This is a genomic window from Phenylobacterium sp. (genome assembly GCF_030646615.1).
GTDB lineage: Bacteria > Pseudomonadota > Alphaproteobacteria > Caulobacterales > Caulobacteraceae > Phenylobacterium.
Genome location: NZ_JAUSLG010000047.1, coordinates 55,371 through 110,521, shown reverse-complemented (window position 1 = coordinate 110,521; position 55,151 = coordinate 55,371). Strand labels below are relative to the sequence as shown.

The following is a 55,151-nucleotide window of genomic DNA, read 5'->3' as shown; positions in this document are numbered from 1 at the left end:
AGGGCGATGACCATGGGCGGGAAAGGAATGACCGTGGCCCCGTTCCAGGTCCCTCCCCAGATGAAGTCGCTGACGTTGGTCACCTGGTCGTAGAAGGCCTGAATGGCGCTGGTCTCTTCCGGCATGAATGTCCCCCTAGACAGGCGCCCGACGCGCGAAGTCGCGAACCTAGACTCCGCCGCGCGGATTTGACCAGAGGCGACGCATCGGCGAGCCTTCGAGGACCCGCACGGCGAAACACCTGTGCGCAGAGGAAGCGATCAGCGCATCATGGCGCCTGAGTCACAGCCACACGCCCCTGTTTGAAAGCCTTCGGATGCCCCTTCGAGACCGTCTCGCCCCCGTCCTCGCCGGTGTGTCCGTCGCCTGTCTCCTGACCCTGGGCGGCGGGGCCCGGGCCCAGGAAACGCCCGTTGGCGCCATCGCCGGCACGGCGGAATTCAATGCGGCCAAGGCCCAGCTGGCCAGGGATTTCGACAGGACGGTGGCCGATATCATCACGCTGACCGAGATCCCCGCGCCGCCCTTCCAGGAGGCCGAACGGGGCAAGGCCTATCTGGCCATGCTGGAGGCCCATGGCCTCACCGAAACGACCACGGATACCGAAGGCAACGTCATGGGCCTGCGGCGGGGTTCGGGGCCGGCTGGCGGTCCGGTGGTGGTGGTCTCCGCCCACCTGGATACGGTGTTTCCCGCCGACACCGATGTGAAGGTCCGTCGGGAAGGCACGCGGCTGATGGCGCCAGGCGTCGGCGATGACACCCGCTCCCTGGCGGTCATCCTGGCCTATATCCGCGCCTTGGACGCGGCCAATATCGTGACGGAGAAGGACATTCTCTTCGTCGGGACCGTGGGCGAGGAAGGTCCCGGCGACCTGCGCGGGGTGCGCCACCTGTTCACCGAAGGGCCCTATAAGGACCGGGTCAGCGCCTTCTTCTCCTTCGACGGCTCCGACCCCTCGCGGGTGGTGACAGGGGCGGTGGGCTCCAAGCGCTATCGGGCCTTTTTCCGGGGGCCGGGCGGTCACTCCTATGGCGCGTTTGGCCTGGTCAACCCCATGACCGCCATGGCCCTGGCGACGGCGGCGCTCTATCAGATCGAGGTCCCGCAGACCCCGCGCACCACCTATTCGGCCAGCGTCACCGGCGGCGGCGTCTCGGTGAACTCCATCCCGGCCGAGGTCTATACCGAGTACGACATGCGCTCGGAGAGCCCCGAGGAACTGGCGCGGCTGGAAGCCCAGCTGCTGGCGATCTTCGACGAGGCGGTGGCGGCGGAGAATGCGGCGCGTTCGGTGGCCGAGGGCGAGATCACCGTCGAGCCCCTGGTCATCGGCGATCGCCCGGCCGGCGGGACCGATCCGGACAGCCTGCTGGTGCGCAGCGTCGTGGCCGCCATCGAACTGCAGGGCTTCGAGCCGAAACTGTCGGCGTCCTCGACAGATTCCAACGTGCCCATGAGCCTCGGCGTCCCGGCCATCACCATGGGCTCCGGCGGGACCGGCGGGCGGGCGCACGCCCTGGACGAATGGATCGACGTCGAACCGGTGGAGAGCGTCCGCGGCATGACGGTCGGTCTGCTGGCCATTCTGGCGGTCGCGGGCGTCCAGTGAGGCGCCAGGGCCGCAATGGCGACAAACCCGTTCGCTAAGGCTCCCGGGCGGTAGCCGGCCAGGGGCGCAGGGGCGTACAAGCGGGGTTGAAGGAAGAGTATCGTGACCAGCCAGACGCCCAAGCCCCCGCGCCACTATCCGACCCCATCGGCCAAGTGCGCCGATCTGTGCGTGCATATCATCGGCCTGACCGCGGCCCTGATCGGCGGCGGCGTGCTGGTCGGCCTGTCGATCTGGCGGGGGTCGCCGGTTCTGACCACGGCCGTGGTGGTCTATTCCGTAGGCCTGCTGCTGATGCTCGGCTGTTCCACAGCCTATAATTTCGCACCGGCCCGCCACCGGCCGCTGCTGCGGCGCCTCGACCACGCCGGCATCTTCATCATGATCGCTGGATCCTACACCCCGTTCACCGTGGCCGGCCTCAGCGGGGCCTGGGCCATCGCCATGACCGCCGCGATCTGGGGCGTGGCGGCGCTTGGCGTCGCGGGCAAGCTGTTCCTGAGCGGCCTGGACCGCAAACTCTGGGTGGTCATCTATCTGGCGCTCGGCTGGGCGGTGGTGGTGGCCCTGGGGCCGCTCATGGCCGCGCTTCCGCGCTCGTCCCTGCTGCTGCTGGCCATCGGCGGGGTGGTCTACAGCGTGGGCGTCATCTTCTACATGATGCGCAGGCTGCCCTTCCGCCGGGCCATCTGGCACGGACATGTGGTGGGCGGCGCCGGCGTCCACTATGCCGCCGTGCTTGTGGGCGTCGTCTTCGGACAGCACGCCGCCAGCTGATCCCCTGGGGCTTCCGGCCCCCGTGGACCCAGGGCCACAAATCACCGCTTTTCGACCATCGCCTCCCGCAGAGGGGGTGCAATTTCCCGCCAGGGCGTCCATTTGAACGCCACACCTCAACCCCAGCCTGCAGGACCGACCGTGGTCGACGCCGTCCACCGCTTTTCCGACATTCTCGCCGGGCTCGCCGCCCGCAAGGAGGCGAAGGTGACGGTGGCGCACGTGCTCGACGCCTTTGGCGACCGGGCGTTCGGCGCCCTGCTGGCAGTCTTCGCAGCGCCCCTGGCCCTTCCCATGCCGCCGGGGGTGTCGGCCATCCTCGGCGCGCCGCTGATCTTCATCGCCTTCCAGCTGATGATCGGCCGCCCGACCCTGTGGCTGCCCAAGGCGCTGATGAACCGGTCCATGCGGCGGGCGGAATTCCAGACCATGGCGGTGCGGCTCGCCCCCCACCTCCAGCGCCTGGAGCGTCACCTGCGCCCGCGCTGGCGCTTCCTCTATGGCCGGGTCGCCGACCGGCTGATCGGGGCGGTCTGCGTGACGCTGGCGGTGATCGTCTTCCTGCCGATCCCGTTCGGCAACATGCTGCCCTCCTTCGCCATCGCCGCCTTCGGCTTCGGCCTGCTGGAGCGGGACGGGGTGGCGGGGCTGGTGGGCGCGGTCGCCGCAGCGGCCAGCATCATCATCCTGGCCCTGATCTGGAACGCGCTGCTCCTGGCCGCAGTGACCTTTATCGGCGCCCTGGGGGACTCCTTCGAGCGGGTGATCGGGCTGTTCTGAGCCGGCGACGCCTGCGAGGCCTCAACGTCCAACGATATTGATGTCGCCATTGCGCTCCAGCGCGGCGGACTCGACGTCCTCGAGAGCCTCCAGGCCGGCGGCCCGGATCGCCATCCGCAGGTCACCCTGGCCGATGCCGGCGCGCCGCATGGCCTCTTCGTCCGGAACGCCGTGCTTCACGAGGGCCACCGAGCTTCCCTTGGTCAGGGTGCTGAGCCATGACCACCGCGCCGAGGCGCTGGCCAGCGCCCCATGAAGGCCGAGCAGGGCGGTCGTGGCGATGATCGTCGGCAGAAAGGGCGCGCTGCCGGTCATGGCCCGGCTGAGGTTCGAGCCGACGACCACGGCCAGGATGATGTCCAGGGCGCTCCACTTGCCGAAGGCCCGGGTTGAGGCGAAGCGGACCATGAGCAGGCCCAGCACAAAGATCAGGGCCGCCCGCAGCGACATCTGCCACCAGGTGATGTCTTCCCCCTGAGTTCCGACAAACGCGTGCAGGGTTTCCATCAGCCCCTCCGGCCAAGCCATCGTAGAGGTTGGAACCGCGGGCGACGGCGACGGTTCCGCGGCGCACAGGCGAGCCGGGGCGCCCTAGGCGGCCTTTTGCAGCTCCTGCTTCACCCGTTCGGCCAGGGTCTTGATGTCGATTGGCTTGGGCAGGAAGGAGATGTTGTCCTCCCCTTCCAGCAGGTTCGAGAACTCCGCCTCGGCATAGCCGGAGATGAACATCACCGGCGCCCCGGCCAGGTACTGGCGGGCCTGCTTCAGCAGGTCTGGTCCCTGCATCCCGGGCATGACCACGTCGGAGATCATCAAGTCGATCTCGCCAGCGTGCAGTTCAGCCAGTTCCAGGGCCTCTTCGCCGGAGGCGGCCTCGATCACCTCATAGCCGCGGGCGCGCAGCAGCCGGGCGGCCACCCCGCGCACGGCGTCCTCGTCCTCGACGAACAGGATGCGGCCGGCGCCCGACAGGTCGCGGGCGACGGTCTTGGCCTTGACCAGGGGCGTCGGCGCCGCCACGCCCACCGGCGGCGCATAGACCGGCAGGAAGATGCGGAAGGCTGAGCCCTCGCCTTGCTTGGAGGCCACCGAAATCCAGCCGTCGGACTGCTTGACGATGCCATAGACGGTGGCCAGCCCCAGGCCCGTGCCCTCGCCCACCGGCTTGGTGGTGAAGAAGGGATCGAAGATCTTGTCCAGCACCTCGGGCGCGATGCCGGGGCCGTCGTCGGACACCTCGATCATCGCCTGATCGCCCTGGGCGCCGGCATAGCCGAGCGCCGCGGCCTCGGCCTCGGTGACCCGGGCGGTGCGGATGCGCACGGTGGAGCCGCCATGGACGCGCACGGCGTCCCGGGCGTTGACCGCCAGGTTCATGACGGCGGTCTCGAGCTGCCCGCGGTCGACCCGGACGTGCGGCAGGTCGCGGCCATATTCGGTGTCGACGGTGACGTCCTCGCTCAGCACCCGGCGCAGCAGGACCTCGAACTCGCTGATCAGTTCACCGAGCTCCAGGATCTCCCGCTGGACGGTCTGCTTGCGGGAGAAGGCCAGCAGTTTGCGCACCAGGTCGGCGGCGCGGTTGGAGGTCTGGCGGATCTCATTCAGTCCCTCATAGGAGGGGTCGCCCACCGGGTGACGGGCCGCCAGGCTGTCGAGCTGCATCAGGATGGCGGTGAGCAGGTTGTTGAAGTCGTGGGCCACGCCGCCGGCCAGCTGGCCGATGGCCTGCATCTTCTGGCTCTGGGCCAGCTGCAGCTCCATCTGCTTCTGATCCGACACGTCCACCAGATAGGCCACCCAGCGGCCGCCGGTGCGCGACAGATAGAGGTGGGCGATCTTGCTCGGATCCCGGGACAGGCGGACCTCGAGCGCGCCTTCCATCCCCTGGGCCAGACGTTGGGCGGCCTCCTGGCGCGAAGCGGTCTCGATCAGGTCGCCGAAGGCCTGGCCCCGGGAATAGGGACCGGCCATGCCGGCGAGCGCCGGATTGGCTTCGACAATGACGGCGTTGAAGGGGTCCTCCCCCTCCAGCAGGGCCGCGCCGAAGGGCGAGGCGGCGGCGAAGGCGTCCAGAACCTTGGGCGGCGGGGCCTTGGCGCTGACGGCGGCGGTAAGGACCTCAAGGGCGCCGGCCGGCAGGGCCAGGGGCTCGGGCGCGGCCGGGCGAAGGCGGACCAGGAAGCGGCGGCTTCCGACCGGCGAGATGTCGGCGGCATGATCGGCGCCGGCGGCCCGCAGGGTGGCATGGGCGCTCTCGCCCCGGCGGGCGGCGCCAAGCGCCGAAAACAGGCTGGAGGCCGAAGCGCCGCCCTTGGGCAGGCGCGGCCCGTCCCCCAGCACGCCGCGCCAGGCGCCGTTGCAGGCGTGGATGCGGCCATCGGCGCCGGCCAGGGCCGCGGGCTCGGCCAGGGCCTCCACCAGGCGCTCGGCGCCGGGCTCGACCTCGGCGGCGGGCTCCAGGGTCGAGCGCAGGACGAACAGGCCCAGGCACGCCACGCCGGCCAGGCCAACCAGCAGCATCAGCCCAGCCAGGGTGGCAGGGCCGGCATTGATCGCTGGCGCGGCGGCGAAGGCCACGGCCATCAGAAAAAACACCACCGCCACCGCGGTGAGCGGGTCAAACCGGCGGGCCGGCGCGGGGCTCTGCGGGGTCTCGGCCATGGCGGACCTGCGGCTTGCCTTGGGGCGTGGGACCAGGCGTCCCACCGAATCATCGAGCATCATACTCCACAAGGTCACCTGAGACCCTTACGAGACCTTTCTGTGGCAGGAAGGTTTCTGCGAGGGTTCTGGCGCTTGAGGCGCGATCGTCCCGATCCGGGGCTCGCCAAAGCCCGCCTCCGCCACCACATTGCAGCCAGGCGCCGCCCAAGGCGCAAGAGACGAACACTCCGGGAGATGAGCATGAGCGACACCACCGACTACGTCCCGCCCCGGGTCTGGACCTGGCAGAAGGGCAGCGGCGGCCGCTTCGCCAACATCAACCGGCCCATCGCCGGCCCGACCCACGACAAGGACCTGCCCGTCGGCCGCCATCCGATGCAGCTCTACTCCCTGGGCACGCCCAACGGGGTCAAGGTGACCATCATGCTGGAAGAGCTGCTGGCCCTGGGGCATGCGGGCGCGGAGTACGACGCCTGGCTGATCAATATCGGCCAGGGCGACCAGTTCAGCTCGGGCTTCGTCTCGGCCAATCCCAACTCCAAGATCCCGGCCCTGGTGGACCACAGCGGACCCGAGCCGATCCGGGTGTTCGAATCCGGCGCCATCCTGATCCATCTGGCCGAGAAGTTCTCAGCCTTCCTGCCCACCGATCCGGCCGCCCGCGCCGAATGCCTGTCGTGGCTGTTCTGGCAGGTGGGCAGCGCGCCCTATCTGGGCGGCGGCCTTGGTCACTTCTACGCCTATGCGCCGATCAAGATCGAATACGCCATCGACCGGTTCGCCATGGAGGTGAAGCGCCAGATGGACGTGCTGGACCGCCGCCTGGGCGAGAGCGAATATCTGGGCGGCGCCGACTACACCATCGCCGACATGGCCGTCTGGCCCTGGTACGGCGGCATGGCCAAGGGCCTGCTCTATGAGGCCGGCGAGTTCCTGCAGGTGCAGGAGTACAAGAACGTCATCCGCTGGGCCGACCAGCTGGGCGAGCGGCCGGCCGTCAAGCGCGGCCGCATGGTCAACAAGGCGTCGGGCGACCCGGCCACCCAGCTGCGCGAGCGGCACGAGGCCAGCGACTTCGACACCCAGACCCAGGACAAGATCGCGCCCAAGGAGTGAGGACCCGGCGAAGGCTCAGCGGCCGCCCTTGGCGCCGCTGACCAGATACTGGGAGGCGGCCAGCACCAGGGCGTCCTCGACGACGCCGGTGCGGCCCTGGCCATAGCGGCGCATGGCCCGGACCCGCAGCTTGAAGGTCCAGTAGGACGCGGCCACCGCCGCCCCGGCCGCCAGCACGGCGGCGAGCTTGCGCTGCTCCTGCGGCGCCAGCGCCGCGCCGGCCAGGGCGCCGGTGACGATGCGCGCGGCGATGCCGGGAATGACGATCCGGTCCGGGGCGAAGGGCAGCTTGTCCCCCATGGCCTCGGCTACGGCCAGGGCCGACAGCCCGGTGGAGACGGCGGGATGGCCCAGCAGGGCCATGGGGCCGCTTTCCTCCAGCTCGCCGCGGGCGACGGCCGCGCTGGCCACGGCCAAGGGCGCCATGGAGCGCATGCCGGCCACCAGGCCTATGAGGATGGATCGGATCACGGCGTCATCTCCCTGTGGTGTTCAGGGAGCCGAACGGCTGGGCGGGCTGGCGGTTCAGCCGGCGCGGCCTGGAAAGATCACCTCGACGCCTAGCGCATCGGCCGGGCGCGGGCGGTGGACGGCGCCTTGGCCCCCAGGATGAAGCCGATGATCTTGGCCACGGCCTCGAAGTGGGCCGGCGGAATGGCCTCGTCGATCTCGACCGCGGCATAGAGGGCCCGGGCCAGGGGCGGGTCCTCGATCACCGGTACGCCGGCCTCTTCGGCGGCGGCGCGGATGCGCAGGGCCACCGCATCCAGGCCCTTGGCCACGCATTCGGGGGCGCCGGCGGTTCCGGCCTCGTACTTCAGGGCCACCGCATAGTGGGTCGGGTTCATGACCACCACGGTGGCGGTGGGGACCGCCGCCATCATCCGCCGCCGGGCCTTCTCGTGCCGCATCTGGCGAAGCTTGGCCTTGATCAGAGGGTCGCCGTCGGTCTGCTTGTACTCCTCCTTCACCTCCTCGCGGCTCATGCGCATCTTCTTCATGAAGCGCTGTTTCTGCCAGAGCCAGTCGGCGCCGGTGATGACCAGCATCAGGGCGATCACCGCGAAGATCAGCTTGCGCAGAATCTCGGCGCTGAACGGCAGCATGGCGGCCGGATCGAGCGCCGAGAGGGTGCGGAACTCGTGCAGGTGGGGCTTGAGCACCAGATAGGCGACGCCGGCCACCGCCAGGATCTTGGAGATCGACTTGACGAACTGGGCCAGGCCGTCGGGGCCGAAGATCCGCTGGAAGCCCGACAGGGGCGAGACCTTCTTGAAGTCGGGCTTCAGCTTGTCGGGGGTGAACAGCAGGCCGTGCTGCGCCAGATTGCCCGCCATGCCGCCCAGAGCCGCGGTCAGCAGCACAGCCGCCAGCACAGGGGCGGCGGCCATGATCGCCATGCGCGCCACATTCACCCCGCCCGCCCCCTCCAGGGGGATCTGTTCGGGGTGGGCGATGAAGGGCAGCAGGGCGAAGGTCATGGTCTTGGCTAGCCAGCCGCCCAGTATGGCCAGGGCCCCGGCCGAGAAGGCCAGCGCGGCCAGGGGGGCCAGGTCCTGGGTCTTGGCCACGTCCCCCTTTTCGCGGGACTGTTCGAGTTTTCGCGGGGTCGCCTCTTCTGTCTTCGAGGCGGCGTCGTTGTTCTCAGCCATGGGTCAGGCCAGCCCCGCTCACAGGAACAGCGCCAGGAGCTCGCGATAGCGCTCCACCCAGACCATGCCCAGCACGCCGAGGCTCAGCGCAAAGATCGACAGCGAGCTCAGCACCAGCAGCGGCGTGGCCACGAAGAAGATCTGGAAGGCTGGCATCACGCGGCCCACCAGGCCCGCGGCCACATTGAAGATCAGCGAAAACACCACCACCGGCGCGGCCAGCTGCAGCCCGAGCGCAAACGACTGCGCCACCGTCTGCACCGCCAGCTGGGCCGCATCCCCCACCGGAACCCCGCCCCCGAACGGAAACACCCGATAGGACGAGACGATGGCCGCCAGGAACATGTGGTGCAGGTCGGTGGCCATGATCAGCGTCACCCCCATCACCGTCAGGAAGGTGGACAGCGAGGTGGACGGCTGGGCCTGGCCCGGATTGGCCGTCTGGGAGAAGGCCAGGGTCGACTGGATGGACACGATCTCGCCGGCGATGCCCAGCGCCGCCAGCATCATCTTCAGCACCGTGCCGATCATCAGGCCGATCAGGATCTCGCGGAAGATCTGGCCGAACATGGCGCCGTTGGTGGCGGGCACGGCCCCCACCTCCCCGCCCAGCACCGGAAACAGCATCAAGGCGAACAGGAAGGCGAAGGCCAGCCGGATGCGGGCCGGCACCGACCCGTCGCCGACGCCGGGCATCAGCATCAGCATGGCGCCCAGGCGTGCGAAGATCAGGCCGGCGGCATAGATCTGAGGGGCCGACGCATAGGCTTCCATGCCGCCTACATGGCCGCGATGCGGGCGGCGATCTGGTTCATGAAGTTGGACATCAGCGCTCCCATCAGCGGCAGGAACAGCAGCAGCGAGATGAAGATGGCCACGATCTTGGGCGCATAGACCAGGGTCGCCTCCTGGATCTGGGTGAGCGCCTGCATCAGGCCGATGGCCACGCCCACCACCAGGCCGACGATCAGCACCGGCGCCGACAGCTGGATGGTCAGCCAGATGGCGTCACGGCCAACATCCAAAACCTCGGCGCCATTCATCGCGCGCCCTTTCGACAAGCGTGGGGAACTGCACGGGAAGATGGCCGAACGTGGTTAACGAAGGGTGGAGGGGGAGTGGGCGTTCACAAGGATCCGCAAGCCTAGCCTGCCCTTCACACACGGCAGGCGGACCGACTTCCCAAGTCTGCGGCCTGATGCCGCAAGACCAGAAAGATCAACATTCTAGCAGCCATCATCGTGGCAAGTTAACGCCATGCTCCGAATGTCCTCTGATCTCGCGATGTTCGTTCCTGTCCACGCCGCACGCGCGCTGGCTCAGGCCCCCCGCGCCGCGCAGACATCCGGGCCCCTGACAACGGATGCCGCCGATCCCCACGGCGGCGCTGTCGCCAGCCGCCCGACCAGGTTTTAGATGGCCCAGGCGCGGCGGTTACTAACCTCACAGAACCAAGCAATGGCGCTGGCGGTCATTGCGGCCGTTCTGGTGTTCGTCGCCTGCGGGGGTCTTTTGTACTACGCCAGCGTCACCGTGGACAGGATCACCGAGGCGCGGGAGACGCGCCTTATGGAGCGCGTCATAGGGCGGCGCCTGGCCCGCCTTCACCACGAGGTGTCCTCGGTCACCGTCTGGTCAGAAGCATATGACAAGACCGCCAAGACCTATGATCCTGAATGGGCGCACATTAACTACGGAGCCTACTATAGCGACTATCTGCAACATGACGCGACGATCGTATTCGATGCTCAGGACCGCCTGATCTATGCATCTCAGGCCGGTGAGGTGGAGCAGCTGAGCAAAATGACGGCTTTCGCCGATGCTGTCAGGCCTCTGGTCCGTGAGGCGCGGGCCCAGGCCGAGCAGAAGATCGCCGCCAGTCCCAACGCTGTGGCCTTCCATCGCGTAGGCGCAGCTGAAGCCGCCGTGAGAGTGGGAAACCGCTTCTATCTTGCGGGCGCCTCTACCGTCGTGCCCGACCCAGACTACGAGCGGCCCCTGATCGGCGGCAACGAGCCGGTTGTGGTGTCCGCAGTCGAGCTAGACGGGGCCTTAATGAAGGCCCTGGGCGTCGACTATGGCCTGCGGGGCGCGCGGATCCTGGCTGCCGATGGGCGGGCTAATCCGGCGGTGGCCTTGCTGGGCGCCGACAAGGCGCCTTTGGCAGTGTTGAACTGGAAGCCGGAGAGACCCGGCATCAAGGTTCTGAGCAGGGCCAAGTGGCCAATCCTGGGGGTCGGGCTAGTCGTCCTGGTCATCGTCGGCCTTGTCATCTGGCGCCTTCAGCGTCTGGCGCGGCAACTTGTGCGGGCTCGCGAGCGCGCGGAGGCCGGCGAAAGGGTCAAGGCCGAATTCATCGCCAATATGAGCCACGAAATCCGGACCCCTTTGAACGGGATCCTGGGGATGGCCCAGGTGATGGAGGCCGGTGACCTGTGCGATGAACAGCGCAGGCGCCTGAAGGTGGTCCGCGATTCCGGAGCCACCCTGCTAGGGGTGCTCAATGACGTCCTTGACCTTGCCAAGATCGAGGCCGGCAAGCTGCAGCTTGAGGAGACGGCATTCGTTGTGGAGGACCTTGGGCGGCGGGTCTGCGACACCTTCGCTGAGCTCGCAGCATCTAAGGACTTGGAGCTATCCCTGGTTGTCGAACCCGGCGTCGCGCCGGCTTGGACGGGCGATCCGCTCCGCATTCGCCAGATTTTGGGCAATCTCATCTCCAACGCCATCAAGTTCACCGACAAGGGGGCGGTGACATTGCGCGTCAGGGCTCATCTGGGAGGCCTGTCCTTCCTTGTCACAGACAGCGGGATCGGGCTCGGCGAATCCCAGCTCCCGGCCCTGTTCGACAAGTTCTCACAAGGCGACGCATCGACCACGCGCCGCTATGGCGGCACCGGCCTGGGTCTTTCCATCTGCCGCGACCTTGTGGCGCTGATGGGAGGGACGATCATCGTAGAAAGCCGTCTGGGCGAAGGCTCGATCTTCATCGTCAACCTGCCGCTGAAGCCCGCAGAATCAACGCCTGGGCCGGGCGCGGAGGCGCGGCCGGTGGCGGCGACTGACCCAGACAAACCCTTACGCATCCTCGCGGCGGAGGACAATCCGACCAACCAGGTCGTCCTCCGCGCTCTCATTTCCCCGCTTGGCGCCGAGCTGGCTATCGTCGCTGACGGACGCGAGGCTGTCGACGCCTTCGCCGGCGGGGCCGTCGATCTCGTGCTGATGGACATTCAGATGCCGGAGATGAACGGCCTCGAGGCCGCCAAGGCCATTCGAGCTATCGAGCGGGAACATGGGCTCGCGCGCACGCCGATCCTGGCGCTCACTGCCAACGTCATGACCCATCAGCTGGAGACCTACACCGACGCCGGAATGGACGGGCATGTGGCCAAGCCGGTCGATGCGAGGGCGTTATACGCCGCTATGGAAGCTGCGCTTGGGTCGGCGGTGGAGCAGGAAGACGTTGCGTAAGATCGGCGCGCAGCCGACAGGGAAAGGCGGCGGCGTCAATCAGGTGTCTCGCACACGCGTCGAAACAGCCGGGTCGTTCTTCCAATGAACTTCCAGGATCCGGACCATGAAGCTCGGGCACAGGCGAGCAGAACCGAGCCAAGGCGCCCCATCAGATCCGACTACCCTTCTACCGACCATGCTCTCCCTCACGAAGGTCCGGATAACGACCCAAGTCTAGGCACGCCCCGGCGAATAGCCCTACTCCGCCAAGAACCCCTCCACCTCGGCCATGAACGCCTCCAGCTGGTCGTGGTGCACCCAGTGGCCGGCGCCTTCGAAGTTCACCAGGTGGGCGTTCTGGAAGTGCTGGATGCGGCCGTCGGCCTGCGGGTCTGAGGCCCAGGATTCTTCGCCGCGCATCAGCAGGACCGGGCAGGTGATCTGGCTCCAGAGGTGGTGCTGGTCGGCGTGGGACAGGCCGCCCAGGCCCCAGCGGGAATGGTTGTCGAACTTCCAGCTATAGGTCCCGTCCTCGTTCTGCAGGGCGCCATAGATGGTCAGGTGGCGGGCCTGTTCGGCCGACAGGTGGGGGTTTTCCTCGGCCATGCGGGTCACGGCGTCGTCCAGGGTGGCGTAGCGGCGGGGGCTGCGGCCGGAATTCTTGCGGCGGTCCTCGATCCAGTCGCGCAGGCGCTGGTCCACCGTGCGCTTGGCCTGTTCCTCCATCACCGCGGGCGACGGACCCAGGCCCTCGATGGCGACGATCTTCTTCACCTGGTCCGGATAGGCGCCGCAATAGTTCAGCGCGATCCCCGCCCCCATGGAGTGGGCGATGATGGTCACCGGGGCCATGGCCTTCTGGTGCACGATCTGGGCGATGTCGTAGATGTAGGAGGCCATGTCATAGCCGCCGCCGATGGACCAGGCGCTATCCCCATGGCCGCGCAGGTCTGGCGCGATGATGTGGTAGCGGTCGCGCAGACGCTGGGCCACCCAGTCCCAGTTGCGGCAATGGTCGCGGCCCCCATGGATCAGCAGCAGGGGCTCGGCGCCCTCATTGCCCCAGTCCACATAGTGCAGGCGCAGGCGCTGGGAGAAGTAGAAGTGGGACGTAGGGCCTTCCATGGCGCGCTCCTGGGGTGGTGTTCTTATGGGCGACAGGCTTTAGCACCGCCCGCGCAGGCCTCGCCAGATGCTGGTCGGGTCGGCGGCTAGGTCCGACACATCGCCCTGTCGTCAAAGCTTCATCGGCGTCGGGCATCCAGGGCCGGCCCTTCGATGGAGATCCCATGCCGCGCCTCACCCTCGCCGCCCTCGCCACCGGCCTGAGCCTTGGCCTCGCCGCCCTGCCCGCCGGCGCGCTGGCCGAGCCGGTCTCCTTCGCGGTGGTGGGCGATACGGGCTATGTGCCGTCCTACGAGCGTTATGACGCCGATGAGGCGCCGCTGCGGACGCTGGGGGACTATCTGGCCGTAGAGGCCGCCGACTGGCTGGAGCACCATCCCAATCTGGACGGCTTCACCCCCACCCCCTGGGTCTTCGAATCCGCGCTCGGCGGCTATATGCCGGCCAGCGGCATGTATCCGGTGGCCCGGGCCGCCGACGAGGTCTGCCGCCGGGACGGCTGCGACTTCGCCGCCATGGTGGGCGACAACATCTATCCCGACGGGGCGACCCTGGGCGCCGACGGCATATCCGACGCCCGCCGGTTCCAGGACATGCTCGACAGCCCCTATGGCAAGCTGGGCGAAGGCGTCGAGGACTTCACCATCTACGCCCTGATGGGCAACCACGACTGGCACATCTCGCGCGAGGCGACGATGGCCCAGATGGCCTATCTGCAGGCCCATCCCAACTTCACCATGCCCGACCTCTATTACCGCGCCGTGCCCAAGGGCTTCGAGGGCGAGGTGGAGCTGTTCGTCATCGACACCGAGATGCTGCTGGCCAGCACGACGGTGCATAAGGACACTCTGGACGCCGAGGGCCGCGAGGTGCGCACCGGCGAGCTGGAGACCTGGCCCGACTTCGTCAAGCCGGCCACCCCGGGCGAGAAGGCCATGGTCGCCTGGCTGGAGGAGGCGCTGGCCAGCTCCACCGCCCGCTGGAAGATCGTCATGGGCCACCACGCCCTGTGGTCGGGCGGCGGCAGCAAGTACGAAAAGGCCCACGCCCTGCGCGCCCTGTTCGGGGCAGCGGTGTGCCGTTACGCCGACGCCTATATCTCCGGCGACGACCACATGATGGAGGCCTATACCGACGACTGCCGTGGGGTGGCCGGCGCGCCCGCCCAGCCCCTGCCGCTGATCGTCTCCGGCGCCGGCTCCAAGTACCGCCCCCTGCACCCGGGCTTCATGGCCCAGCAGCAGGCGGCCAATCCCGGCCTGACCAACCTGTTCTCCGCCGGAAGCGTCTGGGGCTTTGCGCATGTGAAGCTGGACGGGGACGCCATGACCGCCCGGCTGTTCACCACGCCGGCCGACATGAGCGGCCGCCCGGTGGAAGAGGCGAGCTTCACCTTCCCCCGCCGCAGCGGACGCTAGACTCCAAGTCTAGAGCCAGTTCGAGCGCTTGAAGCCCACATAGAGGCCCGTGCACGCGGCGGCGATCACTGCGAGGACAGCGGGATAGCCGTAGCGCCAGTGCAGCTCGGGCAGATAGTCGAAGTTCATCCCATAGATGCCGGCGATGGCCGTGGGCACGGCCAGGATGGCGGCCCAGGCGGCCAGCCTGCGGGTGATCACCCCCTGGCGCTGCTGCTCCAGCAGGTTGGAGACTTCGAACACCGAGGTCAGGGTCTCGCGCAGGGCGCCGACCCGGGAGCTCACCCGCCGCACATGGTCGCGGATGTCGCGGAAATAGGGTCGAACCTCCGGGTCGATACAGGGAAATTCCAGCCGCTCCAGCCGGCTGGCCGCCTCCTCCATCGGCCCCAGGATACGCTCGAAGCGCAACAGCTCGCGGCGCAGGTGGAAGAGGGCGCCGATCTCCGCCCGGCTGAGGAAGGTCTCCAGCGCCTGCTGCTCCATGGCCAGCACCGCCTCCTCCGCCTCGTCGACGATGGGGGTGTAGCCATCGACCACGAAGTCGAGGATGGCGTGCAGCACATAGTCGGGCCCGTGCTTCAGCAGGGCGGGCGAGGCCTCCAGGTGGGCGCGCAGATCCACATGCCCCCGGGCCGAGCCGTGCCGGACGGTGATGATGTGGCCGGCGCCCAGGAAGATGTGGGTCTCGCCGTACGCGATCACCTCGTCCGCATCGATCTGGGCGGTGCGGGCCACGACGAACAGCTCGTCCCCATAGGTCTCGACCTTGGGCAGCTGGTGGGCCGAGAGCGCATCCTCCACCGCCAGCGGGTGCAGGTGGAAGCGGCTCTGCAGGGTGCGCAGCTCGGCCTCGTCGGGCTCCAAGAGACCGATCCAGACGAACTCGCCTGGCCCGAGCGCCAGGCCATCGGCGCTCAGCGAGGCGGCGCGGACGCGGGCGCCGTCCTCGTAGACATAGGCCGCGACAAGACTCATCGGACCTTACCGCACAAAGCTGGCCCCGTTCACGTCCAGCACCGCCCCGGTCATGGAGGCCGGGGCGTCCAGGGCCAGATACGTCGCCACGCTGGCCACCTCGTCCGGCTGGGCCACGCGGCCGAGGGGGATGTCGGCCAGCAGTTTGTCGCCGCCCCGGCTGGCCAGATAGTCCTGCGCCATGCCGGTCATCACATAGCCGGGGCAGATGGCGAAGGCGGCGACGCCCTGGCCGGCATAGCCCCGGGCGATGGACTTGGTCATGGCGACCATGCCGGCCTTGGACGCCGCATAGTGCCAATGGGCCGGCGAGTCCCCGCGATAGGCCGCCCGGCTGGCCACATTGACGATGCGGCCGCGCAGGGCGCCGGCCTCAGCCTCGCGGGCGGTGGCGTGCAGCACCATGCGCCGGCAGAGATCGGCCGAACCCTGCAGGTTGATCTGCATCGTGCGGCCCCAGCTGGCCTGCCAGTCCTCGTCGGACGCCTCAACCGGAATGGCCTCGAACACCCCGGCATTGTTGATCAGCACGTCGATACGGCCGTCCAGGGCCTCCAGCGCCGCGTCCCACAGCCCATCGCCGGCGCCGGCCTGACTGAGATCGGCGGCGAGGATTCCGGGGGCCGGCCGCGTGCCGTGGCCGACCACCCGGGCGCCGCGCGCGGTGAGGGCCTGGACGATGGCCGCGCCGATGCCGCGGGTGGCGCCGGTGACGAAGATGTGAGGCGGGGACTCAGGCATGGCTGAGCCTAGACGGGAGTCCCCGACACCCGCCAGGGGTTAACGCGCGTCGCGACGCGCCTGCGCCACGGCGCCCGCCTTGCGCTGGCGGCCACGCTCCATCGGTCGCATCAGATCCTCGCGTCGCTGGCTGGCGGCCTTACGCATGCCCTGGTGGGCGTGACGGCTGTTGGGGGCGGCGGCGTCCTTGGCCTCGCGCTTCATCTGCAGGGCGCGCTGGGCGTTCTGCGTCATCTCCACCCGGGCGGCCATCTTGCGGCGGCGCTCGGCCTCGACGTTGGCCCGGCGCAGAGCCGTGGACAGGACGGCGAGCTTGGCCTTGGAGCCGTCATCCTTGGCTGACGGGGTGGCGCCGCGGGCCTCGCCCTTGCCGCGCATTTCTCGCCGGCGTTGATGAGCCATGTCGCGAGCCTTGTTGCGGCGCTCGCGCACCAGGCGGATCAGGTCGCGCAGATCCTCGTCAGAGGTCTCCTGAATCTCCGGATGGTGGGTCCGGCCAACCAGTTCCTGTTCATCGCCGCTCAGTGCGCGGGCTTCTTCCTTGCGTGTGATCGCCATGGGTTTCTTCCGTTCTGCGCGGGCCAGGGCCCGCAGGTACAGTCGCCAGATCGCGACGACCGGCCGCCACCGAGATCAGAAAACGCGAAGGCCAAGCTTAGGCTCCGTCTAACCGGCGCCTTTCGAACCACTCAGGCCACAATCCGCACCGGAATGCCCTTCACCGCCGGGGTCAGGGCCTGCTTGGAATGGTGAGCCACCGGGGCCAGCACGTTGCACTCCGGATAGTAGGCGCCCAGGCAGCCCGGCGGAATGTCATAGGCCGTCACCCGCAGGCCGCCCTTGCGCCGGTCGACCCCGTCCGAGCTGTCGGTGACCAGGGTCACCACCTGGCCCTCGGTCAGGGACAGCCTGTCCATGTCGGCGGCGTTGATCAGCACCACGTCGCGAGTCCCCTGAATGCCTCGGAACCGGTCATCATAGCCATAGACGGTGGTGTTGAACTGGTCGTTGGACCGCAGGGTCATCAGCCGGAACAGGTCGGCCTGGTCGGCGAACCCCACCGCCGAGAGGCTGGACGGCACGATGAACGTCGCGCGCCCGCCCTCCATGCCGCTGAAGTCCCGCTCCCGGGCCGGATTGCCGCGATGGAAGCCGCCGGGCTGACGGAAGCGGCCGTTGAAGTCGGCGAACTTGTCCGGATAGGTGGCCTCGATGGCGTCGCGCACCTGGCCGTAGTCGGCCGTCCAAGCCTCCCAATCGACCTTCGAATTGGGCGGCAGGAGCGCCTTGGCGATCCCGGCGACGATGGCCGGCTCGGACTTCAGGTCGGGGCTGGCCGGCGGATGCGTGCCGTCGGAAGCATGGATGCAGCTGGTGGAGTCCTCCATCGACACGGTCTGCGGGCCGGTGGCCTGCTCGTCGGTCTCGATGCGGCTGAGGCAGGGCAGCAGATAGGCGACCCTGCCGTTCACCAGGTGGCTGCGATTGAGCTTGGTGGCGATCTGGACGGTGAGGTCGAGGCCGGTCCAGGCTTCCTCCACCCGCGGGCTGTCGGGTACGGCGCGCAGGAAGTTGCCGCCCAGGCCGATGAAGGCCCGCACCGTCCCGTCCAGCACGCCCTCGCACACCTCCACCGTGGTCAGGCCCTTGTCCCTGGGCGGCTCGAAACCGTACTGCTCGGCCAGCCTGTCCAGCGGCGCCAGTTCCGGCTTCTCGGTGATCCCCACCGTCCGCTGGCCCTGGACATTGGAATGGCCGCGCACCGGGCAGAGGCCCGCGCCCGGCCGGCCCACATTGCCCCGCAGCAGCATCAGATTGCAGACCATGTTGACGTTCTCGACGCCCAGGCGCTGCTGGGTCAGGCCCATGCCATAGACTCCGATGGCCGCCTGGCTCTCCCCATAGGCTCGCGCAGCGCCGGCCAGAGCCGCCATGGACAGGCCCGACTCCCGCTCGATATCGGCCCAGTCGGCCCGGCGGCAGAAGTCGGCGAAGGCCTCGAAGCCCTGGGTGTACTGGCCGATGAAGTCATGATCGATCAGGGCCGGATTGCCGGCCGCCCGGGCCATCTCGTCGGCCTCGATCAGCCATTTGCACAGGCCGGTGATCGCCGCCAGATCGCCGCCGGTCTTCACCTGGTGATACTGGGCGCTGATCTCGGTGACGTCCGGGGTCAGCATCTGGAACGGCGACTGCGGATTGCGGAACGCCTCCAGCCCCCGCTCGCGCAAGGGATTGAAGGTGATGATGGTCGCCCCGCGGCGCACCGCCTTCTGCAGGTCGTGCAGCATGCGCGGGCTGTTGGAGCCCACATTCTGGCCGAAGAAAAAGAAGAAGTCGGCCTTGTCGAAATCGTCGAGGATCACCGTGCCGACCGGCGCGCCAATGCTCTGGGTCAGGCCTACGGACGTGGATTCGTGGCACATGTTGGAGCTGTCGGGCAGGTTCTGGCTGCCATACATCCGCGCCATCAGGGCGTACATGTAGGAGGTCTCCAGGGAGGCCCGGCCCGAGGCGTAGAACACCGCCGAGGTGGGCTCCAGGCGCTTCAGCTCGACGCCGATGGCGTCGAAGGCCTCCTGCCAGCCGCATGGGACATAGCGGTCGCTGCCTGCGTCATAGCGCAGGGGTTCGGTGAGCCGGCCGGCCTGCTCCAGCTCATAGTCGGTCCAGTCGCGCAGCTCGGTGAGGGTGTGGCGGGCGAAGAAGGCCAGGGTGGCGCGGCGGGGCGTGAGGTCCCAGATGGTCGCCTTGGCCCCGTTCTCGCAGAACTCTGCCGGATGCGGCTTGGCGGGCTTGGCCCAGGCGCAGCTGACGCACATGAAGCCGTCGGGCTTGTTCTGCCGCAGGAGCTGGCCAACCGGCAGGTCCCCCTCGCGCCCGACCACCTTTCCCATGCCGATCATCGAGCCCCAGCCCCCGGCGGGGCCTTCATAGGGACCAATCTTCACTTGGCCGCCAATCTTCGCCTGGCCAAAGGTGCGGGGCTTGGAACGGGTCATGGGGTCTCCGCGTAGAGCAAGGATCACAGCGAGGGTCTGGAGGCTAACGGCGCAGCCGCCCTTCGGGTTCGCCCGCATCGCGCCGCTGGCTTGGGGGACCGTTCACAATGTTGCGCAGCCAGGACCCGCCGGACCGCGACATCCCCGACGCCGTCCGCGCCCAACCCTTGCGGTTCCGTGGACAGAGCGCCAGCACCACCCCCCGCGACGTCCCGGAAGAAGCCGCCGTGGCCCTGGTTCATGACGCCTCGACCACCGCGGTGATGATGGCCACCCCATCGGACCTCGCCGAATTCGGCCTCGGCTTCAGCCTGACCGAAGGCGTCGTCGCCGACGTCTCGGACATCCGCGACATCAATGTGGTGGCCGGCGAGGATGGGATCGAGGTGCGGATGTGGCTCAGCCCCCGCAGCTCGGCCGCTGCGGCGGCGCGGCGTCGGCGACAGGCCGGCCCCACGGGCTGCGGCCTGTGCGGCGTCGACAGCCTGGCCCAGGCCCTGCGCGCGCCGCCCGTGGTCGGCCAGGGCCTCACCCTGCAGCCGCAGGACATCCACGCCGCCCTCGACGCCCTGCCGCAACTCCAGACCCTGGGCGATCTCACCCGGGCCGTGCATGCCGCCGGCTGGTGGAGCCCGGGCGTCGGCTATCTTGCCGTGCGCGAGGACGTCGGTCGGCACAACGCCCTGGACAAGCTGGCCGGCGCCCTGGCCTTGGCCGCCACCCCCGTCCCCAAAGGCGCGGTGGTGCTGACCAGCCGCGTCTCGGTGGAGATGGTGCAGAAGGCCGCCATGATCGGCGCCCAGGTGATCATCGCCGTCTCGGCCCCCACCGCCCTGGCCATCCGCACGGCCGAGGCGGCCGGCATGACCCTGGTGGGCGTGGCGCGGCGCGACGGCTTCGAAGTGTTCACCGGCGAACACCGTATCGACCAGAGTTCGGCGCGGCGCGGTTGAGGCCCGACAGGCGGCGAGCGCCGTGCTATGAACCGGTCTCGTCGCACGGCGGAACCCCCGCTGCGGCCAGGCCCGAAAGGCCGAATTCCATGAAAATCTATGAATCGCGCCTGCAGGCCCCCGCCCGCCGCGACCTGGTCGATCCCCGCTCGACCACGCCGGCCACTGTCAGCCAGCCGCGCAAGACGCTGCTGAACGACCGTCGCAGCACACGCTAGACAAGAGAGATCAGCCCGAATGGGTGACCTGACCGAAGGCCAACTTCACGCCCTCAAGAACCTCAGCCGCAAAAAGGCCGGCGGCGAGGTGCCCTTTGTAAACATCAGCGACGCCCAGGTGCTGGTGGAGCTGGGCCTGGCCGTTCGCAGCCGCCAGGGCTGGGACATCACGCCCGAGGGCGTTCGCCTGCTGGCGCCGCCCCCCAGTTCCGACAACCAGCGCTGAAGCGCGAGTCGTCAGTCCAGCCCTAGCCGCTGGGACAGGGCGCGGCCAGCCTCCACAGGACGCAGCTTGTCGACGTCGCGATCGACGCTGTAGTTGGCGTCGCGCATGGCCTCCACCGGAATGGCCCCGATCAGCGGCCGCAGGGCCGCCAGCAACCGTGCGTCGTTCACCCGGTCGGGCGCAATCAGCACCACGGCGTCATAGGGCGGCAGGGCCTGGCGCGGATCGGCCAAGGTGACCAGGTCGTCGGCGGCGATGCGACCGTCGCTGGAAAAGGCCGAGATCACGTCGACATCGCCGGAGGTCACCGCCCGGAACATGAAGGTCGGCTGGTAGGACCGCCGGGCCCGGAAGTCGAAGCCGTAGGCCTCATTGATGGCCTGCCATTCGGGGCGGGCGAAGAACTCCAGGTCGCCGCCCATGGTCAGGCTGGCCGACCGCCGGGCCAGATCATCCAGGGTCGTGATGCCCAGCGCCGCGGCGCGGTCCTGGCGCATGGCGAGCGCATAGGCGTTTTCGAAGCCCAGCGAACCGAGCACCAGCACGCCATCCCGCTCGGCGAGCTGTTTCGTCAGCTCTTCCAGGACCGCCTGGCGGCCGGGATTGTCCTCCCGGTTCAGGACGTTGGCCCACAGGGTGCCGGAATAGTCCACATAGACGTCGATCTCGCCCGAGGCCAAGGCGCGGTAGGCGATGGCCGAGCCGAGATCCTCCTTCGACCGGGCCTCGCCGCCCAGATCCTCGATCCGCTCGGCGATCATCTCGGCCAGGATGTACTGTTCGGAGAAGTTCTTGGCCCCAACCACATAGCTGGCGGGCTTGCCGAAGCTGATCAGCGGCGTCAGGGCGACGACGATCCCGATCAGGATGCCCGCCGCGCCGATCGCCGCGCGCTTCACGTCCCGCTTGGCGGCGCCCGCCTCGATCAGACCCAGCAGCTGGTCGGTGACCATGGCCAGCAGGGCCGAGGCCCCGCAGCCGAACAGCACCAGCACCCAGTTCTCGGTCTGCAGGCCAGAGAAGATGTAGTTGCCGAGGCTGGTCTGGCCGACCGGCGTCGAAAGGGTCGCCGCCCCGATGGTCCAGACCGCGGCGGTGCGCACGCCGGCCATGATCACCGGCGCGGCCAGCGGCAGCTCCACCTGGAACAGGCGCTGGCGGGGCGTCATGCCGACGCCCTCGGCGGCCTGGATGATGGCCGGGCTCACCGAGAGAATGCCGGTGGTCCCATTCCGCACGATGGGCAGCATCGAATAGAGGGTCAGCGCCAAGAGCGCCGGCAGGAAGCCGAGCGCCGAGAAGCCGTAGCCGATCAGGTCCTCACTCGCCGCCGAGATCACCAGCAGCAGGGGGAAGAACAGCGCCAGCAGCGCTAGGCTGGGAATGGTCTGGATCAGGCTGGCGCCGGCCAGCACCGGCCAGCGAATATGCCGGTTGCGGCTGGCGGCCACGGCCAGCGGCAGGCTGATCAGCAGGCCAAGCCCCAGCGCCGAGGCGCTGAGCAGCACGTGCCAGGCGAGGTATTCCGGCAGGCGGGCGAAGGCCGCCCCGACCTGCGGGCTCATACAGTTTCTCCCAGACGGGCGGTGTCTCCCAGGCGGGCGCGCAGGCGCTCGGCCTGCCGGCGCGGCGCGGCCAGCAGGGCGGCGACGTCGGGATCATGCGAGGCGGCCAGGGCCTGGGGCGCCCCATCGGCGATCAGCCGTCCCTGCGCCACCACCACAATGCGGTCGGCCAGCAGCAGGGCCTCGGTCATGTCGTGGGTGACCATGACGGTGGCCAGATTCAGCCGCTCGTGCAGGGCGCGATAGTCGTCGCCGAGCGCGTCGCGGGTCAGGGGATCGAGAGCGCCGAAGGGCTCGTCCATCAGCACGATGTGCGGCTCGGCGGCCAGAGCCCGGGCCACGCCCACCCGCTGCTGTTGCCCGCCGGAAAGCGCTGCGGGAAAGCGGCTGGCCATCTCCTGCGGCAGGGCGACGAGATCCAGCAGTTCGGCGGCCCGCGCCGCGCGCCTGGTCTTGTCCCAGCCCAGGAGCTTCGGGGTGATGCTGATGTTTTCGGCCACCGTCAGGTGCGGAAAGAGCCCCACCTCCTGGAAGACATAGCCGATGCGCCTGCGCAGCAGGTGCGGGGCCAGGGCGCCCACCACCTCGCCCTCGATCCGCACCTCGCCGGCGTCCGGGGCGATCAGGCCGTTGATGGTCTTGAGCAGGGTGGTCTTGCCCGAGCCCGAAGCCCCCACCAGGGCCACGAACTCGCCAGCCTGCACGGTGAGGCTGGCCTCCGACAGCGCCACGTGCGCGCCATAGGTCTTGGTGACGCGCGCCAGCGCGATGCGAGGTTCAGCCATGTATCAGACCTAACACGCTCGCCGCCCTTGGGCTCCCCTTGAGGCCCCGGTCCCGAACGCTTTTGGGGCCTAGATCGGCATCCGCAGGATTTCCTGATAGGCCGAAATCACCTGATCGCGGACGGCCATGACGGTCTCCAGGCTGGTCTCGGCGGCCGAGATGGCGGTGACCACGTCAACCAGCTGGGCCTTGCCCTGGACGTGGGCGGCCATCTGGGTCTCGGCGGTGCGCGAGGTCTGCACCGTCTGTTCCATGACGTTCTTCAGCATGGCGCCGAAGTCGGTTCCGCCGGCCGCCGCGCCGCCGCCTACAGAGGGGAGCGCGGCGCCTTGCGTGGCGGCATAGGCCTTGGCGGCGGCGAGCGGGGTCATCATGGCTTAGAGGTCCCTAGCGCTTGAGCAGATCGAGCACGCGCATCTCCATGGCGCGCGCGGTCTCGATGACGTTGAGGTTGGCCTCGTAGGCCCGCTGGGCCTCGCGCATATCCATCGCTTCCACGAGCGTGTTGACGTTGGGCAGCTTCACATAGCCCGCGGCGTCGGCCGAGGGGTGGCCGGGCTCGTATTCGGTGCGGAATTCGCTGGGATCGGCCTTCACGCGGGCCATCCGGACCCCCTGCCCCGCATCGATGCGGCTGGGCTCGAACACCGGCACCTGCCGGCGATAGGGATCGCCCCCGGCCTCGCGGGAGGTGGAGTTGGCGTTGGCCAGGTTTTCAGCGATCACCCGCATCCGCGCCTGGTGCGCCCGCAGGGCCGTCGCGGCGATCGCCTGGGCGGCGCCCTGGGTGGTCTTGATCTCAGCCATGGTCGGTCATCCTCCGCAGATCAACGCCCCGGCGGGCGGGCTGCGGTGCGCAGCAGGTTGAGGGATTTCTGGTAGAAGCCGACGGCGGCGTCATAGGCCATGCGGGCCTCTGACATCTTCATCATCTCTTCCTCCAGAACCACGGAATTGCCATCCAGCGTGGTCTCGGAATCCTTGGTGCGGACCGCCTTGAAGCTCGCCGAGGCGGCCGTGCGGTTGACCGTCCCGCTCAGATGAGCCGCCTGGGTGCGGGCCGGGGCGCCAGCCTGGGCCATCTGCACGCCGCGAACCTGGGCCTGGAAGCTGTAGGCCTTCACATCGTGGGGCTGGTAGCCGGGGGTTTCGGAGTTGGCGACGTTCTGGGCGATCAGCCGCTGGCGCTCGCCCAGATGGCCCATGCGACCACGCAGCATCGAGAACAGGGGGATGTCAGCCAGGTTCATGCCCAACATGGTGAATAAACAGGGTTAATCGCTCCTTAAGAGTGTCTGCGGCAAACCGGGGCCAAGACCGGCGCCCGTTCGCCGGACAGGTGCGCCCATGGATTTCGCCAGTTTCGCCCGGGCGGTCTTCGCTCTCGCCATCACGGTCGGCCTCATCGGCCTGGCCGCCGTGGCCATGCGCCGGTTCGGCCCCGACGTCATGAGTCGCCTCGTCCCCCATCGCGCCGAGCGCCGGCTGGCCGTGGTGGAGACCCTGGTCCTCGATCCCAGCCGTCGCCTGGTCCTGGTGTCCTGCGACGGCGATGAAAAGCTCCTGCTGCTGGGCGAAGGCCAGGTGCTGAACCCGCCGCCGGCCAGTCCCGCCCCGGCGCCAGCGCCCGCCCGCCGCAAAGCCACCAAGCCCAAGGCCGACGCCTGATGCGCGCATTCCTTCGCAGCCTGACGCTCCTTCCGGCCACCGACTGGCGCCGCGCCTTAGGCCTTGCCGTCCTCGTCACCCTGGTCAGCATGGTCGGGCCGACCCTGGCCCACGCCCAGGCGGTGAACATCGACCTGGGCACGGGCGCGGGCCTGACCGAGCGGGTGGTGCAGCTGGTCGGCCTGCTGACCGTGCTGTCGCTGGCGCCGTCCATCGTCATCATGACCACCTCCTTCGTGCGGATCGTGGTCGTCCTGTCCCTGCTGCGCACGGCGCTCGGCCTGCAGCAGAGCCCGCCCAATGCGGTGATCATCAGCCTGGCCCTGTTCCTCAGCGCCATCATCATGGCCCCCACCTTCGAGCGGTCCTACGAGGACGGCATCCGCCCCCTGCTCGACCAGGAGATGGAGCTGCCCCAGGCCTTCGAGGCCGCCGGCGCGCCGGTGAAGACCTTCATGCTGTCCCAGGTCGACCGGGAGGACCTGGCCCTGTTCGTGCGGCTGTCGGAGATCGAGCAGCCGGCGACGGTCGCCGAGCTGCCCCTGCGCGTCGTCACCCCGGCCTTCATGATCTCGGAACTGAAGCGGGCCTTCGAGATCGGCTTCCTGCTCTTCGTGCCCTTCCTGGTCATCGACCTGGTGGTGGCCAGCGTGCTGATGAGCATGGGCATGATGATGCTGCCGCCCGTGGTCATCTCCCTGCCCTTCAAGCTGATCTTCTTCGTCCTGGTGGACGGCTGGCGACTTGTCGCCGGCAGTCTGGTGGAGAGCTTCCAGCGGGGCGCCGGCGGGGGCTAGAGCCGCAGCCTAGCCGAACAGCGCCGCGATCGAGGCCGTCAGGCGCGTGGCGAGCCAGGATCGGCGCATCTCCGGCTCCAAGGCATAGGCCGAGCGCATGGCGCCGGTGGCGACGATGGACAGGATATGGGCGTCGAGGCCGTCCACGGGGTCGGTGGCGTGGCTCATGCGCAGGAGCAGCGTGGCGGAATTCTCCCCCCGCGAGGCCCTGAGATCCTCGGCGTCCCGGCGCAGGTCCGGCTCGCGGATCGCAGCCGTCAGCAGTTCGTCGAGGGCCAGCAACCCCGCCGGCGCCGCGCCCTCGGCGTCGAACAGGGCTTCGGCCATCTCCTGGGCCAGTTCAGCGATCGGCCGCCGGGCGCCGGGATCCGGCACCACCCCGCTGCGGACCGTGTGGATCGAGGCGATCAGGTGGTCAAAGGCGGCGCGGACCAGGCTCGCGCGCGAGGGGAAGGCGCCGCTCACGGCGGCGAGAGAGAGGCCGACCTCGGCGGCGACGGCGCGGTGGGTCAGCCCCGCAAGACCGCCGCGCCCCAGAACCTCGGCGGCGGCCGCGGCGATGCGCCCAGCGCCGCCGGCCAGGGGCGCCTCGACACGTTCGCCCAGTCCGGCCCGGGCGCGGGCCAGCTGGCGCCAGCCGTCCCAGCCGGCCGTCGCCCCCCGCGCGCCGCGCACCCGGGCGCCGTAGCGGTGAGCCGTTTCGATCAGCCAGGCGGTCTGATCGGGATGATCGGGCGCGCCCCCATGGATGCCCAGGATCGCCTCGGCGAAGTCGGCGCAGGCCTCAGCCGCCCCTGGCGGCAAATGGAAGGCCGTCGCGACCTGCGCCCAGAAGGCGTCTGAGGCCTCCAGCTCCAGACGGGCCAGCCGCCGATGCGCCGGTGATCGCGCCGCGTCATGCCGCATCTCGCGCAGGACCAGGAAGGGCGGCGCCGCAGCCACCCGCTCCAGGTTGAAGGCGGCGAACCAGCCTGCAAAGGCCTCGGGCGGCGGGTTGGCGCGCAGACTGGCGGCCCACGCCGCCCGGGAGCGCGCCACCTGCTCGGCGGCGGCCTCGAAGGTGGCCGCCAGCAGGCCCTCGCGCCCGGCGAAATGATAGTTGACCGCCGAGGCGCTCTGCCCGGTCAGGTCGGCCAGGGCGCGCGCGGTGACGCTGCGCAGACCGCCGGTGGCCAGCAGTTCCGCGGCCGTGGAGATCAGTCGTTCCCGGGCGGAGAGTGAGGCGGCAGTTGAGGGCATGCCGCCAGCATATGCACGTCTCAGGGCGACCGCCATCCCTGTACGATCGTTTTAGTTGAGCTCAATCGCTCGCTAGAGAACGCGCACGACACCTCCAAAACTAGCATCCTACAAAGGGCATCAACGATTGTTCGTGAAAGTTTCACGGGACCGTCAAGCTGTACATCCGTTCGAAATGATAGGGCAGCCGCACATTTTCTCGGGTGGGGCAATCTCGTGACTCGCAAACACATTCTCTTCGCGTCGACCCTGATGGGCGGAACGGTTCTCTGGGCGGGCCTGGCCCAGGCGCAGGACGCCCAGGTGGACGAACTGATCGTCACCGGCTCGATCGTCGGCAGCCAACGCGCGGCCATCGCCGAACAGCGCAACGCCGAGAACCTGGTCAGCGTCATCGCCGCCGACACCGTCGGCCAGTTTCCCGACCAGAACTCCGCCGCGGCCCTGGCCCGCATCCCCTCCGTCGCCGTCCAGCGCGACCAGGGCCAGGAGCGCTACATCCAGGTGCGCGGCGCGCCCAACCGCTGGACCAGCGTCTCCATCGATGGGATCAACGCCATCGGCGTGGACGAAGGCGGCGGTCAGCGCGCCTTCCGCTTCGACGCCGTGCCGGCGGTGATCCTCAGCGCCCTTGAGGTCAACAAGTCCCTGACGCCGGATCTTTCGGCCGAAGCCATCGTGGCGCGGGTGAACCTGCGAACCTTCTCGCCCTTCGACAAGGCGGGCTTCGCCCTCTCCGGCGATGTGGGTCTGGGCGAGATGGAGCTCGGCGGCGGCCAGCAGGAGCAGTACGCCGCCCGCGCCTCGTGGTCGGGCGACCAGTTCGGCGTGATCATCGCCGGCTCGCACTACAGCCGCGAACAGGTCACCGACAACCGCGAATTCGCCTATGACGACATAGGGCCGACCATCCTGGATGTCCGCAGCTATCGGCTGGTGCGCGAGAGTAATGGCGGCCTGTTCGGGGTGGAATACCGCCCGAGCGACGATCACCGCCTGTTCGCCAAGAGCCTCTATACCGAGTTCAAGGACAACGAGCAGCGCGACCAGTACGTCTTCCAGCTGAGCTCGGCGCTCAGCGGAACCCGCGGCTTCGACAGCGGCGACCTGGTGGGCGTGCCCTATCGCGGCACCTTCAACGACGGCCACTATGGCAATTCCAACTGGCTCAACACCATTGGCGGCGACCATCAGCTGAATGCGTGGAACGTCGAATGGCGGCTCAACTATACCGAGACCGAGAGCACAACCGAGCTGCCGCTGATCCTGGCCCAGCAGGGCTCCAACCTGCAGCGCGCCTCGCTGACCTATGACAAGAGCGACGCCAAGTTCCCGATCATCTCCCTGGCCACGACCGTCCCGGGCGCGACCGCCGGCAGCTTCGTCAGCGGCGCGCCTCTGTCGGCCCTGAACCAGACGGCCTTCCCGGTGAATATCGCCCTTCCGCTGGAAGGCGCGGTGACCTCGGAGTCCTTCGTCTACAAGCTCGACGCCGCCCGCGAAGCGATGTTCGGCGCCACGCCGGTCACCGTGCGCCTGGGCGCCGAATATGATGACCGCACCGTCAGCGGCAACCTGCTGTCGCAGAGCAACACCCTGGTCCTGCCGGCGCTGCTTCCGCGGATCGGCGCCAGCTTCAGCGCCGCGGACTACGTCACCGACCAGCCCTGGACCTCCGGCTTCGCCCGCGGCTTCGACGTCAACTACATCGACAACAAGGCCATGCGGCAGGACCTGAAGGCCCTGCTCGACCGCCTCCAAGCCGCCGGGCTCTACGATCCGGCCCGGAACAACCCTCCGGAAAGCCTCTACGAAATCGGCGAGAAGCTGCTGGCCGCCTATGGCTCGGCCAGGTGGGAGGTCGGCGCCGCCCAGATCGTCGCCGGCGCCCGGGTGGAGCGGTTCGAACAGACCATCGACGGCTTCCTGACCGCCGGGACGGTGACCACCCCCGTCGCCTATGAGAACGAAGACACCTCGATCTTCCCCAGCATCAATGTGAAGTACGACCTGGACGCCGACACGGTGCTGCGCCTGGCGCTTTCCACCGGCATCGCCCGGCCGTCCTTCGGCACGGTTCGGGCCGGCGCCTCGATCAACGACATCAGCCGCAGCGTCACCGGCGGCAATCCGACCCTGGAGCCGGAACGCACCATCGGCCTCGACGGGGCCTATGAGCGCTACCTGCCGGGCGCGGGCCTGGCCTCGGTCAGCGCCTTCTACCGTTCGGTGGACAATGTGCTCTACGACACGGTCTCAAAGGTCACCGACGACCGCTTCGACGCCACGGGCCTGGACCGGACCGGCTACGACTACACCACCACCCTGAACGGCGGGCGCGGCAAGCTCTACGGCCTGGAACTGGCCTATCTGCAGCAGTTCGAGTTCCTGCCCGGCGCCTGGAGCGGCCTGGGCTTCCAGGGCAATGTCACCTTCCTGAAGGGCGACTTCGAAACCCAGGACGGCGCCACCGAGCAGTTCCCCGGGACCTCGGAGCGGATCCTCAACACCTCGGTCTTCTACGAGAAGTACGGCCTGTCGGCCCGCCTGAGCTACCAGTGGCGCGACGACTGGCAGGACACCATCGGAGGCCTCGGCTCGGGCGAGTTCCGGGCGGCCACCGAAAGCCTGGACCTGTCCCTGCGCTACGCCGTCAACGAGCGCCTGAGCGTGTTCCTCGACGCCAACAACCTCACCGACGAAGTCTATGTCGCCTATGAGGGCTCCGAGCAGTTCCCGACGGAAGTCGAACAGATCGGCGCCCGCTGGATGGCCGGCGTCCGCTTCACCTACTGACCTGGAGACCTCTCATGATGCGATCGATCGCCCGCCGCGGCGCCCTGATTTCCGCCCTCTGGCTTCTGGCTGGGACGTCCCAGGCCGCCATCGTCAACGCCGAGGCCCACCGGGCTCAGGACGGCGCCCTGGCCCTGTCCTGGACCGAGACCAACGGCGCGGCGGTCGACGTCTTCATGGGCCCGAACGCCCAGACATCCCTGGAGGGGATGACCCTGGTCTCCCAGGCCGATGCGGATGGCCGCCACATCCTGGCGCCGGCCTCGGCGGCGGCCCGCCCGTACTTCATCCTCCGGGCGGCGGACGGGACCCGCTATCGCTTGGCCGAGCGGCTGGTCCCGCTGGACGGCGGCATGAACTTCCGCGACGTGGGCGGCTATGAGACCGCCGACGGCCGGTTTGTCCGCTGGGGCAAGATCTATCGCTCGGCCGCCCTGTCGGGCCTGACGCCGCAGGACCTGGAGAAGATCCGCAACCTTGACATCCGGTATGTCTACGACCTGCGCTCGGTGGACGAGCGTCGCTCGGAGCCCACCCGGTGGCCCGACACCGGCGCCACCATGGCCAGCCTCGACTATGAGATGGACATCTCGGCCTTCATGGCCGCCTTCGCCGACGGCCCTTCGGCCGAGAAGGTCCGCGCGGCCATGACGTCCTTCTATCCGGCTGTGGTGGACAGCCATAAGGGCCAGTTCCGCGCCGTCTTCGCCGAACTGCTGGAGGGCGATGAGGGCGCGATCCTCTATCACTGCTCGGCGGGCAAGGACCGCACCGGCGTGCAGACCGCGCTGATCCTCTCGGCCCTGGGCGTGCCGCGGGAAACCGTGATCGAGGACTTCCTGCTGTCCAACCAGCACCACCGGATTTCGGGCGACGCCGGCCCCATGGCCGGCATGCCCGCCGACGTCCTGGAGGTCCTGGGCGGCGTCGAGCGGCCCTATCTCGAGGCCTTCTTCGCCGAGATCGACCGCCGCTATGGCGGCGTCGAGGGCTATCTGGCCGCCGAACTTGAAGTCGACGCCGCCGATATCCAGCGCCTGCGAGACCTCTACACCGAAGAACTCAGCGGCTCCTGATCGTCAATGCGCGTTTGCGCAGAGAAGAACGGAACACGAAGGACGCGAAGGACACAAAGGGCTTGGCGGCTACGCTCTTCGTGTCCTTTGTGACCGGCTTGTCTGAGCCGAGCGCCAGACCGGCCTACAGCCGCCGCACGCCCTCGCGCTTCAGGTCGGCCAGGGTCGGCATGCCGTTCACGGCCATGAAGAGATCGGCCTCGGCCAGGATGCATTTCAGCACGTGGGCGGCGCCGGCCGCGCCGCCCAGGGCCAGGCCATAGACGAAGGGGCGGCCCACGCCCACGGCCGCAGCCCCCATGGCCAACGCCTTGACCACATCGGAGCCCGAACGGATTCCGGAGTCGAACCAGACCGGAACCTCGCCGCTGGCCTTGACCACATCGGGCAGCATGTCGATGGCCGCGATCCCGCCATTGGCCTGACGGCCGCCGTGGTTGGAGCAGTAGATGCCATCGGCGCCCATATCGACGGCCTTGCGGGCGTCATCGGGATGGCAGATGCCCTTCAGGATGATCGGCAGGCTGGTCACCGACTTCAGCCAGGCGATGTCCTCCCACAGCATGGGCCGGCCAAACAGCGAACCCCATAGCGCCACAGCCTCGGCCGGCGATTCTGAGGCGTCCTTGCCGAGCAGTTTCTGAAAGACCGGATCGGCCGTGTAGTTCTTCAGCACGTGTCCGCGCAGCTGCGGGAAGTTGCCGGCGTTCAGGTCCCGGGGACGGAAGCCGGTCACCCAGGTGTCGAGGGTGACGATGATGCCGCGATAGCCGGCCGCCTCGGCCCGGGTGATCAGGCTCTCGGCCAACTCCTTGTTGCGCGGGGTGTAGAGCTGGAAAAAGCCCGGCGTGTCGCCCAGATGCGGCGCCACCTCCTCCATCGTGTCATTGCCCAGGGTGGAGACCACCATCGGCACGCCGGTCAGGGCCGAGGCCTGGGCTGCGGCGATGTCGCCATGCTGGTCCTGGCTGCACATGGCCGTCACGCCGATCGGCGCCATGAACAGGGGCGAATGATAGGTGTGGCCGAACAGATCCGCCGACAGGTCCCGTGTCCCGGTCTCCACCATCATCCGCGGGACCATGCCCCAATGGTGGAAGGCGGCCGCATTCTGGTCCTGGGTGAACTCGTCGCCGCAGCCGCCCTGGACATAGTTCAGCACATGGGCCGGCATGGCCGCCGTGGCGCGCTGGACGAGGGTCGCATAGTCCACGGGAATCCCGGGAAGCACGCCGCGCAGGCCCAGCCCGTAGATTTCGTTCTGGTAGCTCCCGAACTGCGCCATCGCTCCGGCCTCCTCCGCCCTGTTGTGTTTGGCCGACGAAGCCATGGAGGACGGCGGCAGGTCAAAGGATTCGTGATCGGGGGGAGCCTGACGTGGCCGGCGAACCTCAGCTAGCCCTGCTTGGGCGGCGCGCCGGCGTCGGCGGTCTTGGCGGCGGCCGGGGCCGGAGCGGCCTGGCGGAACTTTTCCTTCATGCGCGCGACCCAGCCGGAGAAGGCCTCGTTGTCGGCGGTCATGCGGCCGAACTCGCCGACGCCGATCCGGCCGGTGGCCACGCCGGTCAGGGCCACCCGCAGCGCCTCGGGGTTGCGGGCCTTGTCGAGGAAGGGCGCATAACGACCCTCCATCCGGGCCAGCGCCTCGTCGTCGCCGGCCAGGCTGAAGGCCACCCCGGCCCGCAGCAGCTTGCCCTCGTCCTCGACGGAAAGCGGCGCCGGATTCTTCCACCGCTCGGCCAAGGAGGCCTCGAACAGCTTGCCGGCTTCGGGCCAGTCCTTCTGCTTCCAGACGATCTCGGCGCGCAGGTCGCGGGCCTCGGCCGAGTCGTCCCGGGCCAGCACCTCCAGGGCGTGGTCGAGCCGGCCGAGATCCGAAAGCGCCCGGGCCTCGATCAGGCGGCGATCCCTGTTCAGGGCGGTGGGCAGGACGGTCGAGCGCGAGCCGTTGATGGCGATCAGAGCCTGCTCGGGCCGGCGATCCATCAGGTAGATCAGGGCGAGGTCCGTGGCCACCTGGGCGCGGGGCACCCCGTCCAGGCGGTTGTCCACCTGGTAGGCCAGCAGGTCGGCGGCCTGGTTCAGCAGGTCCACGTCCACCAGCCGGCGGACCAGCCTGCGGACCATCATGTCGCCATCGACCCCGAGCGGCGTGAGGTCCTTGAAGTCGAAGAACAGGGCGAGCGCCTGCACCGGCTCCAGCCCGTCGGCCAGGCCCTCCAGGAACAGGGCGCGGAACGAGGCCGAGAGGTCGGCCTGCAGGCCGATGGCCTCCGGCAGGTCGGGCAAGCGCTGGCCCGCCGAACGCAGGGCCTCCAGGGCCTCGCGATAGCGGCCCTGGGTCAGGTAGAGCCGGCCCAAAGCGCGGATCGTGGCCAGTTCGGTGGCGTCGCCCCGCCAGCGGAACCGCAGGCTATCATAGGCCGCGGCGGCCTGGATCGGGGTGATGGCGCCTTCTTCGAAGCGGATGCGGGTGGCGGCCAGCAGGGCCGGCGCGGCGATATGGTCCAGCGGCGCGGTGGCCACGGCCTGGTAGATCCGAAGCGCCCGCCCGGTCTGGCCTTCCTTCTCGGCCAGCTGGGCCTGCAGCAAGCGCGCCTGGAGCTCCTCGACCGCGTCGGTGTCTTCGTCCAGGGCCATGCGGATGCGGGTGCTGGCCCCGTCCAGGTCGTCCAGGGCGAGCGCGGCCTTGGCGTCGGCCCGGGCGAAGCGGGCGCGCCATACGGCCGGAAACTGGTTGTAGGCGGCAGCCCCGGCGGCGAACTCCCGCCGCGCCTCGGGCCACTGAGCGGTCTCGGCGGCCAGATAGGCCCGCCAGAGGGCCGCCGAGGACTCGTCGGCCAGCACGGGCGAGGAGAAGTCGGCCGCCGCCTCCTTGTAGCGCCGCGCCATGACCCGGGAGATGCCCCGAAGACCGCGGAATTCCGCGTCGTTCAGCAGTTGCGGGTGCTGGCGCGCCACGTCGTTGAGCACGCCGACGGCCTCGAAGGCGAGGTCCGAGCCCACCAAGAAGCGGGCGAGCGCCATGCGGGCGGCCACCTTGCTCTCGGCGCCCTCGATCCCCTCCTCGGCGGCCGCCGTCACCAGGGCGTTATAGCGGGCGAGGAAACCGCCCGAGCCGGTCTTGGGCCAGTTTTCGTAGTCGATCAGGGCCGGCCGGCCGGCCGGCTGCGGGGCGCCGCTGGGGACTTCCCGACGGTTGGCGATGGCCGAGGGCGACGACAGCGCCAGGCCGGCCGGCCGGCCGATGGCCACCAGGTCCCCCTGGCGCGTGAGGGTGATGTCCTCGGCGAAGCTCTCCATCGCCAGGCCCTGGACCGAGGGCAGCAGGGACATCTGCACGAACTCGCGGCGCGATATCAGCCCCTTGGGCGGGCCAAGCGCCGTGGCGACGGTCAGCGTGTCGCCGACCATGGGGTCGGGAATGCGGACGATGCGGGTGACCCCGGAGACCGCCGCGGTCAAGGACGCCGGGCCGCCGGTCTCGTCACGGCGCACGCGGATCGGAGTCGGCTGGGCCTGGGCGCCCGGACCCAGGGCCACCGTCCAGGTGGCGCCCTCGCTGATCACGAACACCGGGGTGTTCACGGGACTTGAGATGCGGACGGCGGAATAGTCGGGGCCGCGGAAGGCCTCCATCCGGCCGAACTGGCGAAGGCCTCGCGGCGCGCGGGCGACGTCCAGGCGAGCGGGGGCGTCGAACACCACCCAGACGGCGTCGCCCCGGCGGAACACCGCCGCCCCGGCCGGCGCAGCCCAGGGGAAGCTGAGCAGCACCTGGGCGCCCTGCAGCTTGGCGTCCAGGCGCACCACGCCATCGGCAGGGACCGGATTAGCCCGGACCGGCTCGGGGTCCAGGGCCGCAGCGGGGGTGGGGGTCGGCTGGCCTGGAGCAGGCGCAACCGGCGTCTCGGCCACCTCCGACGGCGGGAAGATGTTGACGAAGGCCGCCCCATCGGCCTGACCCACCCGGGCTTCGGCGCCCTCCTCCAGGGTCAGGTCCAACTCCAGGACGCCGCCCACATGGCGGGCCTCGGCGCTCTTCAGCCATTTGGGCGGGGAGACCCGCAGCCGCGTCATGTCCGGCTCGGCGTCGCGGCTGAAGCGCAGGGTCAGCACCTGGCCGACCTGGCGGCTGGTCATGCGGGCCTGGCCGCGCCATTGGAACTCGATGCGGGAGAAGCCCCGCGCCTGGGCGACACGGACCTGCAGCGGGTTCGCCGCCGACGCCGCCTTGGCGGGCGCCGCCGTCTGGGCCGACAGACCCGCCGGGGCGGCCGTGGCGGCGATACAGGCCGCTGCGACGCCGGTATGGAGGGCCCGCCGGAGGTTCACGGGGTCAGGCGCCGGCCTTGGCCGCCGGAGCGGCGGCGGGTGCGGCAGGGGCTGCGGCGGCGGCCTGGGCCTCGGTCTTCTCCAGGGCCTGGCCGAGGGTGCGGGCGGTGTCGAAGCGGCTGGCCAGGCTTTCGGTCAGCTTCTTGGCCTCGTTCGGCGGCATGGCCGCCAGCATGGCCGAGAGCGCGCGCTCCTTCATCGCCGCGGCGATGGGCAGGCGCACGGAGTCGTCCAGTACGGTCATGCGGGCTGCGGAGTCTTTCGGCTTCATGGCCTCGAAGACCTTGACCATCCGGGCGACCTCGGCGTTTTCCGCTGCATCGGCCTGGCCCATCAGGCCTTCGATATCGCTCTTCAGGCCGTTCAGCGCCTTGACCTTGGCGTCCAGCTTGGCTTCGGCCGCAGCCATCAGGGCGAGCTGGGTCTCCATGGACTGCTCGCGAGCGTCCAGTTGGCCGCGGCGCTCGCCGAGGCTCTGCAGCACCTGCAGCTCGGCCGGCGATAGGCCCGCCTCCCGGGCGAGTTCGGCCGCCGTCGGCGCGCAGGCCTGGACGGGCTTGGGGATCGAAGACGTCGCGGCGGCGTCCGCGCCCTCCCCCGTCGGGGCGACGGCGGTTTCGGACTTTTCGGCCGCCGCCTGGCCCACGGCCTCTTCGGCGAAGGCCCGGGCGCCGGAGACCAGTTCCGGCAGGGACTGGGCGCCGGCGAGCGCATTGACCAGCAGGACGCCGCCGATGGCGACGCCGACGATGGGCAGGATGCGGGGAACAGACTTCATCGGCGGGCCCTGCGCAGGTCGCCCGCGCCAGCGGCGTCGGGACTGTCGAACAGATCGTCTTCCAAGGCCCGCGCCATCCGCGAGACGGGCTGGCCGATCGGACGGGACAGGGGCCGGGCGGCGCGTTCCGGCTCTGCCCGCGGACGGGCGGGACGTAGCTCATGGGCGCCCGACAGCAGAGACCCCAGCCGACGTTCGGCGGCGCGCTCGGCCTCTTCGGCCTGATGCAGGGCCGGGCCTTCCTTGATCTGCCGTTCCAGGCGGGTGGAGAGCTGGCGGGCCTCGGACACCCGGTCGCCCAGGGTTTCGGCGGCCTCGTCGGTGGCGGCGCGCAGATCGGCCAGGCCCTGTTCGGCCCGCCGGGCGGCGGCGTCCAGGTCGGCCACGGCCTGGGCGAAGCCCTCATGGCTGTCGCGCAGGGCCTTGAGCCGGCGGTTCAGCCGCCAGCCCATGACCAGGGCCGCGGCCAGGAGCACCGCCAGAAGCAGATTCATGGAGATCGCCACCAGACTCATCAGATCCTCTGCACGGCTTTGCGGGCCTGCGGCGAGAGCGGAGCCTCGACGCGGACGGCGATGTTGTGATTGCGGCGGCCCATATGGCCGCGGGTCAGGGGGATGGTCCCCGCCCTCAGCTCCACCGGCGATTCCGGGGTGGCGTTGAGGGTGATGGTGTCGCCGACCTGCAGGTTCAGGAGCTGCTGCAGCGGAATTTGCAGTTCATCCAGGACGCAGCGGACCTCCATCTGGGTGGTCCAGAGCTCGGTGGCCAGGTGGCCCTCCCAGATGTTGTCGCGGCCGAACTTCTCGCCCATGAACTGCTGCAGCAGCATCTTGCGGATGGGCTCAAGGGTCGCATAGGGCAGCAAGAGCTCGATGCGTCCGCCGCGGTCTTCCATGTCGATGCGCAGCTTCACCAGGATGGCGGCGTTGGCCGGCCGGGCGATGGCGGCGAAGCGGGGATTGGTCTCCAGCCGGTCGAGCACGAACGAGACCGGCGTCAGAGGCTCGAAGGCGGCCCGTGCATCGGCCAGCACGACCTCGACCATCCGCTGGACCAGCACCCGCTCGATGGTGGTGTAGGGCCGGCCTTCGATCCGCATGGCCGCGGTGCCGCGACGCCCGCCCAGCAGCACGTCGACGATGGAATAGATCAGGTTCGAATCGACCGTCAGCAGGCCGTAATTCTCCAGCTCCTCGGCCTTGAACACCGCCAGGATGGCCGGCAGCGGGATAGAGTTCAGATAGTCGCCGAAGCGGATCGACGAGATGTTGTCGAGGCTGACCTCGACATTGTCCGAGGTGAAGTTGCGCAGGGACGTCGTCATCAGCCGCACCAGGCGATCGAAGACGATCTCCAGCATCGGCAGGCGCTCGTAGGACACCAGGGCCGAATTGATGATGGCGCGGATGCCCGTCCGCTCCGACGACTCATCGTCGGACAGATCGAAGCCCAGCAGGCTGTCGATCTCATCCTGATTGAGGATGCGCTCGGCCCCGGCGAAGGGATCGGCCTCGGCCGACGCACCCCAGGCGTCGGGTGCGTTTTCCTCAGTGATGTCGCTGTCGTCTGCCATGGCGAAAGCTCAACCGTCCGCAAGCTGCGGATCAGTTGATGAGCATCTCCTCGATCAGGACGGCGTTCACCTTGGCGGGCGCGATCACCAGATTGACCCGGCGCAGGATCTCCATCCGCAGCTGGTAGCTGCCCTGGCTGCCTGACAGGTCTTCGGGCCGAAGCTCGCGCAGGAAGGTCTGGAACATGTCCTGCAGGCGCGGAAGGTTCGGATTCAGCTGCTCGGTCACCGTGCCGTCCGGCAGCTCCAGGGTCAGCTTCAGCTTGAGGAAGGTCGCCTTGCCCTCGGCGGTCTGCATGTTCACGACGATGTCGGGCAGGGTGTAGAAGACCACGCCCTCGGGACCCGGCCGGATCACCGCGGGGCTTTCGGGCGCCTCGGCGTGCTCGCCGTCCTTGCCCTTCTTATCCTTTTTTTCCTTGCCGTGGTCGGCCTTCTCGGCGTGAGCGGCGTCGCCCTCCGCCGCCGGCTTGGGCTTGAGGAAGATGAAGGCCGCCGCCCCGCCGCCGCCCAGCACCACGAGGGCGCCGACGCCGCCAATGATCAGAAGCTTGAGCGGAAGCTTCTTCTTGGCAGGCGCGCCTTCGCCGTCTTCAGCGCCTTCAGCGCCGTCCTCGGGGGCTTCCTTGACCTTTTTCTTGGCCACGCGCGCGGCTCCTTAGACTCTTGCGCCTCAGCCATGCCAGAGCGGTGGTTAAGGATAGGTTTTTACACCTGTTAACGGCGGCCGATCCTGCCCGGCAAAATCCGCCAGAGGGCGAAAATTAACCTTCTTAGCCGTTGTTTTGTTTGATATTTTCAGGTGGCCCGAAGCTTGCATGACCCAGGTGGACAATCATGTCGCACCCAGGGAGGCGAGCGGATGGACAATGCGGTTTATGTCGGCCTGTCGCGCCAGATGGTCCTGCGGCGCGAGTTGGACATCATCGCCAACAACGTGGCCAATGCCGACACGGTGGGCTTCAAGGTCGAGTCCCTGATGGCCCGCACCGAGCCCAAGGCGCCGGCCTCCAATGACGGCGCGCCAAGGCCGGTGAAGTTCGTCCTCGACGGCGGCGTGGCCCGCGACTTTGGTCAGGGCGGCCTGTTCACCACCGGATCTGACCTGGACCTGGGGATCGAGGGCGAAGGCTTCTTCGAAATCGTCACCGACGATGGCCCCCGCTACACCCGGGATGGCCGCTTCCGTCTGGACGAACTGGGCCGCATCACCACCCAGGGCGGACAGCCCCTGGCGGGAGATGGCGGCGGCGAGATCGTCATCAATCCCGAAGAGGGCAAGGTCACCATCGCCAAGGACGGCACGATCAGCCAGGGCGAGAACATCATCGGCCGGGTGGCCGTGGTGCGGTTCGACGACCTCTCGGTTCTGGAAAAGACCGGCGACAACCTGCTGCGCAACACCGCCAACCTCGCCCCCGCCCAGGCCCCCGACGTGCGGATGCACCAGGGCATGCTGGAAAGCTCCAACGTCAAACCCATCCTGGAGATCACCCGGCTGATCGAGGTCACCCGGGCCTATGAGAGCATCACCAAGATGATGGAATCCTCCGCCGACCTGTCCCGCCGCGCTGTCGAGCGCATGGGCCGCGCGAACTAGAGTTCTTAGAGAAGGTCTTCACCCATGCAGGCACTTCGTACCGCCGCAACGGGCATGTCCGCCCAGCAGCTGAACGTCGAGGTCATCTCGAACAACATCGCCAACATGAACACGGTGGGCTTCAAGAAGCAGCGCGCCGAGTTCCAGGACCTGCTCTATCACACCATGGAACGGGCCGGCGCCATGGCCGCCGAGGGCGCCATCGTGCCCACCGGCGTGCAGATCGGCGGCGGGGTGAAGGCCGGTTCGGTCTATCGCATCACCGAGCAGGGCGCGGTCACTCAAACCGGCAACCCCTATGACCTCGCCATCGAGGGCCGTGGCTTCTTCCAGGTGCTGATGCCCTCCGGCGAGACCGCCTATACCCGGGCCGGCAACCTGTCGCTCAACGCCGACGGCCTGCTGGTGACGGAGGACGGCTATACGATCCAGCCGGCGATCAATGTGCCCAATGACGCGACCTCGATCTCGGTCTCGAAGACCGGCCAGGTCCAGGCGGTTCGTGCGGGCCAGACCGAGACTGAGGTGGTCGGCCAGATCGAGCTGGCCAACTTCGTCAACGAGGCCGGCCTGAGCGCCATCGGCGACAATCTGCTGATGGAGACGGCCGCCTCCGGCCCCGCCAATGTCGGCGCGCCTGGGATCGACGGCTTCGGCAACCTGCTGCAGGGCTATACCGAGGCCTCCAATGTCGATGCGGTGACCGAGATCACCTCCCTGATCGTCGCCCAGCGGGCCTATGAGATGAACTCCAAGGTCATCTCGGCGGCTGACGAGATGCTGCAGGCCGCCAATTCGGTGAAGTCATGATGAGCCTGCGCCGTCTCAGCCTCGCCGCCGGCCTCTGGCTTGGCCTCGCCGCCGCCGCCCAGGCCGGCCAGCCGGTCAACCTCAAGGCCGAAACCGCCGACTCCGATGGGATCGTCACCTTGGGCGACCTGTTCGACGGGGCCGGCTCGGCGGCCGATGTGCGCGTGGCGGCCAAGCCCGGCCTCACCGTCGTGCTCGACGCCGGCGCGGTGCAGCAACTGGCCCGTCGGGCGGGCCTCGACTGGGCCAACGCCGAGGGCGTCCGCCGCATCATCGTCCGTTCCGGCGCCGACGGCGGGGCCTCGGCTACCGTGGCGCGGACCGGCAATGTCGAGGTGCTGACCTATGCCCGCAGCCTCTCCACCGGCGAGATCGTCCAGCCCGAGGACCTGATCTGGGCCAAGGCCGCCCTGGCGCCCAGCGACGCGCCTCATGACGCCGACCAGGTGGTCGGCCTCTCGGCCCGCCGCCCGTTGCGCGCCGGCTCGGCGGTGTCGGGGCGCGATGTCAGCGCCCCCCAGGTGATCGCCACGGGCGACATCATCACCCTGACCTATGAGGCCGCCGGCATGGTGCTGAGCGCCAAGGCCAAGGCCATGGGCCGGGCCACGATCGGCGAAGGCTTCGCCGCCCAGAACCTCAGCTCCAAACGCACCATCCAGGCCGTGGCCACCGGACCTGGCCAGGCCGCGGTCGGTCCCGCCGCCGACCAGATTCAGGCCGCTCCGGCCACCCGCTACGCCCTGCGTTGACCCGCAAACAGAGAGATCGCGCCATGCGCCTCGCCACCCTCGCCCTCCTCGCCCTGCTGCCGCTCGGCGCCTGCTCCACCGTCCATGAGGCCGTCGCCGGCCCCGACCTGACGCCGGTGCGCTATCCCGCCGCCCTGGTTCCGCAGCAGCAGATGATCCTGACCTCGGCCAACCAGCCCATGCCGACCCCGGCCTCGGCCAACTCCCTGTGGCGCAGCGGCGCCCGGGCCTTCTTCCTGGACCAGCGGGCCAACCGCGTGGGCGACATCGTGACCGTCCAGATCGACATCGACGATCGCGCCCAGACCTCCAACGCCAGCACCAGCAGCCGCAGCGGCGGCGTCTCGGCCGGCGTGCCCAACTTCCTGGGCCTGGAGTCGAGCCTCGGCCGCATCCTGCCGGGCGGCTTCGACCCGGCCAACGCCATCTCCACCAAATCCTCGTCCAGCAATACCGGCTCGGGCTCGGTCTCCCGGTCAGAAAAGATAAGCCTGACGGTCGCCGCCGTGGTCACCGCCGTGCTGCCCAACGGCAATATGATGATCCAGGCCACCCAGGAGGTCCGGACCAACAACGAGGTTCGCCAGCTGTCGGTGGCCGGCATCATCCGGCCGGAGGACATCACCTCGTCCAACACCATCCGCCATTCCCAGATCGCCGAAGCGCGCATCAGCTATGGCGGTCGTGGCGATATCAGCCGCGTGCAGAAAACGCCGGCCGGCCAGTCCCTGGTGGAAACCTTCTCGCCCTTCTGAACCCAAACTGGTGAACCCTGGGCCGGGGCCGGCGTTGTCTTTCTCGAAGGAGACGCCGGACCATGCGCACCCGTTCGATCTTTGGCCTGTCCGCAGCCCTCGTTATCGCGGCGGCCTGCGCCCACCAGACCACCGAGACCCGGACAAGCATGAGCTGGGCCTTCAACCAGACCCAGAGCGAGGGCCTGAAGCTGGTCTATGGAGAGCCCCTCTCGGACAATGTGCTGGTCATGCTGAGCTGCCAGCCGCGGTCAGGCCAGGTGGAGGTGGCGGTCACGACATCGGACACCGCGTCGGCCGGCGTCGCCCTGGCCTCGCAGAGCGAGCGCTTTGAAATGACCAGCCCCGCAGGACCCACCCCGATCCAGGGCGTCGGCGTCGTGATGGAGACCGCGGCGGCCGACACGCCCGCCCTGCGCAGCTTCGCCCGCACCGGGGATCTCAACGTCCGGACAACGGGCCGCACCGTCTCGGCCCCGGCCCTGGCCGGCGATCGCGCCAAGGTGGCCGACTTCTTTGGCCAGTGTGGCCAACCGGTCTGATTGGGAAGGACTGGAGCCGGCGCCGGCTGGCCGCTAAGCTGGCGCCATGACCCGTCTGTCGATCAAATCCCTGTCCGCGCTCGGCCTTCTGGCGCTCATCCCCGCCCTGCCGGCGAGCGCTCAGGAGCCGACCTGGATTCTGCGGTCGGACTCTGACCCCGCCGAGCTGGGCTATGCGACCCTGGACGGACAGGCGGTGACCCTGGCCCTGAGCTGCGCCAAGGACAGCCGCCAGATCGTCGCCTATTTCACCGCGGCGCGAACCCTGGCGGTCCGCCACGAGAACGGCCGATGGGTCGATGATGTGGGCCGCGCCCCGCCCTGGCCAGTCAGCGTCACCCTGAGTTCCGGCGATCAGGCCACCACCATTCCGGGCCAGGCCAGCGTCGGGTCTTCGCCGCAGGGGTCTGCGGTCCGCGTGGAGTTCGCCGATCGCGCCCCGGTCGCCGAGAATTTCGCCAAGACCGGCGAGCTCAGCCTGGCGGCCCTGGGCAGCGTCATCGCGCCGCCCGCCGCGCCCCGCCGGGAACTCAGAAGCTTCCTGCGCTACTGCCGCTGATCAGCTCGGCTTGATCAGGCCAGCCTGATCAGGCCCGGCGGCCGGCCGCCGCCACGATATCGGCGCCCAGGGCCGAAAGGGCCGTGCGCACGATGCCCTCGGCGTCGAGCCCGGCCTGGGCGTACATCAGCTCGGGCTTGTCGTGATCCTGGAAGATGTCGGGCAGGGTCAGGGTGCGGACCTTGAGGCCGGCGTCCAGGGCGCCGTGGCGGGCCAGCGCCTCCAGCACGAAGGCCCCGAATCCGCCCATGGCGCCTTCTTCCACCGTGATCAGGGCCTCGTGCTCGCGGGCCAGGCGCAGGATCAGGTCGATATCCAGGGGCTTGGCGAAACGGGCGTCGGCGACGGTGGTGGAAAGCCCGCGGGCGCCCAGCATGTCGGCGGCCTTCAGGCATTCGGGCAGGCGGGCGCCGAACGACAGCAGCGCCACGGCCGTACCTTCGCGCACGATGCGCCCCTTACCGATCTCCAGGGGCGCGGCGAAATCGGGAATGGCCACGCCGGACCCCTCCCCCCGCGGATAGCGGAAGGCGCTGGGCCGGTCGTCGATGGCCACCGATGTGGCGACCATATGGGCCAGTTCAGCCTCGTCAGCGGCGGCCATCAGCACCATGCCCGGCAGGGCGCCCATGAAGCCCACATCGAAGGAGCCGGCATGGGTGGGGCCGTCAGCGCCCACCAGGCCCGCCCGGTCGATGGCGAAGCGCACGGGCAGGCCCTGGATGGCCACGTCGTGGACCACCTGGTCGTAGCCGCGCTGCAGGAAGGTGGAATAGATGGCCGCGAACGGCTTCATGCCGTCGGCGGCGAGGCCGGCGGCGAAGGTCACCGCATGCTGCTCGGCGATGCCCACATCATAGGTGCGATCCGGGAAGGCCTGGCCGAACAGGTCGAGCCCCGTACCCGAGGGCATGGCCGCGGTGATGGCGCAGATGGTCGGGTCGCGCTGCGCCTGCTTGACCAGCTCGGTGGCGAACACCTTGGTGTAGCTGGGCGCCTTGGCCTGGGCCTTGGCCTGCTGGCCGGTGACCACGTCGAACTTGACCACGGCGTGGTGCTTGTCGGCGGCGCTCTCGGCCGGGGCGTAGCCCTTGCCCTTCTGCGTCACCACGTGGACCAGCACCGGGCGATCGACAATATCCCGGGCGTTCTTCAGCACCGCCACCAGGGCTTCCATGTCGTGGCCGTCGATGGGGCCGACATAGTAGAAGCCCAGCTCTTCGAACAGGGTGCCGCCGGTGACCATGCCGCGGGCATATTCCTCGGCCTTGCGGGCGGCTTCCTGGATCGGTCGCGGGAAGGCCTTGGCCACCGACTTGCCGAGATTGCGCAGGGACTGGTAGCCGCCGCCGGACACCAGCCGGGCCATATAGGCGCTCATCCCGCCCACGGGTGGGGCGATGGACATGTCGTTGTCGTTGAGGACGACGGTCAGTTGCTTGGTGGTCTCGGCCGCGTTGTTCATGGCCTCATAGGCCATGCCGGCGCTCATGGAGCCGTCGCCGATCACCGCCACCACGCGGTTGTCGCGGCCGGCCTGATCGCGGGCCGCGCAGAAGCCGAGCGCCGCGGAGATCGAGGTCGAGGCGTGGGCCGCGCCGAAGGGGTCGTATTCGCTCTCGGCGCGCTTGGTGAAGCCCGACAGACCGCCCCCCTGTCGCAGGGTGCGGATGCGGTCCCGGCGGCCGGTGAGAATCTTGTGCGGATAGGCCTGGTGGCCGACATCCCAGATCAGGATGTCCTTGGGCGTCTCATAGACGTGGTGCAGCGCGACCGTCAGCTCGACCACGCCCAGGCCCGCGCCCAGGTGGCCGCCGGTCTGGGAGACCGCGTCGATGGTCTCGGTGCGGAGCTCGTCCGCCAGTTGCTGGAGGGCCGAGACTCCATAGCCCCGGATGTCGACGGGGGCGGAAACCTGGTCCAGCAGAGGTGTCTTCGAGGACATGAAGTGAGGCAAACAACTGATGCGGGGACTAGTTTCGGCGCTGTAACACGAAATCGACGCTCGCCCGCAGGAAATCAGCCTGTGGGCCGAACGGATCGAGGTGTGACTTGGTCTGTTCCACCAGGATGTTCAGCCGCTCCCGCGCCGCGCCGGCGCCCAGCAGGGTCACGTAGTTGGCCTTGCCCATGGCGGCGTCCTTGCCGGCGCGCTTGCCCATCAGATCGGGGTCGCCCTCGGCGTCCAGCAGATCGTCGACGATCTGATAGGCCAGGCCCAGATCCTGGGCGAAGGCCATCAGGGCATGGCGCTCGGCCTCGCCGGAATGGGCCATGACCAGGGGCAGTTCGAAGGCGCAGGCGATCAGGGCGCCGGTCTTCATCCGCTGCATCCGGGCCACCGCGCCCAGGTCGTCGCGCACGCCGAGCAGGTCGATCATCTGGCCGCCGCACATCCCCCGGGCGCCGCTGGCGAAGGCCAGCCGCATCACCATCTCCCCGCGGACGGCGGCGTCCGGATGGCTGTCGGGGTGGGCGAGGATTTCGAAGGCCGCCGCCTGCAGGGCGTCGCCGGCCAGGATGGCGGTGGCCTCGTCATAGGCCTTGTGCACGGTGGGACGGCCGTGACGCAGGTCATCGTCGTCCATGGCCGGCAGGTCGTCATGGATCAGGCTGTAGGCGTGGATGCACTCCAGGGCGCAGGCCGCCCGCAGCAGCGGCCGTTCCTCAAGCTCGAACATCCGCCCGGTCTCGAGCACGAAATAGGGCCGCAGGCGTTTGCCGGGGCCAAGGGCGCCATAGCGCATGGCCTCGGTCAGGCGCGATTCGGGGCCGTCGGCCCGGGGCAACAGCTCGTCGAGGGCGACGGTGACCAGGTCTGCGGCCTCGGCCACGCGACGCTCGACGGACAAGGCCATCAGCTGAACTCGGCCGGCTCGGCTGAGGGAGTCCCTTGGGCCCCGACCACGATCTTCTCGACCCGCAGGCGCGCGGCCTCCAGACGCGCCTCGCAGTGCGCCTTGAGCTGGGCGCCCCGCTCATAGAGCCTGATGGAATCGTCCAGGGCCGCCTGGCCGGATTCCAGCTTGGCGACGATGCCTTCCAGCTCGGCCAGGGCCTGCTCGAAGGTCAGGGTTTGGATGTCGTCGATCTCGGCCATTTCGCTCCTCGGGAGAAGCGCCAACCTAGAGAGGCGAGACGGCGCCCGCAACGGGCGACCCGCGGCTTTGGTCCAGGGCCCCGCTCTACACTCCAAGTCTTGAGCGCGTTTTGATCAGATGGTTCCCACTTATCGGAACGCGCTCTAAGGGCGCTCGAAGCGGCGCATGGACCAGTACTTGTAGCCCTCGCTCACCACCACCCGCCAGCCCCGCTGGCGCAGCGCCCGGCCGATCATGAAGTTGAAGAAGCCATGGGCCAGCAACACCACGTCGTGACCTTCCTCGGCCGAGGCGATCAGCCGGTCGGCGGCCTGGTCAGCGCGGCTCTCGGCCTGGCGACGGGTCTCCTCCCCCTCATGGTGGTTGAGGAACCACCACCAGACGCGGGCGAGGAATCCCCAGATGGACGGCGTCAGGCGGATGAAGCCCGGCAGGTTGGGGGGCGGCAGCGGCGCCTCGACAAAGATCGCGTCGCTGTCGAAGGCTCGCCCCTGGGTCAGGGCGATCGCCGTCTCGATGGAGCGCTGGCGGGTCGAGGAGAGCACCAGCCCGGCCTCGGCGACAAAGCTCACCAGGGCCTGGGGCGGGATCTGCCCCGGCAGGATGCCCAGCACTTCGTACTTGGCCCAGAACTGCCGATAGCCCTCGGCGTTGATCCAGATCTTGCGGCTGATGGCCGGCTCGCCATGCCGGGCCAGGATGATGGCGCCCGGACGCCGGGGCGCTGTGGCCCCGGGAGGCTGAGACTCGACGGTCAATGAAGCGGCCATGTCATCCCAGGTTTCGCGCCAAGTCCGCGGCGCGCCCTCACCCCCCTTGCAGGGCCAAGACGTGCGCGACCGCCGACCGGCCTAGAGCCTCAAGGTCGTATCCGCCCTCGAGCGCCGACACAACCCGGCCCCGGGCGCTGACCTGCGCAACGGCGACGATCTGTTCGGTGGCCCAGCCATAGTCCTGCGCCTCCAGCTGCTGGCCGCCCACGCCGCCGCCCAGGGGATCGTGCCGATGGGCGTCGAATCCGGCCGAGACCAGGATCAGGTCCGGGGCGAACACCGCCACCCGCTCCATCAGGCCGGTAAATGCCGTCCGCCAGCCCGCCGAGCCGCCGCCGGCCGGCGAGACGGCGTTGACCACATTGGCCGCCACCACCTCGTCGAAATGGCCGGTGCCGGGCCAAAGCGGCCATTGCTGAAGCGAGACGAAGAGAATGTCGGGCCGGCCCGCCAGGGCGGCCTGGGTCCCGTTCCCGTGATGGACGTCGAAATCCACCACCGCCACCCGCTTCAGCCCCGCCGCCTGGGCGACCAGGGCGGCGATGGCCACATTGGAAAAGATGCAGAAACCCATGGCGGCGCCCGGCTCGGCGTGATGGCCCGGCGGTCGTACGGCGCAGAAGGCCCGGGCGAACTGGCCCGCGGCGACGTCGCGCACGGCGGCCACGACGGCGCCCGCCGCCCGGCGCGCCGCCAGCAGGGAGCCCGGCGACATCACCGTGTCCTCGTCCAGCCGCACCTGGCCCGCGCGGGGCGCGGCGGCGAAGATCCGCTCCACATAGGCTGCGTCGTGCACCCGCAGCAGATCGGCCCGCTCGACCAGCGGCGCGTCCCGGGGCTCGACGTCCAGGTCCGGCTCGGCTTCCAGGGCCTCGATGACGGCGGCCAGACGTTCGGGGCGCTCAGGGTGATCCTCCCCCGGGCGGTGGTCGAGCATGTCCTCATGCGTATAAAGACCGATCATGGGCCTATTCTAACGGCCGACAGCGCCCCGGAATGCAAGACGTGATCATCCGCCGTGCGAGAAGTTCCGACGCCGAGGCCCTGGCCAGGATTGGTCGGGAGACCTTCACCGAGACCTTCGGCCATCTCTATCCGGCCCATGACCTGGCGACCTTCCTCGACCAGGCCTATGGCCTGGAGGCCACCCGCAGCGCTCTGAACCACCCGGACAAGGCCGCCTGGCTGGTGACGCAGGCCAACGGGGAGGTCGTCGGCCACGCCCTGGCCGGCCCCTGCGACCTGCCTCATCCGGACGTCACGCCAGAGGCCGGCGAGGTCAAGCGCCTCTATCTCCGCGCCAAGGCCCAGGGCGGCGGCGTGGGCGCGCGCCTGTTCGAGATCGTGATCGCCTGGTTGCAGGAGACCGGGCGCCAGGATATCTGGCTCGGCGTCTGGTCGCTAAACCATGGCGCGCAGCGCTTCTACCGACGGTATGGGTTCAGCCCGGTCGGGGAATACGGCTTCCCCGTAGGCGCCGTGGTCGATCGAGAGTTCATTTTTCGGCGGCCGGCACAGATTTTCTAATCCGACTGTCATATTTGTTCGGCACATGCCTCGGACCGTAGCCTCAATCCGGCGCCATTGGCGGATTATTGCCGAGATTTAACTGCTAGCGCTTTGACGCAGGGTCCTGCTTCTGGGATTTTGCGGCGCTGTCATCGTAGAGCCACGGGGCGTCAGTTGGATGCTGAGAATTGGTTATGTCCGTCTCCGCGACGCGCGGTCGTCGGAGGATACCGCGACCTTGAAGGCCCGCGGATGTCACGTTGTACGGGCCGAGGAGCCGGCGCCCCCCGGGGGCGATGAGGCCGCGGTTCTCTACTCCATCCTCGATTTCATCGGTGAGGGCGACCAGCTTGTGGTCACCCGGCTTGACCAGCTTGGCCACTCCACCCGCAACGTGCTGCGCGTGATCGATCGGCTGGAAGCCCGCAACGCCAGCCTGTTTGTCGTCGAGCCCGACATCACCAGCGATGGCGAAGGCGGTCGCGCCCTGCGTGCAGCCCTGAAGGCGGTGGCGGCTGTGGAGCCGCCCTGGGCCGGCCGCAAGCGTCGCAAGGCGCCGGAGGCCGAAGACATTCGCGCCCTGCAACAGGCGGGCGTCGGTCCCGTGGAGATCGCCCGACGCCTGGGCGTCTCGCGCATGACCGTGTGGCGCAAGCTCCGGGCGCTCGAGGCCTAGTCGCCGACAGCCAGGTCCCGCGACCGCCGCTCACGGACGAAATCGATGAAGGCGCGCAGCGGTCCCGGGGCCTCCGAGGCGATCTCCAGCCGCACCCTGGGGATGGGCCTCCAGGAAATCCCCACCAGGGGCGCCAGCAGCAGTTCCACGCGGGCTCGGGGGCGTTGATCCGTAGAGCCCCGCCACGGCGCCCTGGCTTTCCGCCACCTGGTCCAGGGCCGCGCCGATCTCGCCCTTCGCCTCAGCCCCGAGGATCTGGCCGCCATCGCTGCGGCGACGCCGCCTGAGGCCGTGCCCGGCGCCCGCTATCCCGACGCCCAGATGGCCATGCTCGACAGCGAGCGCTGAGCCCCGGCTCGGGTGAGATTTGCGGCGGGGGCGCTGGACATCGCGGCCCCGCCGCCCCATCCTCGCCAGTCAAACGTCTGTTCGTCCCGCTGTTTGGGAGGCCTGCCCATGTTCATGCAGCTTTTCACCGAGCTTCGCCAAGCCAAGGTCCCAGTGTCCTTGAAAGAGTACCTCATGCTGATGGAGGGGCTCGACAAGATGGTCATCGACCGCACGGTCGAGGATTTCTACTACCTGTCGCGGGCCGCCCTCGTGAAGGACGAGAAGAACATCGACCGGTTCGACCAGGTGTTCGGCCACGTCTTCAAGGGCTTGGAAAAGGTGGATGGGGTCGGCACGGCCGACATTCCCGCCGAGTGGCTGGAGAAGATCAGCGAGAAGTTCCTCACCGAAGAGGAAAAGGCGCAGATCGAGGCCATGGGCGGCTTCGACAAGCTCATGGAGGCGCTCGCCGAGCGCATGAAGGAGCAGAAGGAGCGCCACGAGGGCGGCAACAAGATGATCGGCACCGGCGGCACCTCGCCCTTCGGCGCCAACGGCTATCACCCCGAAGGCATCCGCATCGGCCAGGACAAGGGCCGCCACGGCAAGGCGATCAAGGTCTGGGACAAGCGCGAGTACAAGAACCTCGACGACTCCGTCGAGCTCGGCACCCGCAACATCAAGGTCGCCCTGCGCCGCCTGCGCAAATGGGTCCGCGAGGGCGCGACCGAAGAGCTGGACATGTCCGGCACCATCCGCGGCACCGCCGAGAAGGGCTATCTCGACATCCACATGCGGCCCGAGCGCCGCAACAAGGTGAGCGTGCTCATCTTCTTCGATGTCGGCGGCTCGATGGATAGCCATATCAAGATCTGTGAGGAGCTGTTCTCCGCAGCCCGCTCGGAATTCAAGAACATGGAGTTCTACTACTTCCACAACTGCCTCTATGAGACCGTGTGGAAGGACAACCGACGCCGTCACGCCGAGAAGCTCAACACCTGGGACGTGCTGCACAAATTTTCCAGCGATTACAAGGTGATCTTCGTTGGCGACGCCACCATGAGCCCCTATGAGATCACCTATCCGGGCGGCTCGGTGGAGCACTGGAACGAGGAAGCCGGCGCGGTCTGGGTCGACCGGGTGACGCAGATCTATGAGCACATGGTCTGGCTGAACCCAACGGCCGAACGCCACTGGCAGCACACCCCCTCGGTCGAGGTGATGAAGCAACTGGTCAATGATCGCATGTACCCCCTGACCCTTGAGGGCCTGGATAAGGCCATGCGCGAACTGGCGCGCTAAAGGGCCATTCCCTGCGGCGCCGTCCGTCTACGGCTGATAGGCTTGAAGACGGACGTTTGAGATTCGCATGACAGAGCCCGTGATCCCACCGCCTCAGGCGGACATGCAGGAAGCCGCAACCAAGGCGGCTGTCTTCTGCGCGGCCGAGCGCCTTTTCGCCCTGCACGGCTTCCAGAATGTGTCGGTGCGCGACATCACCGCCGAGGCCGCGGTGAACCTCGCCTCGGTGAACTATCACTTCGGCTCCAAGGACGGCCTTCTGTTCGAGATCTTTCGGCGCCGCACGGCCGAGCTGAACCGCGAGCGGGCCCGAATGCTGCACGAGGCCAATGACCGCCATGGCGGCAAGCCCCCTGTGCGCGACATCCTCGAGGCCCTGTTCGCGCCGCCCCTGAAATGGGCCGACCCCGCCGGCGACCGGCGGATCTCCGTCCAGTTCATCATCCGCGCCCGCAGCGAGGGCACGGCCCAGATGCGCGACGTGCTGCAGAACGACGTCTCCCACCTGCGCCGGTTTGCCGACGCCCTGATTGCCGCCCGGCCCGAGCTTGCGCTCGAGGACGTCTACTGGCGGCTGCATTTCTGCCTGGGCATGGTGCACAACAACCGCTTCGCCGAGTTCGACCGCCTGCATCACCTGTCCGACGGCCTGACTCGGGAACAGGACGCCGATAGCCTGCTGGCCCGCATGCTGGACTTCGCCGAGGCCGGCTTCCTGGCCTGACGCCAGGGCGCTTGCGCCGCCGCCCTATGCGGCCCGATCCGTCAGCGACCAGGCGAGCCTCAGATCCTCGATGAACTCCGCCTCCGCCCGGGCCTTGGCCTCGGCGTCCGGGACCCGCAGAAGATAGGATGGATGCCAGGTGACCACGCCCTGGGCCTGATCTTCCAGTTGCAGAGCCTGGCCGCGAAGCTTGCCGATCGGCGCGGCCTTGCCCAGAACGGCCCGCGCCGCCGTGGCGCCCATGGCCACGATGACGCGGGGGCGGACCAGCCGGCGCTCGGCGTCCAGCCACCAGCGGCAGGCCTCGATCTCCGGCGTCTCCGGCGTCTTGTGCAGCCGCCGCTTGCCCCGCAGCTGGTGCTTGAAGTGCTTCACCGCATTGGTGACATAGGTCTCGTTCCGGGGCACGCCGGCCGCGGCCAGGGCGCGATCGAACACCTGGCCCGCCGGCCCGACGAAGGGCCGCCCCGCCAGGTCCTCCTGGTCCCCTGGCTGTTCCCCGACGATCATCAGCCGCGCGCCGGCGGGGCCCTCGCCGGCTACGCCCTGGGTCGCATCCCGCCACAGATGACAGCGGCGGCAGGCGTCCACGCCGGCGGCCACCGCCTGCAGGCTGGAGGGCGGGGCGTCGCCCGGCGTCGTCGGCATATCCGTCCGAGCCGCGCGAACAATGCGGCGGGCGGGTTCTGTCGGGGCCTTTTCGACCATGGCGGTGGTCCGATCTCCAGCGGCGCGGGTCATTTCCGGAATGAGCGAGGCCTCCGGCAGGTTGCGCCAGTAGCGCTTGGGCATTTCGCGCACCATGGCGCCGGTGCGCAGCCGCGCCGGATTGAAGGTCGAGGCGAAATAGGTCCGCCAATAGGCCTCCAGATCGTCGCCCGCCGGGGCGTCGGCCGGGTCGGCGCCGGGGGTGAAGCTCAGGGCCCGGGTGTCCCAATGGGCGCAGACGTCCGGGGTCAGGATCGAGAAGGCCATGTTAGCGAACCGGCGTGTGAAGAAGGGCGCTGTGGCCTCGGTCACCCGATGGGCCGGCTCGAACCAGGCGACGAAGGCGTCTGCGCCGTCCTGCGCCTCCACTTGGCGAAAGCGGACGAAGGCCTTCATCTTGTGGGCGGCCCGGTTCACCTGGCTGTGCATGTCCAGCGCCAGGGACACATCGGGATCGCTGGCGATCTCCAGCAGCCGGGGCGTCCCCTCCAGCCGCCAGAGCAGGCGGTAGAGCAGGTCGAACCGTTCCGGCGAGCGATGCAGCGCCACCCGTCCAGCCAGGTCCACGAAGGCGCGGCTGACCTTGAAGCCCGCCTCCCCGCCCGCCGGCGCCTGCGGCGTCTCGGCCGGAAACAGGCTGGCCTGGCCGCCGTCCACGGTCCAGAGCACGTCGGCCGGGGTGGCCGCCTCGGCCCGCAGCGCCCGGGCCGCAGCCCGCCAGCCCTCGAAATCAGTCTCGGAGCCCAGCCGCACCACGCGCATCAGAACAGGCTCAACTGCTGCGGCGGCGGCGCGAACCGATCCCGCAGATCGGCCCGTTCGGCCAGGGCGCCGGGGCTCCAGTCGCTGGCGACCACGAAGGGCTTCAGCTTCTCGATATTGCGGGCCAGGCGCTTCACATCGGCCAGGTTCAGCCGCGTCAGCCTCCGCGCGGCGATCATCCGGTCCACGCTGCGGGTTCCGAGGCCGGGCACCCGCAGCAGCGTCTCGCGCGCGGCGGTATTCACATCCACCGGGAAGTCGGCCCGATGACGAAGCGCCCAGGCGAGCTTGGGGTCGATCGCCAGGTCCAGGTCTTCGCCCGGCGCGACGATCTCGTCCATCTCAAAGCCGTAGAACCGCATCAGCCAGTCGGCCTGATAGAGGCGGTGCTCGCGCATCAGGGGCGGGCGCTGGGCCGGCAGGGACTTGGCGACGTCCGGGATCGGGCTGAAGGCCGAATAATAGACCCGGCGCAGCCCGTAATTTCCGTAGAGGGTGTTCGACCGCGCCAGGATTTCCCCATCGCTGGCGCCATCGGCGCCGATGATCATTTGGGTCGACTGGCCGGCGGGCGCGTACTTCGGCGGCCGGGTCTTGCGGGCCGGCTCCTTGCCCGCCTCGATGCCCAGGCGCACCGCCCCCATGGCCTTGCGGATGACGCCGGCGTCCTTTTCCGGGGCGAAGGCCGCCAGGCTCTCCTCCCGCGGCAGCTCCACATTGATCGAGACCCGGTCAGCATAGAGGGCGGCCTGGTTGGTCAGCTCCACCGAGGCTTCCGGGATCAGCTTCAGATGGATGTAGCCGCGAAAGTCGTGGTCGGCGCGCAGGCTCCGCGCGACCGCGACCATGGCCTCCATCGTATAGTCGCTGTTGCGGATGATGCCGGACGAGAGAAACAGCCCCTCGATATAGTTGCGCTTGTAGAAGCCCAGCGTCAGGTCGACCACCTCCTGGACCTTGAACCGGGCCCGCGGGGTGTTGGACGAGACCCGGTTCACGCAATAGGCGCAGTCATAGATGCAGTAGTTGGTCAGCAGGATCTTCAGCAGGCTGACGCACCGGCCGTCGGGCGTATAGGCGTGGCAGATGCCCATGCCCTCGGTGGACCCGACCCCCTTGCCGCCTGTGGAATCCCGTTTGCCCGCTCCCGATGAGGCGCAGGACGCGTCATACTTGGCCGCGTCGGCGAGGATGGAGAGCTTCTGCTTCAGATCGAGAACGGCCATGGGGCCACTCTAAAGTTCTCTTTTTGTTCTGCAAGCGCCGCCGTGGCGTTTAGTCCTGAGCGGGCCGCCTGTGATCGGCGAAGGCCTCGGCCCGGCGTTGGCGTTCCTCGGCCCAGGCCTCGCTCGGCCGCCCGCCCATCTCGGTCCAGGGCGGGATGAGGCCGCAGCTCGGGCAATGGCCGTCGAGCTCAAGTTCGCTGCCGCAGGTTCGATGGAACATCAAGGTCGCCGGCTGCCCCGCCTGCGGCTTGCACCACTGCTCGCCCCAGGCCCGCAGCGCCAGGATGACGGGTTTCAGATGGGCGCCCTTTTCCGTCAGCCGGTAGGCATAACGCCGGGGCCGCTCGGAATAGGCCTCCCGCGCCACCAGGCCGTCGGCCTCCAGCCGCTTGAGCCGGGCGGCCAGCATCTGGCTCGTGGCGCCAGTCTGGGCCTGCAGATCCTGGAAGCGGCTCTGGCCCAGCAGCAGTTCGCGCACCACCAGGATCGACCACTTGTCCCCGATCAGGCTTGTGGAATGGGCCACCGGGCAGAGGGTGTCGTCGGGCGCCTCGCGTCGGGTCACGGCTGTTCTGCGGCTCCATCCGGGCGTCCCGCGCAGGGCGAGGACCACCCCATTCCCCGCGAGAGTATGAAAGTCATAGGCGATCTGTCCATCGCCACGCCAAAAATGACGCCAGCGTCACTTTTGAGTCGCTTTGATTTTCAGAGTTGCTAGGCTCCCGTCGTCCTGCAGCGATGGAAGGCGACCGCAAATGGCCGACGGCCCCCACGATCCCAAGGCGTTGCGCGCCGCCATCGGCATTTCCCATGCCGAGGAACGGCGGATCGCGGTGGAGTTGTCGCCGGCCGTGGCCTGGCCGACCCTGGCCCTGGCGCTGGTCCTCCCGGCCAGCCTGATCGCGGTGATCGGCCTTGGCCTGACCGGCGCGCTGCCGCTCTGGGCCTGCACGCCGGTTCTGGCGGCCCTCTCCTACGCCCACTACACGCTGGTCCACGAGGCCATCCACGGCAATGTGGTCGCCCGCCCGAAGCGCGCCGCCTGGATCAATACGGTGGTGGGCTGGATCGGGGCCCTGGGCATGGGCGCCGGCTGGCCCGCCTTGCAGAGGACTCATGTTCTGCATCACGCCCACACCAATACCGAGCGCGACCCCGATATCGCGGTGAAGGGGACCTTCCTTCAGCTGCTGATGAAGTGGCTGGTGGGACTGCCCGCCTCCCTGCTGCCGATCTTTGCGGTGAAGTTCATCAATCCTGCCCGCTACCAGCGGCTGGGCAAGGTCCTGAGCCCGGCCGAGATCGCCCAGGTTTCGGCGGTGACGCTGCTGACCCTGAGCCTGCTGGCGGCGGCCATCGCGACCGGCCATGTCCTGGATTGGCTGATGCTGTGGTTCCTGCCGACCAGGCTGGGCATCCTGCTGCTCAACATCTTCTTCCAGTGGCTACCGCACCATCCGTTCGATCGCACCGAACGTTATCTCAACACCCGGGTCAGCCTCTGGCCCGGCGGCACGGTTCTGCTGCTGCAACAGAACCTGCACCTGATGCACCACCTCTGGCCCAGCGTGCCCTTCTACAACTACGCCAAGCTCTTTCACCGCCTGCGCCCGGTGCTGAAGGTCGAGGGCTCTCGGATCGAAGGGCTGATGGTCGGCCCCCGGCGGCGGACCATCCTCGACTGA

Annotated in this window: 57 protein-coding genes (1 of these 57 only partly in view); 24 read left to right on the top strand and 33 right to left on the bottom strand. The window is 68.8% G+C overall.

The window, feature by feature from the left end; all coding sequences use genetic code 11:
- On the bottom strand, positions 1-125 hold the start of the coding sequence (locus Q7S93_RS08200; RefSeq protein WP_304713395.1) for an alanine/glycine:cation symporter family protein. 1,366 nt of this gene lie to the left of the window's left edge; the window shows 125 of its 1,491 coding nt (coding positions 1-125); the start codon lies at positions 123-125; the stop codon falls past the left edge of the window.
- Between the two features lie 191 nt (positions 126-316).
- Between Q7S93_RS08200 and Q7S93_RS08195 the strand changes: the two genes are divergently transcribed.
- The 3 genes from Q7S93_RS08195 (at position 317) to Q7S93_RS08185 (ending at position 3,169) form a co-directional block, all read left to right on the top strand.
- Positions 317-1,612: a M20/M25/M40 family metallo-hydrolase gene (locus Q7S93_RS08195; protein ID WP_304713394.1), complete on the top strand. Its 1,296-nt coding sequence runs from the start codon at positions 317-319 to the stop codon at positions 1,610-1,612.
- Between the two features lie 102 nt (positions 1,613-1,714).
- Positions 1,715-2,389: a PAQR family membrane homeostasis protein TrhA gene (gene trhA, locus Q7S93_RS08190; RefSeq protein ID WP_304713393.1), complete on the top strand. Its 675-nt coding sequence runs from the start codon at positions 1,715-1,717 to the stop codon at positions 2,387-2,389.
- 141 nt (positions 2,390-2,530) lie between these two features.
- Positions 2,531-3,169, top strand: coding sequence for an exopolysaccharide biosynthesis protein (locus Q7S93_RS08185; protein ID WP_304713392.1), 639 nt, complete (start codon positions 2,531-2,533; stop codon positions 3,167-3,169).
- Positions 3,170-3,190: 21 nt separating this feature from the next.
- Here the strand turns inward: Q7S93_RS08185 and Q7S93_RS08180 are convergent, their stop codons facing one another.
- Positions 3,191-3,676, bottom strand: a complete 486-nt coding sequence (locus Q7S93_RS08180; RefSeq protein ID WP_304713391.1) for a DUF421 domain-containing protein — start codon at positions 3,674-3,676, stop codon at positions 3,191-3,193.
- Between the two features lie 84 nt (positions 3,677-3,760).
- Positions 3,761-5,833: a cell cycle histidine kinase CckA gene (cckA, locus tag Q7S93_RS08175; protein WP_304713456.1), complete on the bottom strand. Its 2,073-nt coding sequence runs from the start codon at positions 5,831-5,833 to the stop codon at positions 3,761-3,763.
- A 243-nt stretch (positions 5,834-6,076) separates the two neighbouring features.
- On the opposite strand from cckA, the gene yghU reads away from it, so the two are divergent.
- Entirely contained in the window at positions 6,077-6,952 is an 876-nt protein-coding gene (gene yghU / locus Q7S93_RS08170; RefSeq protein WP_304713390.1) for a glutathione-dependent disulfide-bond oxidoreductase, read from the top strand.
- Positions 6,953-6,967: 15 nt separating this feature from the next.
- Here the strand turns inward: yghU and Q7S93_RS08165 are convergent, their stop codons facing one another.
- From Q7S93_RS08165 to fliQ, 4 genes are all read right to left on the bottom strand, one after another.
- Positions 6,968-7,423 (bottom strand): DUF4126 family protein, encoded by a 456-nt coding sequence (locus Q7S93_RS08165; protein ID WP_304713389.1) that lies wholly within the window; start codon positions 7,421-7,423, stop codon positions 6,968-6,970.
- Positions 7,424-7,512: 89 nt separating this feature from the next.
- The gene (flhB, locus tag Q7S93_RS08160; protein ID WP_304713388.1) at positions 7,513-8,604 is read right to left on the bottom strand and encodes a flagellar biosynthesis protein FlhB; all 1,092 of its coding nucleotides are present in this window, start codon (positions 8,602-8,604) and stop codon (positions 7,513-7,515) included.
- Positions 8,605-8,622: 18 nt separating this feature from the next.
- Positions 8,623-9,378, bottom strand: a complete 756-nt coding sequence (fliR, locus tag Q7S93_RS08155) for a flagellar biosynthetic protein FliR (protein WP_304713387.1) — start codon at positions 9,376-9,378, stop codon at positions 8,623-8,625.
- A gap of 5 nt (positions 9,379-9,383) precedes the next feature.
- On the bottom strand, positions 9,384-9,647 hold the full coding sequence (gene fliQ / locus Q7S93_RS08150) for a flagellar biosynthesis protein FliQ (RefSeq protein WP_304713386.1): 264 nt from the start codon (positions 9,645-9,647) through the stop codon (positions 9,384-9,386).
- A gap of 415 nt (positions 9,648-10,062) precedes the next feature.
- Here fliQ and Q7S93_RS08145 point away from each other — a divergent pair, with 415 nt between their 5' ends.
- Positions 10,063-12,078, top strand: a complete 2,016-nt coding sequence (locus Q7S93_RS08145) for a hybrid sensor histidine kinase/response regulator (protein ID WP_304713385.1) — start codon at positions 10,063-10,065, stop codon at positions 12,076-12,078.
- A gap of 240 nt (positions 12,079-12,318) precedes the next feature.
- On the opposite strand, the gene Q7S93_RS08140 is transcribed toward Q7S93_RS08145, so the two are convergent.
- A complete protein-coding gene (locus Q7S93_RS08140) occupies positions 12,319-13,185 on the bottom strand; it encodes an alpha/beta fold hydrolase (RefSeq protein WP_304713384.1) in 867 nt (288 codons plus the stop codon).
- A gap of 164 nt (positions 13,186-13,349) precedes the next feature.
- Here Q7S93_RS08140 and Q7S93_RS08135 point away from each other — a divergent pair, with 164 nt between their 5' ends.
- A complete protein-coding gene (locus Q7S93_RS08135) occupies positions 13,350-14,603 on the top strand; it encodes a metallophosphoesterase (protein ID WP_304713383.1) in 1,254 nt (417 codons plus the stop codon).
- 9 nt (positions 14,604-14,612) lie between these two features.
- Here Q7S93_RS08135 and corA read toward each other — a convergent pair whose 3' ends face one another.
- From corA to Q7S93_RS08115, 4 genes are all read right to left on the bottom strand, one after another.
- The gene (gene corA, locus Q7S93_RS08130) at positions 14,613-15,581 is read right to left on the bottom strand and encodes a magnesium/cobalt transporter CorA (protein WP_304713382.1); all 969 of its coding nucleotides are present in this window, start codon (positions 15,579-15,581) and stop codon (positions 14,613-14,615) included.
- A gap of 6 nt (positions 15,582-15,587) precedes the next feature.
- Positions 15,588-16,322, bottom strand: a complete 735-nt coding sequence (locus Q7S93_RS08125) for an SDR family NAD(P)-dependent oxidoreductase (RefSeq protein ID WP_304713381.1) — start codon at positions 16,320-16,322, stop codon at positions 15,588-15,590.
- A gap of 39 nt (positions 16,323-16,361) precedes the next feature.
- Positions 16,362-16,880, bottom strand: a complete 519-nt coding sequence (locus Q7S93_RS08120) for a hypothetical protein (protein ID WP_304713380.1) — start codon at positions 16,878-16,880, stop codon at positions 16,362-16,364.
- A gap of 131 nt (positions 16,881-17,011) precedes the next feature.
- Complete coding sequence (locus Q7S93_RS08115) at positions 17,012-19,324, bottom strand: FdhF/YdeP family oxidoreductase (protein WP_304713379.1); 2,313 nt, start codon at positions 19,322-19,324, stop codon at positions 17,012-17,014.
- A gap of 107 nt (positions 19,325-19,431) precedes the next feature.
- On the opposite strand from Q7S93_RS08115, the gene fdhD reads away from it, so the two are divergent.
- From fdhD to Q7S93_RS08100, 3 genes are all read left to right on the top strand, one after another.
- Positions 19,432-20,277, top strand: a complete 846-nt coding sequence (fdhD, locus tag Q7S93_RS08110) for a formate dehydrogenase accessory sulfurtransferase FdhD (RefSeq protein ID WP_304713378.1) — start codon at positions 19,432-19,434, stop codon at positions 20,275-20,277.
- A gap of 89 nt (positions 20,278-20,366) precedes the next feature.
- Positions 20,367-20,495: a hypothetical protein gene (locus Q7S93_RS08105; protein ID WP_304713377.1), complete on the top strand. Its 129-nt coding sequence runs from the start codon at positions 20,367-20,369 to the stop codon at positions 20,493-20,495.
- Positions 20,496-20,514: 19 nt separating this feature from the next.
- Positions 20,515-20,721: a hypothetical protein gene (locus tag Q7S93_RS08100; RefSeq protein ID WP_304713376.1), complete on the top strand. Its 207-nt coding sequence runs from the start codon at positions 20,515-20,517 to the stop codon at positions 20,719-20,721.
- 11 nt (positions 20,722-20,732) lie between these two features.
- Here the strand turns inward: Q7S93_RS08100 and Q7S93_RS08095 are convergent, their stop codons facing one another.
- From Q7S93_RS08095 to flgB, 5 genes are all read right to left on the bottom strand, one after another.
- Entirely contained in the window at positions 20,733-22,286 is a 1,554-nt protein-coding gene (locus Q7S93_RS08095) for an ABC transporter permease/substrate-binding protein (protein WP_304713375.1), read from the bottom strand.
- Positions 22,283-23,071 carry an ATP-binding cassette domain-containing protein gene (locus tag Q7S93_RS08090; RefSeq protein ID WP_304713374.1) on the bottom strand — a complete coding sequence of 263 codons (789 nt, stop codon included), beginning with the start codon at positions 23,069-23,071 and terminating at the stop codon, positions 22,283-22,285. Before Q7S93_RS08090 ends, Q7S93_RS08095 begins: the two co-directional genes overlap by 4 nt.
- Positions 23,072-23,140: 69 nt before the next feature.
- Positions 23,141-23,446, bottom strand: a complete 306-nt coding sequence (gene fliE, locus Q7S93_RS08085) for a flagellar hook-basal body complex protein FliE (RefSeq protein ID WP_304713373.1) — start codon at positions 23,444-23,446, stop codon at positions 23,141-23,143.
- Positions 23,447-23,459: 13 nt separating this feature from the next.
- Complete coding sequence (flgC, locus tag Q7S93_RS08080; protein WP_304713372.1) at positions 23,460-23,879, bottom strand: flagellar basal body rod protein FlgC; 420 nt, start codon at positions 23,877-23,879, stop codon at positions 23,460-23,462.
- Between the two features lie 20 nt (positions 23,880-23,899).
- Positions 23,900-24,322: a flagellar basal body rod protein FlgB gene (flgB, locus tag Q7S93_RS08075; RefSeq protein ID WP_304713370.1), complete on the bottom strand. Its 423-nt coding sequence runs from the start codon at positions 24,320-24,322 to the stop codon at positions 23,900-23,902.
- Positions 24,323-24,419: 97 nt separating this feature from the next.
- Here flgB and Q7S93_RS08070 point away from each other — a divergent pair, with 97 nt between their 5' ends.
- Positions 24,420-24,740, top strand: a complete 321-nt coding sequence (locus Q7S93_RS08070; RefSeq protein ID WP_304713368.1) for a flagellar biosynthetic protein FliO — start codon at positions 24,420-24,422, stop codon at positions 24,738-24,740.
- Positions 24,740-25,537, top strand: a complete 798-nt coding sequence (gene fliP, locus Q7S93_RS08065) for a flagellar type III secretion system pore protein FliP (protein ID WP_304713367.1) — start codon at positions 24,740-24,742, stop codon at positions 25,535-25,537. Before Q7S93_RS08070 ends, fliP begins: the two co-directional genes overlap by 1 nt.
- Before the next feature lie 9 nt (positions 25,538-25,546).
- Here fliP and Q7S93_RS08060 read toward each other — a convergent pair whose 3' ends face one another.
- Positions 25,547-26,776, bottom strand: coding sequence for a TetR family transcriptional regulator (locus Q7S93_RS08060; RefSeq protein WP_304713366.1), 1,230 nt, complete (start codon positions 26,774-26,776; stop codon positions 25,547-25,549).
- A 216-nt stretch (positions 26,777-26,992) separates the two neighbouring features.
- On the opposite strand from Q7S93_RS08060, the gene Q7S93_RS08055 reads away from it, so the two are divergent.
- Complete coding sequence (locus tag Q7S93_RS08055) at positions 26,993-29,572, top strand: TonB-dependent receptor (RefSeq protein WP_304713365.1); 2,580 nt, start codon at positions 26,993-26,995, stop codon at positions 29,570-29,572.
- Positions 29,573-29,586: 14 nt separating this feature from the next.
- Positions 29,587-30,648, top strand: coding sequence for a tyrosine-protein phosphatase (locus tag Q7S93_RS08050; protein ID WP_304713364.1), 1,062 nt, complete (start codon positions 29,587-29,589; stop codon positions 30,646-30,648).
- Between the two features lie 124 nt (positions 30,649-30,772).
- Here the strand turns inward: Q7S93_RS08050 and Q7S93_RS08045 are convergent, their stop codons facing one another.
- The 6 genes from Q7S93_RS08045 to Q7S93_RS08020 form a co-directional block, all read right to left on the bottom strand.
- Positions 30,773-31,933: an alpha-hydroxy-acid oxidizing protein gene (locus Q7S93_RS08045; protein WP_304713363.1), complete on the bottom strand. Its 1,161-nt coding sequence runs from the start codon at positions 31,931-31,933 to the stop codon at positions 30,773-30,775.
- A 110-nt stretch (positions 31,934-32,043) separates the two neighbouring features.
- Complete coding sequence (locus Q7S93_RS08040; protein WP_304713362.1) at positions 32,044-34,983, bottom strand: endoglucanase; 2,940 nt, start codon at positions 34,981-34,983, stop codon at positions 32,044-32,046.
- Positions 34,984-34,987: 4 nt separating this feature from the next.
- A complete protein-coding gene (locus Q7S93_RS08035; protein ID WP_304713361.1) occupies positions 34,988-35,761 on the bottom strand; it encodes a MotE family protein in 774 nt (257 codons plus the stop codon).
- Entirely contained in the window at positions 35,758-36,276 is a 519-nt protein-coding gene (locus tag Q7S93_RS08030; protein WP_304713360.1) for a DUF6468 domain-containing protein, read from the bottom strand. Before Q7S93_RS08030 ends, Q7S93_RS08035 begins: the two co-directional genes overlap by 4 nt.
- A complete protein-coding gene (gene fliM, locus Q7S93_RS08025) occupies positions 36,276-37,337 on the bottom strand; it encodes a flagellar motor switch protein FliM (protein ID WP_304713359.1) in 1,062 nt (353 codons plus the stop codon). Before fliM ends, Q7S93_RS08030 begins: the two co-directional genes overlap by 1 nt.
- 31 nt (positions 37,338-37,368) lie before the next feature.
- Positions 37,369-37,983: a flagellar basal body-associated FliL family protein gene (locus Q7S93_RS08020; RefSeq protein ID WP_304713358.1), complete on the bottom strand. Its 615-nt coding sequence runs from the start codon at positions 37,981-37,983 to the stop codon at positions 37,369-37,371.
- A gap of 216 nt (positions 37,984-38,199) precedes the next feature.
- Between Q7S93_RS08020 and flgF the strand changes: the two genes are divergently transcribed.
- From flgF to Q7S93_RS07990, 6 genes are all read left to right on the top strand, one after another.
- Positions 38,200-38,937: a flagellar basal-body rod protein FlgF gene (gene flgF / locus Q7S93_RS08015; protein WP_304713357.1), complete on the top strand. Its 738-nt coding sequence runs from the start codon at positions 38,200-38,202 to the stop codon at positions 38,935-38,937.
- A gap of 24 nt (positions 38,938-38,961) precedes the next feature.
- Positions 38,962-39,747 carry a flagellar basal-body rod protein FlgG gene (flgG, locus tag Q7S93_RS08010; protein ID WP_304713356.1) on the top strand — a complete coding sequence of 262 codons (786 nt, stop codon included), beginning with the start codon at positions 38,962-38,964 and terminating at the stop codon, positions 39,745-39,747.
- Between the two features lie 5 nt (positions 39,748-39,752).
- A complete protein-coding gene (flgA, locus tag Q7S93_RS08005) occupies positions 39,753-40,499 on the top strand; it encodes a flagellar basal body P-ring formation chaperone FlgA (RefSeq protein WP_370652104.1) in 747 nt (248 codons plus the stop codon).
- Between the two features lie 23 nt (positions 40,500-40,522).
- Positions 40,523-41,254, top strand: coding sequence for a flagellar basal body L-ring protein FlgH (gene flgH, locus Q7S93_RS08000; RefSeq protein ID WP_304713354.1), 732 nt, complete (start codon positions 40,523-40,525; stop codon positions 41,252-41,254).
- A gap of 62 nt (positions 41,255-41,316) precedes the next feature.
- On the top strand, positions 41,317-41,796 hold the full coding sequence (locus tag Q7S93_RS07995; RefSeq protein WP_304713353.1) for a hypothetical protein: 480 nt from the start codon (positions 41,317-41,319) through the stop codon (positions 41,794-41,796).
- Between the two features lie 46 nt (positions 41,797-41,842).
- Complete coding sequence (locus tag Q7S93_RS07990; RefSeq protein WP_304713352.1) at positions 41,843-42,355, top strand: hypothetical protein; 513 nt, start codon at positions 41,843-41,845, stop codon at positions 42,353-42,355.
- A gap of 28 nt (positions 42,356-42,383) precedes the next feature.
- Here the strand turns inward: Q7S93_RS07990 and dxs are convergent, their stop codons facing one another.
- From dxs to Q7S93_RS07965, 5 genes are all read right to left on the bottom strand, one after another.
- Entirely contained in the window at positions 42,384-44,300 is a 1,917-nt protein-coding gene (gene dxs / locus Q7S93_RS07985; RefSeq protein WP_304713351.1) for a 1-deoxy-D-xylulose-5-phosphate synthase, read from the bottom strand.
- Between the two features lie 28 nt (positions 44,301-44,328).
- On the bottom strand, positions 44,329-45,213 hold the full coding sequence (locus Q7S93_RS07980) for a polyprenyl synthetase family protein (RefSeq protein WP_304713350.1): 885 nt from the start codon (positions 45,211-45,213) through the stop codon (positions 44,329-44,331).
- The gene (locus Q7S93_RS07975) at positions 45,213-45,455 is read right to left on the bottom strand and encodes an exodeoxyribonuclease VII small subunit (protein ID WP_304713349.1); all 243 of its coding nucleotides are present in this window, start codon (positions 45,453-45,455) and stop codon (positions 45,213-45,215) included. Before Q7S93_RS07975 ends, Q7S93_RS07980 begins: the two co-directional genes overlap by 1 nt.
- A gap of 144 nt (positions 45,456-45,599) precedes the next feature.
- Entirely contained in the window at positions 45,600-46,226 is a 627-nt protein-coding gene (locus Q7S93_RS07970; protein WP_304713348.1) for a phosphoglycerate mutase family protein, read from the bottom strand.
- Positions 46,227-46,263: 37 nt separating this feature from the next.
- On the bottom strand, positions 46,264-47,193 hold the full coding sequence (locus tag Q7S93_RS07965; protein ID WP_304713347.1) for a histone deacetylase family protein: 930 nt from the start codon (positions 47,191-47,193) through the stop codon (positions 46,264-46,266).
- 32 nt (positions 47,194-47,225) lie between these two features.
- On the opposite strand from Q7S93_RS07965, the gene Q7S93_RS07960 reads away from it, so the two are divergent.
- Both Q7S93_RS07960 and Q7S93_RS07955 read left to right on the top strand, forming a co-directional pair.
- Positions 47,226-47,756 (top strand): GNAT family N-acetyltransferase, encoded by a 531-nt coding sequence (locus Q7S93_RS07960; protein ID WP_304713346.1) that lies wholly within the window; start codon positions 47,226-47,228, stop codon positions 47,754-47,756.
- A 220-nt stretch (positions 47,757-47,976) separates the two neighbouring features.
- Entirely contained in the window at positions 47,977-48,414 is a 438-nt protein-coding gene (locus Q7S93_RS07955) for a recombinase family protein (RefSeq protein ID WP_304713344.1), read from the top strand.
- Here Q7S93_RS07955 and Q7S93_RS07950 read toward each other — a convergent pair.
- The gene (locus Q7S93_RS07950) at positions 48,411-48,563 is read right to left on the bottom strand and encodes a hypothetical protein (RefSeq protein ID WP_304713343.1); all 153 of its coding nucleotides are present in this window, start codon (positions 48,561-48,563) and stop codon (positions 48,411-48,413) included. The genes Q7S93_RS07955 and Q7S93_RS07950 overlap by 4 nt on opposite strands.
- A 307-nt stretch (positions 48,564-48,870) precedes the next feature.
- Between Q7S93_RS07950 and Q7S93_RS07945 the strand changes: the two genes are divergently transcribed.
- Together Q7S93_RS07945 and Q7S93_RS07940 are read left to right on the top strand one after the other, a co-directional pair.
- The gene (locus Q7S93_RS07945; protein ID WP_304713342.1) at positions 48,871-50,046 is read left to right on the top strand and encodes a vWA domain-containing protein; all 1,176 of its coding nucleotides are present in this window, start codon (positions 48,871-48,873) and stop codon (positions 50,044-50,046) included.
- A 67-nt stretch (positions 50,047-50,113) separates the two neighbouring features.
- Complete coding sequence (locus Q7S93_RS07940; protein WP_304713341.1) at positions 50,114-50,770, top strand: TetR/AcrR family transcriptional regulator; 657 nt, start codon at positions 50,114-50,116, stop codon at positions 50,768-50,770.
- Positions 50,771-50,794: 24 nt separating this feature from the next.
- On the opposite strand, the gene Q7S93_RS07935 is transcribed toward Q7S93_RS07940, so the two are convergent.
- Genes Q7S93_RS07935 through Q7S93_RS07925 form a run of 3 tightly spaced genes read right to left on the bottom strand, consistent with a single transcriptional unit; the run spans position 50,795 to position 54,031 of the window.
- A complete protein-coding gene (locus Q7S93_RS07935; protein WP_304713340.1) occupies positions 50,795-52,240 on the bottom strand; it encodes a UdgX family uracil-DNA binding protein in 1,446 nt (481 codons plus the stop codon).
- A complete protein-coding gene (locus Q7S93_RS07930; RefSeq protein WP_304713339.1) occupies positions 52,240-53,466 on the bottom strand; it encodes a putative DNA modification/repair radical SAM protein in 1,227 nt (408 codons plus the stop codon). Before Q7S93_RS07930 ends, Q7S93_RS07935 begins: the two co-directional genes overlap by 1 nt.
- A 49-nt stretch (positions 53,467-53,515) precedes the next feature.
- Positions 53,516-54,031 (bottom strand): winged helix-turn-helix transcriptional regulator, encoded by a 516-nt coding sequence (locus Q7S93_RS07925; RefSeq protein WP_304713338.1) that lies wholly within the window; start codon positions 54,029-54,031, stop codon positions 53,516-53,518.
- Between the two features lie 190 nt (positions 54,032-54,221).
- Here Q7S93_RS07925 and Q7S93_RS07920 point away from each other — a divergent pair, with 190 nt between their 5' ends.
- The gene (locus tag Q7S93_RS07920; protein ID WP_304713337.1) at positions 54,222-55,151 is read left to right on the top strand and encodes a fatty acid desaturase; all 930 of its coding nucleotides are present in this window, start codon (positions 54,222-54,224) and stop codon (positions 55,149-55,151) included.

Coding starts and splice junctions, on each gene's coding strand:
- Q7S93_RS08195 (WP_304713394.1), top strand. CDS start 317: ATGCCCCTTCGAGACCGTCTCGCCCCCGTCCTCGCCGGTGTGTCCGTC.
- Q7S93_RS08180 (WP_304713391.1), bottom strand. CDS start 3,676: ATGGAAACCCTGCACGCGTTTGTCGGAACTCAGGGGGAAGACATCACC.
- cckA (WP_304713456.1), bottom strand. CDS start 5,833: ATGGCCGAGACCCCGCAGAGCCCCGCGCCGGCCCGCCGGTTTGACCCG.
- yghU (WP_304713390.1), top strand. CDS start 6,077: ATGAGCGACACCACCGACTACGTCCCGCCCCGGGTCTGGACCTGGCAG.
- flhB (WP_304713388.1), bottom strand. CDS start 8,604: ATGGCTGAGAACAACGACGCCGCCTCGAAGACAGAAGAGGCGACCCCG.
- fliR (WP_304713387.1), bottom strand. CDS start 9,378: ATGGAAGCCTATGCGTCGGCCCCTCAGATCTATGCCGCCGGCCTGATC.
- fliQ (WP_304713386.1), bottom strand. CDS start 9,647: ATGAATGGCGCCGAGGTTTTGGATGTTGGCCGTGACGCCATCTGGCTG.
- Q7S93_RS08145 (WP_304713385.1), top strand. CDS start 10,063: ATGGCGCTGGCGGTCATTGCGGCCGTTCTGGTGTTCGTCGCCTGCGGG.
- Q7S93_RS08140 (WP_304713384.1), bottom strand. CDS start 13,185: ATGGAAGGCCCTACGTCCCACTTCTACTTCTCCCAGCGCCTGCGCCTG.
- Q7S93_RS08135 (WP_304713383.1), top strand. CDS start 13,350: ATGCCGCGCCTCACCCTCGCCGCCCTCGCCACCGGCCTGAGCCTTGGC.
- corA (WP_304713382.1), bottom strand. CDS start 15,581: ATGAGTCTTGTCGCGGCCTATGTCTACGAGGACGGCGCCCGCGTCCGC.
- Q7S93_RS08125 (WP_304713381.1), bottom strand. CDS start 16,322: ATGCCTGAGTCCCCGCCTCACATCTTCGTCACCGGCGCCACCCGCGGC.
- Q7S93_RS08120 (WP_304713380.1), bottom strand. CDS start 16,880: ATGGCGATCACACGCAAGGAAGAAGCCCGCGCACTGAGCGGCGATGAA.
- Q7S93_RS08115 (WP_304713379.1), bottom strand. CDS start 19,324: ATGACCCGTTCCAAGCCCCGCACCTTTGGCCAGGCGAAGATTGGCGGC.
- fdhD (WP_304713378.1), top strand. CDS start 19,432: ATGTTGCGCAGCCAGGACCCGCCGGACCGCGACATCCCCGACGCCGTC.
- Q7S93_RS08105 (WP_304713377.1), top strand. CDS start 20,367: ATGAAAATCTATGAATCGCGCCTGCAGGCCCCCGCCCGCCGCGACCTG.
- Q7S93_RS08100 (WP_304713376.1), top strand. CDS start 20,515: ATGGGTGACCTGACCGAAGGCCAACTTCACGCCCTCAAGAACCTCAGC.
- Q7S93_RS08095 (WP_304713375.1), bottom strand. CDS start 22,286: ATGAGCCCGCAGGTCGGGGCGGCCTTCGCCCGCCTGCCGGAATACCTC.
- Q7S93_RS08090 (WP_304713374.1), bottom strand. CDS start 23,071: ATGGCTGAACCTCGCATCGCGCTGGCGCGCGTCACCAAGACCTATGGC.
- fliE (WP_304713373.1), bottom strand. CDS start 23,446: ATGATGACCCCGCTCGCCGCCGCCAAGGCCTATGCCGCCACGCAAGGC.
- flgC (WP_304713372.1), bottom strand. CDS start 23,879: ATGGCTGAGATCAAGACCACCCAGGGCGCCGCCCAGGCGATCGCCGCG.
- flgB (WP_304713370.1), bottom strand. CDS start 24,322: ATGAACCTGGCTGACATCCCCCTGTTCTCGATGCTGCGTGGTCGCATG.
- Q7S93_RS08070 (WP_304713368.1), top strand. CDS start 24,420: ATGGATTTCGCCAGTTTCGCCCGGGCGGTCTTCGCTCTCGCCATCACG.
- fliP (WP_304713367.1), top strand. CDS start 24,740: ATGCGCGCATTCCTTCGCAGCCTGACGCTCCTTCCGGCCACCGACTGG.
- Q7S93_RS08060 (WP_304713366.1), bottom strand. CDS start 26,776: ATGCCCTCAACTGCCGCCTCACTCTCCGCCCGGGAACGACTGATCTCC.
- Q7S93_RS08050 (WP_304713364.1), top strand. CDS start 29,587: ATGATGCGATCGATCGCCCGCCGCGGCGCCCTGATTTCCGCCCTCTGG.
- Q7S93_RS08045 (WP_304713363.1), bottom strand. CDS start 31,933: ATGGCGCAGTTCGGGAGCTACCAGAACGAAATCTACGGGCTGGGCCTG.
- Q7S93_RS08035 (WP_304713361.1), bottom strand. CDS start 35,761: ATGAAGTCTGTTCCCCGCATCCTGCCCATCGTCGGCGTCGCCATCGGC.
- Q7S93_RS08030 (WP_304713360.1), bottom strand. CDS start 36,276: ATGAGTCTGGTGGCGATCTCCATGAATCTGCTTCTGGCGGTGCTCCTG.
- fliM (WP_304713359.1), bottom strand. CDS start 37,337: ATGGCAGACGACAGCGACATCACTGAGGAAAACGCACCCGACGCCTGG.
- flgF (WP_304713357.1), top strand. CDS start 38,200: ATGGACAATGCGGTTTATGTCGGCCTGTCGCGCCAGATGGTCCTGCGG.
- flgG (WP_304713356.1), top strand. CDS start 38,962: ATGCAGGCACTTCGTACCGCCGCAACGGGCATGTCCGCCCAGCAGCTG.
- flgH (WP_304713354.1), top strand. CDS start 40,523: ATGCGCCTCGCCACCCTCGCCCTCCTCGCCCTGCTGCCGCTCGGCGCC.
- Q7S93_RS07995 (WP_304713353.1), top strand. CDS start 41,317: ATGCGCACCCGTTCGATCTTTGGCCTGTCCGCAGCCCTCGTTATCGCG.
- Q7S93_RS07990 (WP_304713352.1), top strand. CDS start 41,843: ATGACCCGTCTGTCGATCAAATCCCTGTCCGCGCTCGGCCTTCTGGCG.
- dxs (WP_304713351.1), bottom strand. CDS start 44,300: ATGTCCTCGAAGACACCTCTGCTGGACCAGGTTTCCGCCCCCGTCGAC.
- Q7S93_RS07980 (WP_304713350.1), bottom strand. CDS start 45,213: ATGGCCTTGTCCGTCGAGCGTCGCGTGGCCGAGGCCGCAGACCTGGTC.
- Q7S93_RS07975 (WP_304713349.1), bottom strand. CDS start 45,455: ATGGCCGAGATCGACGACATCCAAACCCTGACCTTCGAGCAGGCCCTG.
- Q7S93_RS07970 (WP_304713348.1), bottom strand. CDS start 46,226: ATGGCCGCTTCATTGACCGTCGAGTCTCAGCCTCCCGGGGCCACAGCG.
- Q7S93_RS07965 (WP_304713347.1), bottom strand. CDS start 47,193: ATGATCGGTCTTTATACGCATGAGGACATGCTCGACCACCGCCCGGGG.
- Q7S93_RS07960 (WP_304713346.1), top strand. CDS start 47,226: ATGCAAGACGTGATCATCCGCCGTGCGAGAAGTTCCGACGCCGAGGCC.
- Q7S93_RS07945 (WP_304713342.1), top strand. CDS start 48,871: ATGTTCATGCAGCTTTTCACCGAGCTTCGCCAAGCCAAGGTCCCAGTG.
- Q7S93_RS07940 (WP_304713341.1), top strand. CDS start 50,114: ATGACAGAGCCCGTGATCCCACCGCCTCAGGCGGACATGCAGGAAGCC.
- Q7S93_RS07935 (WP_304713340.1), bottom strand. CDS start 52,240: ATGCGCGTGGTGCGGCTGGGCTCCGAGACTGATTTCGAGGGCTGGCGG.
- Q7S93_RS07930 (WP_304713339.1), bottom strand. CDS start 53,466: ATGGCCGTTCTCGATCTGAAGCAGAAGCTCTCCATCCTCGCCGACGCG.
- Q7S93_RS07920 (WP_304713337.1), top strand. CDS start 54,222: ATGGCCGACGGCCCCCACGATCCCAAGGCGTTGCGCGCCGCCATCGGC.